Origin of the sequence: Streptomyces sp. NPDC007929 (assembly GCF_042959065.1) — a bacterium.
Taxonomy (GTDB): domain Bacteria; phylum Actinomycetota; class Actinomycetes; order Streptomycetales; family Streptomycetaceae; genus Streptomyces.
Genome location: NZ_JBIBKD010000004.1, coordinates 225,513 through 281,686, shown reverse-complemented (window position 1 = coordinate 281,686; position 56,174 = coordinate 225,513). Strand labels below are relative to the sequence as shown.

Below are 56,174 nucleotides of genomic sequence, written 5' to 3'. Positions count from 1 at the left end.
CGTCCGTCGAGGCGTTTACGGGCCTCCTTGCAGTCGACGTGGTAGATCCGGTCGCGGAAGTCCCAGAGGAACCCGACCGGGTCGAGGTCCTGCCACACGAAGTGCGAGGGATCGAAGTTGAGGCCGAAGGCGGGACGCCTGCCGACCGCTTCCAGCGCGCGGGCCGTCGTCCAGTAGTCGTAGGCGATCTCGCTGGGGTGGACCTCGTGGGCGAACCGCACGCCCTCGGCGTCGAAGACGTCCAGGATCGGGTTCCAGCGGTCGGCGAAGTCCTGGTAGCCCCGCTCGATCATCGCCTCGGGGGCGGGCGGGAACATGGCGACCAGGTGCCAGATCGCGGAGCCGGTGAACCCGATGACGGTGTTCACACCGAAGGCGGCAGCGGCCCGGGCGGTGTCCTTCATGCGTTCCGCGGCCCGCTGCCGGACCCCTTCCGGGTCACCGTCGCCCCAGATCGCGTCCGGGACGATCGCCTGGTGGCGTTCGTCGATGATGGCGTCACAGACGGCCTGCCCGACCAGGTGGTTGGAGATCGCCCAGCACTTGAGGCCGTACTTGTCGAGCAGGGCCCGGCGGCCGTCGAGATAGCCGGGGTCGGCCAGCGCCTTGTCGACTTCGAAGTGGTCGCCCCAGCAGGCGAGTTCGAGGCCGTCGTAGCCGAAGTCGCGGGCCAGGCGGCAGACCTCCTCCAGGGGCAGGTCCGCCCACTGGCCGGTGAAGAGCGTGAAAGTGCGCGGCATCGAAAGGGGCCTCCTCAGACCGCGATCGGTGTGTAGACGGAGTTCTTCTCGGCGCTCTCCTCGACCGCCGCGAGCACGCGCTGCACCTGCAGCCCGTCGGCGAAGGAGGGTTCGGGACGGCGGCCCTCGGCGATGGCGTGGACGAGGTCGCGGGCCTGGTGGACGAAGGTGTGCTCGTAGCCGAGGCCGTGCCCCGGTGGCCACCAGGCGTCCAGGTAGGGGTGGTCGGGTTCGGTGACGAGGATCCGCCGGAATCCGGCCTCCGCGCCGGGCTCGGTGCCGTCGTGGAAGGACAGTTCGTTGAGCCGCTCCAGATCGAAGGCGAGCGAGCCGCGCTCCCCGTTGAGTTCGATGCGCAGGGCGTTCTTGCGGCCGGTGGCGTAGCGGGTGGCCTCGAAGGACGCCAGCGCGCCGGAGGGGAAGCGGGCCGTGAACAACGCGGCGTCGTCGACGGTGACCTGCCCGGTGCCGGCGGATGTGACGGCGGACAGCCCGCTGGTGGCGCCGGTGGGCAGGGGCCGTTCCCGTACGAAGGTCTCCGTCAGCGCGGAGACCCCCGCCAGGGGCTCCCCCACCAGGTACTGCGCGAGGTCGACGATGTGCGCGCCGAGGTCGCCGAGCGAGCCCGAGCCGGCCTGCTCCCTGCGCAGCCGCCAGGTCAGCGGGAACTGTGGGTCGACCAGCCAGTCCTGGAGGTACGTCACCCGCACGTGCCGCAGCCTGCCCAGACGCCCTTCGGCGACCATGCGACGGGCCTGGGCGGTGGCGGGAACCCGGCGGTAGTTGAAGCCGACCATCGCCACCTGGCCGCGGGCGTGGGCCTCTTCGGCCGCCAGCGCCATCGAGGTGGCTTCCTCGACGGTGTTGGCGAGGGGCTTCTCGCACAGGACGTGCTTGCCCGCCGCCAGGGCTGCCAGGGCGATCTCGGCGTGGCTGTCGCCGGGGGTGCAGATGTCGACGAGGTCGACGTCGTCCCGTTCGACGAGCGCCCGCCAGTCGGTCTCGGTGGAGGCCCAGCCGTGCCGGCCGGCCGCCGCGCGCACGGCCGCCGCGTCCCGGCCGCAGAGCACGGCCTGCACGGGGTTCAGGGGCAGGTCGAAAACGCGGCCCGCGGTGCGCCAGCCCTGGGAGTGGGCGGCGCCCATGAAGGCGTAGCCCACCATCCCCACGCGCAGGGGTGGCTTGCCCGCCTCGGTCCCCTCTGGCTGCTCCTGCGGCTGTCCCATACGGGTGTCCTCCTCGTCCTGGTCGGGGTGGCGCACGTGGGGGGTGCGGGGTGGCTCACTTGAAGCCGGTGGGCATGTACTGGTCGACGTTGGTCTTGTCGACGACGGCCGAGTAGAGGGTGAGCGACGACGGGATCTCGAACTCGGCGAGACCCCCGATGCCCTTGCTCTGGCCGAGGGCGCGCGCGAGGTCGATGGCCGAGGCGGCCATGGTCGGCGGGTAGAGCACGGTCGCCTTGAGCACACCGTCGTCCTGCTTGATGGCCTGGAACGCGGAGAGCGCCCCCGCGCCGCCGACCATCAGGAAGTCGTCGCGCCCGGCCTGCTCGATGGCGCGCAGCGCGCCCACGCCCTGGTCGTCGTCGTGGTTCCACAGCGCGTCGAACGTCGACTGGGCCTGGAGCAGCTGGGCCATCTTGGCCTGTCCGGACTCGACGGTGAACTCGGCGGCCTGCCGGGCGACCTTCTTGATGTTGGGGTAGTTCTTCAGGGCGTCGTCGAAGCCCTGGGTGCGCTGCTTGGTCAGCTCCAGGTTGTCCAGGCCGGCCAGTTCGATGACGCGGGCGCCGGACTTGCCCTTGAGCTTCTCGCCGATGTAGTGCCCGGCGTTGAGGCCCATGCCGTAGTTGTCACCGCCGATCCAGCAGCGGTAGGCCTGCGGGGTGTTGAAGATGCGGTCGAGGTTGACGACCGGGATCCCGGCGCGCATCGCCTTGAGGCCGACCTGGGTGAGGGCCTTGCCGTCGGCGGGCAGCACGACCAGGACGTCGACCTTCTTGTTGATGAGGGTCTCGATCTGGCCGATCTGCTGGGCGGTGTCGTTGGAGCCCTCGGTGATCTCCAGGGTGACGTCGGAGTACTTCTCGGCGCGGCTCTTGGCGTTGTCGTTGATGGCGTTGAGCCAGCCGTGGTCGGCCTGCGGTCCGGCGAAGCCGATGGTGACCTGCTTGCCGGGCTTGTCGTCGGCGGCCGGCTGGTTGTTGCCGGCCGGTTCGTCCTTGGCGTCGGACGGCTCGTTGCTCGTGCATCCCGTGAGGACGGCACCCGCGGATACGGCGGCGGCCCCGAAGAGCAGTCCTCTGCGACTCGTCAGCTCGGTCATGGCGGTGAACCCTTTCCTCAGGTCGTGCTCGCGGTACGGCGCTGGACCAGCACGGCGGCGACGATGATCGCGCCCTTGGCGATCTGCTGGACGTCGCTCTGCAGGTTGTTCAGGGCGAAGATGTTGGTGATCGTGGTGAAGATCAGGACGCCCAGCACGGAGCCGGTGATGGTGCCCCGGCCGCCGGTGAGGAGGGTGCCGCCGATGATCGCGGCGGCGATGGCGTCGAGTTCGTAGAGGTTGCCGTTGGTGTTCTGGCCGGAGCCGGCCAGGACGATCAGCAGGAAGGCGGCGATGCCGCAGCACAGCCCGGACAGCAGATAGAGGTAGAGCCGCTGGCGGCGGACGTCGATGCCGGCGAGCCGGGCGGCCTCCGGGTTGCCGCCGACGGCGACCGTACGGCGGCCGAACGTGGTGCGGTTGAGCACCAGCCAGCCGATGACCGTGACCACGGCGAACACCATGACCAGGGGCGGGATGCCGAGGACGTAGGCGTCGCGTTCGCCGAGGTCGAGGACGGACGGCACGGTGACGATCTGCGTCCTGCCGTCGGTGATCTGGAGGGAGAGGCCGCGGGCGGAGGCCAGCATGGCGAGGGTGGCGATGAACGGCACCATCGCGCCGTAGGCGATGAGCACGCCGTTGACCAGGCCGCAGCCGACTCCGACGATCACCGCCGTGAAGAGGATGCCGGCGAAGCCGTACTCCTGGGTGGCGACGGTGGTGGCCCACACGGAGGCGAGGGCGACGATCGCGCCGACCGACAGGTCGATGCCGCCGGAGACGATGACGAAGGTCATGCCGACGGTGACGACACCGATCACCGAGGCCTGGGTGAGGACGAGTTGCAGATTGCGCGTGTCGAGGAACTCGTCGGGCTTGGTGATGCCGCCGATGACGATCAGCACGGCGAGCACGCCGAGCAGGGACAGGGTGCGGACGTCGGCGCGGACCAGCAGGCCGCGCCAGGCGGGGGGCCGGGCCGGGGGCACCTTGCCGGTGCTGCTGTCCAGCGGCGGGGAGACGGGCTGCGTCATGACGCCGGGCTTCCTTCCATGACCAGGTCGAGTACGCGGTGTTCGTCGAGTTCGCGGGCGGGTGCCGTGTGGACGACACGGCCCTCGCGCAGCACCAGCACACGGTCGGCGAGGCCGAGCACCTCGGGCACCTCGCTGGAGACCAGCAGCACGGCGAGGCCCTCGTCGGCGAGCCGGCGGATGACCGCGTAGAGCTCGGCGCGGGCGCCCACGTCGACGCCGCGGGTGGGTTCGTCGAGCAGCAGCACCTTGCAGCCGCGCAACAGCCAGCGGGCCAGGACCGCCTTCTGCTGGTTGCCGCCGGACAGGGTGCGCACCGGTACGGACGGGTTGTCCGGCCGCAGCGACAGCTCGCGGGTCGCGGCCCGGGCGGCACCGAGTTCGGCGCCCCGGTCGATCCAGCCGGCGCGCGAGAAGCGGGACATGGAGGAGACCGACACATTGCGGGTGACGGACTCCAGCATCAGCAGGGCCTGCGCCTTGCGTTCCTCGGGGGCGAGCCCGAGTCCGGCCCGGACGGCGGCCCGTACGCTGCCCGGCTTCAGGGCCCTGCCGTCGACCAGCACCTGACCGGTCGTCGGTTTGCGGGCGCCGTAAACGGTCTCCAGGATCTCGGAGCGGCCCGAGCCGACGAGTCCGGCGAGGCCGACGATCTCGCCGGGCCGCACATCGAGGTCGAGCGTCTCGAACTCGCCCTGCCTCGACAGCCCTTGGACCTTCAGCACGGGTTCCGCACGCGGCGGGGAGGCGGGCCGGTCCGGGAAGACGTACTCGACGTTGCGGCCGGTCATCAGGGCGACGACCTCGCGGGTCGGGGTCGACTTGGCGGGGAGCCCGCCCGCCACGGCCCGGCCGTCCTTCAGCACCGTCACCCGGTCGCCGATCCGGCGGATCTCCTCCAAGCGGTGCGAGATGTAGACGACGGCGACCCCGGCGGCGGTGAGGTCGCCGACGATGCGGAAGAGGTTGTCGACCTCGTCCGGGTCGAGGGCGGCGGACGGCTCGTCCATCACGATGAGCCGCACGTCGTGGGAGAGCGCCCGCGCCATGGACACGATCTGCTGCTGCGCCGCGGACAGGTCGCCGACCAGCCGGGCCGGATCGATCTCCGCATGCCCAAGTCGCTTGAGCAGAGCGGCCGTTGACGCCTTGGCGGCCTTTCCTCGTACGACGAATCCGGCGGCGGTCGGCTCATGTCCCAGGTGCACGTTCTCGGCGACCGACAGATGCTCCACCAGGTCGAGTTCCTGGTAGATGGTGGCGATGCCGAGGCGCATGGCGGCGATCGGCGAACGGAGCGTCACCTCCTGGCCGCGCCAGCGGATGGTCCCCGTGCCGGGCTGGTGGGCACCGGCCAGCACCTTGATGAGGGTGGACTTGCCGGCCCCGTTCTGGCCGAGCAGGCAGTGCACCTCACCGGCCTGGACGTCGAGGTCGACGCCGTCGAGGGCCCGGACTCCGGGGAACGACTTGGTGATGCCGGACATGCTGAGCAGCGGTGGTTCTGGTGCCATGAGGTCCCCTTGGCGGGCGTGCGGGCCGGTTCAGGGCAGGGCAGAGCAGGGAGCTGTACTGGTGCGGCGGTACTGACTGCGTGCTTACGCGGGTGAGAACAGGTGGTCGCTGATGAGCCGGGCCGCGCCGATGACACCGGCGGTGGGGCCCAGCTCGCCCAGGACGATGGGCAGGTTGCCGGTCGCCAGGGGCAGCGACTGGCGGTAGACCTGGGTACGGATCGCGGCGAGCAGGGTGTGGCCGAGTCCGGTCACCCCACCGCCGATCACCACCAGGCCGGGGTTGAAGAAGCTGACCAGGCCGGCGATGACCTGGCCGGTGTGGTTGCCGCCCGCGCGGATCAGATCGAGGGCGGTGGCGTCGCCCGCGGCGGCCGCGGCGGAGACGTCCACGGCGCTGAGGCCGCCGTTCGCCTCCAGTCGTGCGGCCAGTTCGGGCGAAAGCCCCTGCTGGGCCGCCTCCGTGGCGTCACGGGCCAGCGCGGCCCCGCTGAAGTGTGCCTCCAGGCAACCCCGGTTGCCACAGGCACAGGGGCGGCCGTCGGGGACGGCCTGGATGTGCCCGATGTCGCCGGCGCTGCCCGTCGTACCGCGGTAGACCTCACCGCCGACGACGATGCCGCAGCCGATGCCGGTGCCGATCTTGACGCAGAGGAAGTCGGCGACGGTGCGGGCGACGCCCGCGTGCTGCTCCCCCATCGCCATGAGGTTCACGTCGTTGTCGACCATGACGGGGCAGCCGAGTTCCTGGCTGAGCGCCTCCCGTACGGGGAAGCCGTCCCAGCCCGGCATGATCGGCGGTGCCACCGGGATGCCCTCGGGGAAGCGGACGGGGCCCGGGACGCCGATGCCGGCGCCGTCGAATCCCTCCGCGAGCCCGGAGGCGCGCAGTTTCGCGGCCATGGCGAGTACCTGCTCGAAGACCGCGACGGGGCCCTCGCGCACGTCCATGGGCTGGTTGAGGTGCCCGAGGGTCTCCAGTTCGGCGTTGGTGACGGCGACGTCGACCGAGGTCGCGCCGATGTCGACGCCGAGGAAGCGCAGTTCGGGGTTGAGCCGGATGTTGTGGGAGCGGCGGCCACCGCGCGAGGCGGCGAGTCCGTCGGCCACGACCAGCCCCGTCTCCAGCAGCCGGTCCACCTCCACGGCCAGTTTGGACCGCGAGAGGTCCACCTGGTCACCCAGCTGGGCACGGGAGTTGGGCCCACCGTCGCGCAACAGCGTGAGCAGTCGGGCCTGGTGGGCGTTTCCGGGTCGTGCGGTCATACGTCTCACGAGCCCCTCCCCGCCTCGATCGGCCTGTGCGCGCCGGTTTCCCGCCACCGCGGTGGCTTGCTTTCGGAGGGAACGTAGCAGCGGCTGCCGGGACTGGGAAGAAGTCGCGCAGGAATTGCCCCCTACTTTTTCCACTCACAGGACAAAGAAGCGGTGACGGTTGTCCTGCCTCGCAGGTGGGCGTGGCGTTGCCCCGAGACCCGGAAAGTACGGGGCTACGAGCTGGAACGCGCGTGGTACGAGCGGCGCGTGTGCTCGGTGTGTTCGCGCATGAGCTGGGTGGCGCGCTGCTCGTCCCGGGCGGAGACGGCGGCGATCAGCTCGCGGTGCTCGATCCAGGACTGCCGGCCCCGCCTGCGCGCCACCGGCGTGTAGTACCAGCGCACCCGCCGGTCGACCTGGGCGGCGAGTTCGGCGAGGACCGCGTTGCCGGCAAGCTCCATGATCTTGGTGTGGAAACGGGCGTTCAGGGCGACGGCCCCGTCCACGTCGTCGGCCTCGACGGCCTTCTCGCCCTCGGCGCACAGCGCTTCCAGGGCGGCGATGCCCGCGCTCGTGGCGTTGGCCGCGGCGAGCCGGGCGGCCTCGGCCTCCAGGAGCGTACGGACCGTGAGGAGCTGGTCGGCCTCCTCCTCCGTCGGCTCGTGCACGAACGCGCCCTGGGCGGGCCGCAGATCGACCCACCCTTCCGTGTTGAGCCGCTGCAACGCCTCGCGCACCGGCTGCCGGGAGACCCCGAGATGCCCGGCGAGTTCGCTCTCGACGAGATGCTGGCCGGGCTGCAGCGCACGGGTGGTGATGAGTTCGAGCAGCGCCTCGTAGACACGGTCGCGCAGCGGACCCGGGCGTTCCAGCTTGGGTACCGCCCCTTGGGGCAGGCCTGTCGACAGCATCGCGGTCCCCCTCCTCGGCAGGGCCGTGCACAGCGCGGCGCGAGCCGGTATCGCCGCAGACTCAGTATTGATTGTCTTTCGTCTACAGTCTACGGCGCACAAGAACCAGGACTTCGGGGAGTTGACCGCGTCACACCGCGAGGGTCCGAGCCGGGCTCAGGGACAGCGCACGACCTGCCCCGCGTACGACAGGTTCCCGCCGAAGCCGAACAGCAGCACCGGATCCCCCGTGGTGAGCGCCCCCTGCTCGACCAGCTTCGAGAAGGCCAGCGGGATGCTCGCGGCCGAGGTGTTGCCGGACTCGATGACATCGCGCGCGACGACCGCGTTGACGGCGCCGATCTTCTCCGCGAGGGGTTCGATGATGCGCAGGTTCGCCTGGTGCAGCACCACTCCGGCGAGGTCGGCCGGCTCCAGCCCGGCCCGCTCGCAGGCCCGGCGCGCGATGGGCGGCAGCTGCGTGGTGGCCCAGCGGTAGACGCTCTGCCCCTCCTGGGCGAAGCGCGGCGGCGTGCCCTCGATGCGCACCGCGTTGCCCATCTCGGGAACCGAGCCCCACAGCACCGGCCCGATGGCCGGCTCGTGGGCGGCCTCGACCACCGCGGCCCCGGCGCCGTCCCCCACCAGCACGCAGGTGGTGCGGTCGCTCCAGTCGGTGACCTCGGACATCTTGTCGGCGCCGATGACCAGCACCCGGCTCGCGCCCCCCGCGCGGACGGCGTGGTCGGCGGTGGCCAGGGCGTGGGTGAAGCCGGCGCACACGACGTTGAGGTCCATGGTGGCGGCCTGCGGGATGCCCAGGCGGGCCGCGACCCGGGCGGCCATGTTGGGCGAGCGGTCGACGGCGGTGGAGGTGGCGACCAGCACCAGGTCGATGTCGGCGGGGGCCAGCCCCGCCGCGGCGAGGGCCTTGGCGGCGGCGTGCGCGGCCAGCTCGTCGACCGGCTCGTCGGGTCCCGCGATGTGACGCGTGCGGATGCCCACCCGGCTCCTGATCCACTCGTCATTGGTGTCCACCAGGCCCGCCAGGTCCTCGTTGGTGAGGATCTTGGCGGGCTGGTAGTGGCCGACGGCGGCGATGCGCGAGCCGTTCATTGGGTGGATCCCCCTCGGTGCCTCGGGTAGCGGATCCACCAGTCTGATCAGTGACTCACGGGTACGAGGGCAGCCAAGGCGACAGGAAACGTGAGCCGGGGTTGTCAGCTTCGGTCAGCACCTCGGACGCCCGGGCACCTGTCGAACGCCCACCCGGCGCCCCGGCCGCCACCATCGACCGGGCTGCCACCCCTACCCGGTGAACAGCTGCGTCTACCCGGTGAACAGCTGCGTCGCCTTGCGGACGAGCTCGTAGAGCCCGTACGCGAGCGGTAGGCCCACCCACACCCAGGCGAGGGCGATCAGCCACCGCCGGTCCGGGCTAGGCGGACTCTGACTGCTGTCGCTCGGCATGGGCGGCCTCCTTCGGGGCGGGGACGTGGTGACGGGGGGCGACGGGCCGCACCAGTTCGTTGGCGGCGAAGCCGACGACGAGCAGCCCGATCATGATGACGAACGACAGCCCGTACAGGGACGCGCCGTGCCGGCCCGCTTCCTCCTGCCGGTCGGCGATCCAGTTCACGATCAGCGGTCCGAGCACCCCGGCCGTGGACCAGGCGGTGAGCAGCCGCCCGTGGATGGCACCAACCTGGTACGTACCGAACAAGTCCTTCAGATAGGCCGGAACCGTGGCGAAACCACCGCCGTAGAAGGAGAGGATGACCAGCGCGCACAGGACGAACAGCGGTTTGGAGGAGTCGCCGAACAGGGCGATCAGGGCGTACATCAGGGCCCCGGCACCCAGGTAGACGCGGTAGATGTTCTTGCGGCCGATGAGGTCGGAGGTCGAGGACCAGCCGATGCGTCCGGCCATGTTCGCCGCGGACAGCAGCGCGACGAAACCGGCGGCGGCCGTGACCGACACCGGGGTGGAGGTGTCCGCGAAGAAGTCCGTGATCATCGGCGCGGCCTTCTCCAGGATGCCGATGCCGGCGGTGACGTTCATGCAGAGCACGATCCACAGCAGCCAGAACTGCGGGGTGCGCAGCGCCTGGTTCGCGGAGACCTGTGGGCCGGTGGTGGCTTGTCGCACGGTTCCCGGCGTCCCTGGGGCATGACGCGGAACCCTGACCAGGAGCACACCCAGCAGCATGAACACCGCGTACGACAGCCCGTGCACCAGGAAGGCCAGCGCGATGCCGGTGCTGTCCCCGCCGAACGACTCCAGCATCTGGGCCGACCACGGCGAGGCGATGAGCGCGCCGCCGCCGAAGCCCATGATGGCGATGCCGGTGGCCATGCCGGGCCGGTCCGGGAACCACTTGATCAGGGTGGAGACGGGCGAGATGTAGCCGATGCCGAGACCGATGCCGCCGACGAAGCCGTAGCCGAGGACGATCAGCCAGTACTGCTCCAGGAACGCGCCCAGCGCGGAGAGCAGGAAGCCGGAGGAGAAGCAGAGCAGCGCGACGGTCATGGCCCAGCGCGGGCCGTTGCGCTCCACGAGGGTGCCGCCGAACGCGGCGGACAGGCCCAGCATGACGATGCCCAGCTGGAAGGGCAGCGCGCTCTGGGTGCCGCTGAGGCCGAGCGCGGACTCCAGGGGCGGTTTGAACACGCTCCAGGCGTAGGCCTGGCCGATGGAGAGATGTACGGAGAGAGCGGCGGGCGGAACGAGCCAGCGGCTCCAGCCCGGGGGCGCGACTGGGGGACTCATGAACCCCGGACGGTAGGGATCCGCATGCGGGTTGAGAAGACGCGGGGTCGACCGTATGCGGTGAACGGTATGCGGGATGCGCCGAACGGTCGGCGCGCGGACCCTTGCCGCCCCAACTTCCATACTGTAGACAATATTTCGTCGACACGTTCCGGTCAGAGCTTGTCCCGCTCTCCCCCCACCTCCGCGGTATCCCTCAAACCGAACGGAGTGTTCCCGTGAAAGTCGCAGTTCTCGGCGCCGGTGCCATCGGCGCCTACGTCGGCGCCGCGCTCCACCGCGCGGGCGCCGAGGTGCATCTCATCGCCCGTGGACCGCATCTGGCGGCCATGAGGCAGCACGGCGTGCGGGTGCGCAGCCCACGCGGCGACTTCACCGCGCGCCCCCACGCCACCGACGACCCGGCCGAAGTCGGTCCGGTCGACCATGTCTTCCTGGGCCTGAAGGCCAACGCGTACGCGGCGTGCGGGCCGCTGATCGCGCCCTTGCTGCACCGGACGACGTCGGTCGTCGCGGCCCAGAACGGCATCCCCTGGTGGTACTTCCACCGGCACGGCGGCCCGTACGACGGCCGGCGCGTCGAGAGTGTCGACCCGGACGGCGCGGTCAGTGCGGTGCTCGCGCCCGAACGGGCCATCGGCTGTGTCGTCTACGCGGCGACCGAACTCGAAGGGCCGGGCGTCGTAGGCCACTTGGAGGGCACGCGGTTCTCCATCGGCGAGCCGGACCGCAGCCGTTCCGCACGCTGTCTCGCGTTCAGCGAGGCCATGCAGGCCGGCGGGCTGAAGTGCCCGGTCGAACCGGACCTGCGCGGCGACATCTGGGTCAAGCTGCTCGGCAACATCTCCTTCAACCCGATCAGCGCGCTGGCCCGGGCGACCATGCGGCAGATGTGCCTGCACGGCGGCACCCGCAAGGTCATCGAGATCATGATGACCGAGACGCTGTCGGTCGCCGAGGCCCTCGGCTGCGAGGTCGGCGTCTCCGTCGAACGCCGGCTCGCCGGTGCCGAGCGGGTCGGCGACCACCGCACCTCCACGCTCCAGGACCTGGAGCGCGGCAAGCCGCTCGAACTCGACGTGCTGCTCGCGGCGGTCGTCGAACTGGCGGAGATCACCGGCGTGGACGTGCCCACCCTGCGCACCGTGCACGCCATCTCGGACCTGCTCGCGCTGAGGAGCGCCGCATGAGGAAACGCGACCGGACCCCCAAGACCTACACCCGGCTCACTCATCCGCTCGTCCGGGACTCCCGGGACGAGCCCTTCCGGCAGGCGACCTGGGAGGAGGCCCTGGACCGGGCCGCCACCGGCCTCGGGCGCAACCGCGGCGCCTTCGGCATGTTCAGCTGCGCCCGCGCCACCAACGAGATGAACTACGTGGCGCAGAAGTTCGCCCGGGTCGTCATGGGCACCAACAACGTCGACTCCTGCAACCGCACCTGTCACGCCCCGAGCGTCGCGGGCCTGTCGGCGGCGTTCGGCTCGGGCGGCGGGACGTCGTCGTACGAGGAGATCGAGCACACCGACGTCATCGTGATGTGGGGCTCCAACGCCCGCTTCGCGCACCCGATCTTCTTCCAGCACGTGCTGAAGGGGATCAGGAACGGCGCCCGGATGTACGCGGTCGATCCGCGCCGGACGTCGACCGCCGAGTGGGCGGAGAGCTGGCTGGGGCTCAACGTCGGCACGGACATCCCGATGGCGCACGCGATCGGCCGCGAGATCATCCACGCGGGCCTCGCGAACGAGGCGTTCATCCAGCGGGCCACCACCGGCTTCGAGGAGTACAGGGCCCTGGTCGAGCCGTGGACGCTGTCGCTCGCCGAGAAGGTGACGGGCGTACCGGCGGCGGCGATCCGGGAGCTGGCGCACGCCTACGCCCGGGCCGAGCGGGCCCAGTTGTGCTGGACCCTCGGCATCACCGAGCACCACAACGGCACCGACAACGTCCGCGCCCTGATCAACCTGTCGCTGCTCACCGGGCACGTCGGCCGCTACGGCTCGGGGCTGCAACCGCTGCGCGGGCAGAACAACGTGCAGGGCGGCGGCGACATGGGCGCGATCCCCAACCGGCTGCCCGGCTTCCAGGACATCCTCGACCCGGACACCCGGCTGAAGTTCGAGTCGGCCTGGGACACCGTCATCCAGCCGCACTACGGCCTGAACCTCACGGAGATGTTCGAGGCGATGGAGGACGGCTCGCTGCGGGCCGTGTACTGCATCGGCGAGAACCCGGCCCAGTCCGAGGCGGACAGCGAGCAGGCCGTACGGCGGATGGGGGCCCTGGACTTCCTGGTCGTGCAGGACATCTTCCTGACGAAGACGGCCGGACTCGCGGACGTCGTGCTGCCGGCCACCGCGGGCTGGGCGGAGACCGACGGCACGACCACCAACAGCGAGCGGCGGGTCCAGCGCGTCCGCAGGGCCGTCACCCCGCCCGGCGAGGCCCGTGAGGACATCGACATCATCTGCGACCTCGCGGCCCGGCTCGGCCACGACTGGAAGTACGCCGACGCCGAGACGGTGTGGAACGAGCTGCGGTCCGTCTCGCCCGACCACCACGGCATGACGTACGAGCGCCTGGAGGAGCACCAGGGCATCCAGTGGCCCTGCCCCCGCACGGACGCCCTCGAACCCACCTATCTGCACGGCCGGTTGTGGGAAGCCGATCCTGAACGCCGTGGCCCGCTCGCGCCGTTCGGGATCGTGCGGCACGACCCGCCCGTGGACCTCACCGACGAGCGGTACCCGATCCGGCTCACCACCGGACGGCGGCTCGACTCGTACAACACCGGGGTGCAGAGCGGCGGTTACGCCTCGCCGCTGCGGCGGGGCGAGTTCATCGAGCTGAGCCCCGAGGACGCCGAGCGCTACGGGGTCGTGGTCGGCGAGCACGTCCAGGTGACCTCGCGGCGCGGGTCGGTGACCGCGCCGGTGTGGGTGGACACCGCGCTGCGGCCCGGGCTCGCCTTCATGACCATGCACTTCCCGGACGAGGTGGACACCAACGCGCTGACGATCGAGGCGAACTGCCCGATCGCGGGGACGGCGGAGTTCAAGGCGTCGGCGATCCGGATCGAGAAGCTGCCCGTCGCGACGATCGTGGGGTGAACGTACGTGGATCTGCACTTCGGTGACAGCAAGCCGACGGACGAGGAACGGGCGGCCGTCGACGCCCTGCTCGGGCCTCCCGAGTCCTCCTGGGAGGGCGCCGCCCGCGACGAGATGCGCGCGGCCGATCTGAGGTGGGCGCGTGGCGGACGCGCGGCCCGGGACCGCCGTGACCTGCTGCTGCCGGGGCTGCACGCGATCAACGACCGGATCGGCTGGATCAGCGAGGGCGCCCTCGGCTACCTGTGCCGGCGGCTGACGGTGCCACCGGCGGAGGCCTACGGGGTGGCCACCTTCTACGCCATGTTCTCGCTCAAGCCGCGTCCGGCGACCGTGCTCCACGTGTGCACGGACCTGGCGTGCGCGGCGGCCGGGGCGCCGGAGCTGTGCGCCGGGATCGAGGCGCGGCTGGGCCCCGGCAGCGGGGTGAGCGTCGAGCGCGCTCCGTGCCTGGGCCTGTGCGAACGGGCCCCGGCGGCGCTCGCCACCAAGGCCGGGGATCCCGTGCGTACGGCCGTCTCGGCTCCGGCGAGCGTCGAGGAGGCCGTGCTCGCCGCGTCCTCGCCGGGCTCCGCGCCCGAGGAGCCGCCGGCCGCGCTCGCGGTGCCCCAGGCCGGGCAGGACGGGCTGATGCTGCTGCACCGCGTCGGTGTGGCCGACCCGGCGTCGCTCGACGACTACCGCGCCCACGGCGGCTACACCGCCCTGCGCCGGGCCTTCGCGCTGGGTCCCGCCGGGGTCATCCGCGAGGTCACCGACTCGGGCCTGGTCGGGCGCGGCGGCGCCGCCTTCCCCACCGGCCGCAAGTGGCAGGCCACGGCGTCCCAGCCCGACCGTCCGCACTATCTCGTGTGCAACGCCGACGAATCGGAGCCGGGCACCTTCAAGGACCGGGTGCTCATGGAGGGCGACCCGTACGCGCTCGTCGAGGCGATGACGATCGCCGGCTTTGCCACCGGCGCCCACCGGGGCTACCTCTACCTGCGGGGCGAGTACCCGCGCGCCCTGCGTCTGCTGGAGCACGCCCTCGCGCAGGCCCGGGCGCGCGGGCTGCTCGGTGACGACGTCCTCGGGCAGGGCTACGCCTTCGACATCGAGATCCGACGCGGCGCGGGCGCCTACATCTGCGGTGAGGAGACGGCCCTGTTCAACTCCATCGAGGGCTACCGGGGCGAGCCCCGCTCCAAGCCGCCGTTCCCGGTGGAGAAGGGCCTGTTCGGCAAGCCGACGGTGGAGAACAACGTCGAGACCCTGGTCAACGTCCTGCCGATCCTCACCATGGGCGCCCCGGCCTATGCCGCGATCGGTACGCGGGGTTCCACCGGGCCCAAGCTGTTCTGTGTGTCCGGGAGCGTGGCGCGGCCGGGTGTCTACGAGGTGCCGTTCGGCGCGACGCTGGGCGAGGTGCTCGGCCTGGCCGGGGTGCGCGAGGGCCTGCGGGCGGTGCTGCTCGGTGGCGCGGCGGGCGGGTTCGTACGGGCCGACGAGCTGGACATCCAGCTCACCTTCGAGGGGACGCGCGAGGCCGGTACGACCCTGGGCTCCGGGGTCGTCATGGCCTTCGACGGCAGCGTGCCGTTGCCCCGGCTGCTGCTGCGCATCGCGGAGTTCTTCCGCGACGAGTCGTGCGGGCAGTGCGTGCCCTGCCGGGTCGGGACGGTCCGGCAGGAGGAGGCACTGCACCGGATCGTGGAGCGCACGGGCGCCGACGCCGCCGGGGACATCGCCCTGCTGCGGGAGGTCGGCCGCGCGATGCGGGACGCCTCGATCTGCGGTCTGGGGCAGACCGCGTGGAACGCCGTGGAATCCGCCATCGACCGTCTGGGGGCGTACGAATGACCGTCACACCGCTGGGGATCCCGCGCCGCATGCTGGAGTTCACCCTCGACGGCGAACAGGCCCGGGTCCCCGAGGGCTCGACGATCCTGGACGCCTGCCGGGCGGCCGGGAAGGACATCCCGACGCTGTGCGAGGGTGACACGCTGCGTCCGAAGAACGCCTGCCGGGTCTGCGTGGTCGAGGTCGAGGGGGCCAGGACGCTGGTCCCGGCCTGCTCCCGCAGGGCCGAGCCGGGCATGGAGGTCCGCACGGACACCGAGCGCGCCCGGCACAGCCGCAAGGTCGTCCTGGAGCTGCTCGCCTCCTCGGTCGACCTGTCGACGACCCCGAAGGTCGCCGGGTGGCTCAAGGAGTACGAGGCGAAGCCGGACCGCTTCGGCCCGGACGCGGCGCGGCTGAACGAGGAACCGAGGGTCGACAACGACCTGTACGTGCGCGACTACGACAAGTGCATCCTCTGCTACAAGTGCGTAGACGCCTGTGGCGAGCAGTGGCAGAACTCCTTCGCGATCTCGGTCGCCGGGCGCGGTTTCGGCGCCCGGATCGCCGTGGAGCACGACGCCCCGCTGACCGACTCGGCGTGCGTGTACTGCGGGAACTGCGTCGAGGTGTGCCCCACGGGCGCGCTGTCCTTCAAGTCCGAGTTCGACATGCGTGCGGCGGGTACCTGGGACGAGTCGCGGCAGACGGAGACGACCACGGTATGCGCGTACTGCGGAGTGGGCTGCAACCTGACGCTGCACGTACAGGACAATGAGATCGTCAAGGTCACCTCGCCGCACGAAAACCCGGTGACCCACGGCAACCTCTGCATCAAGGGCCGCTTCGGCTACCAGCACGTACAGAACCGGGACTGATCAGGACATGGGACGAGTCACGGAACGACGCAAGGTGATCCGCATCCGGGACGGGGTGGTCTCCAGCCGCCCGGACACGCTCGTCGCCGAGGAGCCGATGGAGATCCGGCTCAACGGCAAGCCCCTGGCGATCACCATGCGCACCCCGGGCGACGATTTCGCGCTGGCGGCGGGCTTCCTGGTGAGCGAGGGGGTGCTGGGCGGGCGGCAGGACGTGCAGAACATCGTCTACTGCGCCGGGGCCACCGCCGACGGGGCGAACACGTACAACGTGGTCGATGTGAAGACGGCCCCCGGCGTGGTGATCCCCGACATCACGCTGGAGCGCAACGTCTACACCACGTCGTCCTGCGGGCTGTGCGGCAAGGCGTCGCTGGACGCGGTGCGCACCACGGCCCGGTGGCCCGTCGCCGACACTCCCCCGGTCCGCATCTCGCCCGAGCTGCTCGCGAGCCTTCCCGACCGGTTGCGCGCGGCCCAGCGGGTCTTCGACCGGACCGGGGGCCTGCACGCGGCGGCGCTGTTCTCGGAAGGCGGCGAGCTGCTGGACGTCCGGGAGGACGTGGGGCGGCACAACGCGGTCGACAAGCTGGTCGGCCGCGCCCTGCAGAACGGGGAGCTGCCGCTGTCGCGGGCGCTGCTGCTCGTCTCGGGCCGGGCCTCCTTCGAGCTGGCGCAGAAGGCCGTGATGGCGGGCATTCCGGTGCTGGCGGCCGTGTCGGCCCCGTCCTCGCTGGCGGTGGACCTGGCCGCCGAGGCGGGCCTGACGCTGGTGGGCTTCCTGCGGGGCAGTTCCATGAACGTGTACGCGGGTGAGGACCGGATCGCTGTGCGGGCCGCGGCCGCCCAGGGCTGAGCAGGCCCTTCCCGCGTCACGGCGGCGGGGCCCCGACCGGCGGGGAGCGCCCCCTGCGCCGCAGGGGCCCCGTCTCGGCCTGCCCGGGGGCGTCGCGCGACGCCGGCCTGAGGGGGCGGCAGGCTCTACTCCGCCGTACCGGATATCCGCAGCAGCATCGCGGTGAACTGCTCCCGCTCGGCCGCCGACAGCGGTGCGAGCAGTTCGTCGTTGGCGGCGCGGGCCGCCTTCTCGCAGCGCTTGAGCAGCCGTGCTCCCCGCTCCGTGAGGGACACCGCGTTCTTGCGGCGGTCCCTCGGGTCGGGCTCGCGGACCACCAGGCCGGCCGACTGGAGGTCGTTGAGCACGCCGACCAGGTCCTTGGGGTCCAGGCCGACCGCGCGGCCGAGGTCGGCCTGGGCGACGGGCGCGAGGTCGCGGACGGCGGAGAGCACCACGTGGTGCCACATCCGCATGTCCTCCCCGGCCAGCGCCTCGGCCACCAGGGCCCGGCCGCGGGCGGCGGCGCGGCCGAGCAGCCAGCTGGGCAGGGAACGGATCGCGGGCAGGGGGGCTTCCGACATGGGCGCAGCCTAACCAGAAATCGTTGGTTCTCCCTATGATCCTCCTATACCGTTGGGCTTCCCAATGAAATCGTGGGGAAGACCGACGACCCCGGAGGTGCGATGCGCCGCGTCCGCTACGAATCCCGAGGCGGCCCCCTCTTCCTGGAGGAGGCCCCGCTCCCCGAGCCCGGCCCCGGAGAGCTGCTGGTGCGCGCGGAGGCGATCGGCGTGACGCTCCCGGTCGTCCGCAAGGTCACCGAGGCGGACGAGCCCGTCCCGCTCGGCGGCGAGATCGCCGGTGAGGTCATGGCCGTCGGGGAGGGCGTCTCGGACTTCGGCACCGGCGACCGGGTGACCGGACTCTGCCTGGGCCACGGGTACGCCGACTACGCCCTGCTGCACGAGGCCATGACCTCCCCGGTTCCCGCGGACGCGAGCGCCGTCGACGCGGTCGCCCTGGTCCGCAGCGGCCTGGTCGCCCTCGGCGCCCTGGAGGCGGCCCGCCCCGAGCCGGGCGAGGCGGCCCTGGTCACCGCGGCCGCGAGCGGCGTCGGCCACCTGGCGCTGCAACTGGCCAGGACGCGCGGCGCCGGGCGGGTCGTGGGAGCCGTCTCCGACCCCGCCAAGGCCGGTTTCGTCCGGGGCCTGGGCGCCGACCACGTCATCATGTACGGCGACACCGGCTGGGGCACCCCGGTCGACTACGTGCTGGACGCGGTCGGCGGTGAGCTGCTCACCCCGGCCCTGCACGCGCTCGTCCCCGAGGGGCGGCTGGTGGCGTACAGCTCGGGCGGCGGCACCATCCAGGCGTACGACCTGCTCGTGGGCGCCAAGTCGGTGATCGGGTTCCAGATGGCCCGGGTGGCCCGCGGGAAGCCGGAGGTGTACGAGCGGTGGCGCGAGGAACTGTGGCGGTTGTTCGCGGCGGGAGAGCTCAGACCGGTCGTGCACGGGCAGTTCGCCCTGGAGGACGCGGCGAAGGCGCACGGGGAGATCGAGGGCCGCTCCAACCTGGGCAAGGTCGTCCTGATCCCCGGATGAGAAGGGCGAGGCCGCGACTCCCCATGGACCGGGTGAGCGGCAGCAACTAACGTCACACGGCGTGCCCGACGACTCAGGAGCCTTACGAGCACGACAGCGCACCGCGACCGGGATCGGCCTGCTGCTGGCCCTGGTCCTCGGCGCCGCACTGCTCATCGCCCTGCCCGGCGACCACGGTGCGGACGACGACGCCTGCCGGCCGCTCACCGTCGGCTCCTGGGAACCGGACGACGGCCTCACCGCCGAGTTCGCCCGCTACGGCGACGACGCGGGCCGCACGGACGACTGGACCGGCGGCGACGGCACCCACTCGGTGCGGCTGCCGGACGGCCGGGTGCTGTGGCTCTTCTCGGACACCTATCTGGGCCGGGTGTACGGCCCGCCCAACCTCCACGGCGAAGCCCACGCCTGGCGGGACGCCGGCACACCGCTGGTGCGCAACTCGGCGGTGCTGATGCGTGACGGCCGGCTCGACTCCACCCTGCCCGCCCCGCTGTTCGCCGACCCGGCACCGAACCAGTGGCGCTGGCCGGTCGCCGCCCGCGTCGAGCCCCGCTCCCCCGGCTCCCCGGAACAGGTCGTGCGGGTGCTGCTGTGGGTGCGCGCGGCGGGGCAGGCGCCCTGGATCTACGGCGTGCCCGCCGCCACCGAGGTCGCCACGCTGTCGCTGCCCGAGCTGCGCCTGGAGTCCGTCGTCGAGGTACTCGGCCAGCAGCTGGTCCCCGACCCGTCCCGGCGTGTGCTGTTCGGCACCACGCTGGTCGAGGAGGACGGCTGGACGTATGTGTTCGGCGGCGACGACGGCCGGCCCGCCTCCCGGCCCACCTCGCACGCGTACGCGGCCCGCGTGCCGGAGGGCGCGCTCGGCGATCCGTCGGCCTGGCAGTACTGGAGCGGCTCGGCGTGGGTACCCGGCGCCCGCCCCCGGGCGGTGCTCGGGGACGGGCGGCGCAAGGGCGTGGGCAGCGCGTTCTCGGTGGTCCGGCGGGACGGCACGTACGTGCTGTTCACGATGGCCGCCGGAACGAAGGGGCTGACCACCATCGCCTCCTACTGGGCCTGTTCGCCCGCCGGGCCGTGGCACGGCCCGGCGAAGGAGTTCAGCCCGCCGCTGCCCCAGGGACAGGTCGCCGCCTACAACCCGCAGACGCATCCGGTGCTGAGCGGCGACGGAAGGCTCGTGCTGAGCTACGACGTCAACTGGCTGGAGACGACGGGCGCCGCCGAGCGGCTCAGCCGGAACGTGTCCCTGTACCGACCACGGTTCGTGTCGTTGCGGCTGGCCGCGGCGCGCTGACCTCCGCGGCCTCCCGGGCGCGTCGCTTGGCGATCACCGCGCACACGATCAGCTGCATCTGGTGGAAGAGCATCAGCGGCAGCACGGCGAGCGCCGCCTGCGCGCCGAACAGGACGCTCGCCATGGGCAGCCCGGCGGCCAGGGACTTCTTCGACCCGGCGAACTGGATCGCGATCCGGTCCGCCCGGCCGAAGCGCAGTGCCTTGCCGCCGTACCAGGTCAGCAGCAGCATCACGGCGAGGATCACGGCCTCGACGGCGACCAGGCCGCCGAGCCGGGCGGGGCTGACCTGGTGCCAGATGCCCTGGACCACGCCCGCGCTGAACGCGGTGTAGACGACGAGCAGGATCGAGCCGCGGTCCACCAGGCCGAGGACCTTCTTGTGCCGGCTGACGAAGCCGCCGATCCATCGGCGCAGCAGCTGCCCGGCGAGGAACGGCACCAGCAGTTGCAGCACGATCTTCAGCAGCGAGCCTGCGGAGAACCCGCCCCCGTTGCCGCCGAGCAGTGAGGCGGCGAGCAGCGGGGTGGCGACGATGCCGACGAGGGAGGAGAAGGAGCCCGCGCAGATCGCGGCGGGCACGTTGCCGCGGGCCATCGAGGTGAAGGCGATCGACGACTGCACGGTCGACGGAACGAGCGTGAGGAAGAGCAGGCCCTGGTAGAGCGGGTGCGTGAGGATCACCGGCACCAGCCCGCGGGCCGCCAGCCCGAGCAGCGGGAAGACGAGGAAGGTGCAGGCCAGGACGGTGACGTGGAGCCGCCAGTGGCGCAGCCCGTCGAGCGCCTCACGGGTGGACAGCCGGGCCCCGTAGAGGAAGAACAGCAGGGCGACCGCGGCCGTGGAGGCACCGGAGGCGACGTCGGCGGCAGATCCGCGGGCCGGGAACAGCGCCGCGACGCCCACGGTCCCGAGGAGCAGCAGGATGTAGGGGTCGATCGGCATCCAGCTCGGCCGGCGCAGGCGTGTCACGGTGCTCCACTTGCTCGGTGCTTCGGGTCGGTCCGGGGCCGCAGCGGCCCCGTTCCATCCTGCTCCCCGTTCCGGCGATCGGGAATCCCGTATACGGCTCTCACTGTCATCACGTATCGCGATAGCCTGAGCGGCATGTACGACCCGTCCCAGTTGCGCACGTTCCTGTCGGTCGCGCAGACGCTGAGTTTCACGCAGGCCGCGCGGCGGCTCGGGCTGCGGCAGTCGACGGTCAGCCAGCACGTGCGGCGGCTGGAGGACGCCGCCGGGCGCACGCTGTTCACCCGGGACACCCACTCGGTGGAGCTGACGGAGGACGGCGAGGCCATGCTCGGCTTCGCGCGCCGGATCCTGGAGGTGCACGAGCAGGCGGCGGCGTTCTTCGCGGGAACCCGGCTGCGCGGGCGGCTGCGCTTCGGCGCCTCGGAGGACTTCGTGCTGACCCGGCTGCCCGAGATCCTGGAGGGCTTCCGGCACGAGCACCCGGAGGTCGACCTGGAGCTGACGGTCGAGCTGTCGGGCACGCTGCACGAGCAGCTGGCCGCCGGGAAGCTCGATCTCGTTCTGGCCAAGCGGCGCCCCCAGGACCCGCGGGGCGAGCTGGTCCGGCACGACCGGCTGGTGTGGATCGGGGCGGAGCGCCTGCGGCTCGACCCGGACCGTCCGGTGCCGCTCATCGTGTACCCGCCGCCGGGCATCACCCGCGCGCTCGCCCTGGAGGCCCTGGAGCGGCAGGGCCGGGGCTGGCGGGTGGTGTGCACCAGCGGCAGCCTCAACGGTCTGGTGGCGGCGGCCCGGGCCGGTCTCGGGGTGATGGCCCACTCCCGGGGTCTCATCCCGCCGGGACTGGTCCGGGTCCCGGACCGGGCGGGGCTGCCGGAGCTGGGGCAGGTCGACTTCGTCCTGGTCCACGGCCGCCGGCGACCCTCCGCCCAGGGCGCCGCCGACGCCCTGGCGGCGGCGATCCTGGCAGGTGGGGACCGTCTGCACCGCAGCGAACGCAAGGGACTGTGAGTGAAGCGGAGTGACAGAATCCGCCACTGTTCCGCTGTCAGAAGAGACCCCGCTCGACGGCGTCCCGCACCACTCCTGGACTCGTACAGATTCGGTGGAGATTACGGCACCGAAACTTACTCAACCGTCAGGATTGTGTCCGACCCTTCCCCATGTGCACGCTTTTCTCCCTGGCTGACCAGCGCATACGAGAGGGCCGCTCGTCTTCGTACCCCCTCCCGCCCCCTGGCCGGTTGGGGTAGCTTTCACGGCGCTGAGCGGGGCGTCACTCGACAGGAGCGCTGAGGAACGGGGAGCGGGGTTTGCGCGAGTTCACCAACCCTCCGTTGGCGTTGGCACCTCCGGTGGGCGGTCTGGCCGACGTGGTCTTCGAGCATGCCCAGGAGGACCCGCTGCACATCGCGCTGGGCCGCAAGGACGACGCGGGCCAGTGGCGGGACGTCACCGCCGCGGAGTTCCGCGACGAGGTGCTCGCCCTGGCCAAGGGCCTGCTGGCGAGCGGCATCCGGTTCGGCGACCGGGTCGCGATCATGTCCCGCACCCGCTACGAGTGGACCCTCTTCGACTACGCGCTGTGGACGATCGGCGCGCAGGTCGTGCCGGTCTACCCGACGTCGTCGGCCGAGCAGTGCTTCTGGATGCTGTACGACGCCGAGGTGACGGCCGCGGTCGTGGAGCACGAGGACCACGCCATGACGATCGCCACCGTCATCGACCGGCTGCCCCAGCTGCGCCGCCTGTGGCAGCTCGACTCCGGGGCCGTGCACGAGCTGTACGACGCGGGCGCGCACCTCGACGACGAGGTGGTGCACCGCCACCGGCAGGCCGTCACCCCCGATTCGGTCGCCACGATCATCTACACCTCGGGCACCACCGGCCGTCCCAAGGGCTGTGTCATCACGCACGGCAACTTCATGTACGAGGCGGACACCGTCATCGAGCGCTGGGAGCCGGTGTTCCACTCCAAGCGCGGCGACGAGACGGCGACCCTGCTGTTCCTGCCGCTCGCGCACGTCTTCGGGCGCATGGTCCAGGTCGCCGGCATTCGCGGCAAGGTGAAGTTCGGCCATCAGCCGCAGCTGAACGCGGCGGCCCTGCTGCCGGACCTGGCCGCGTTCCGGCCGACGTTCTTCCTGGCCGTGCCGTACATCTTCGAGAAGGTGTTCAACGCGGCCCGCCGCAAGGCCGAGAAGGAGGGCCGCTCCGGGCCCTTCGAGAAGGCCGTCGACATCGCCATCAAATACGCGGACGCGATGGAGGCCAAGGCCTGGGGCATCGGCCCCGGCCCGTCGGCGGGTCTGCGCATGCAGCACCAGCTGTTCGACAAGCTCGTCTACGCCAAGATCCGCGCCGCGATGGGCGGCCGCATCAAGCACGCCATGTCGGGCGGCTCCGCGATGGACCGGCGGCTCGGGCTGTTCTTCGCCGGAGCGGGCGTGCACATCTACGAGGGCTACGGCCTGACCGAGTCCACGGCCGCCGCCACCGCCAACCCGCCCGGGCGCACCCGCTTCGGCACGGTCGGGCAGCCCATCCCCGGCATGACCGTGCACATCGCGGACGACGGCGAGATCTGGCTGCACGGCGAGAACGTCTTCCAGGGCTACCTCAACAACCAGAAGGCCACCGACGCGACCCTGCACGACGGCTGGCTCGCCACCGGTGATCTCGGCACGCTGGACGAGGACGGCTTCCTCACCATCACCGGCCGCAAGAAGGAGATCCTGGTCACATCGGGCGGCAAGAGTGTTTCGCCCGGGGTGCTGGAGGAACGGGTCCGGGACCATCCGCTGGTCAACCAGTGCATCGTCGTGGGCAACGACCGCCCGTACATCGCCGCCCTGGTCACCCTCGACCAGGAGGCCGTGGAGCACTGGCTGGCCATGCGGGGCAAGCAGCAGATGTCCCCCGCGGAGCTGGTGCGGGACGCGGATCTGGAGACGGAGGTGCGCCGTGCGGTGGTCGCCGCCAACACCCTCGTCTCACAGGCCGAGTCGATCCGCACCTTCCGCATCCTCGCCCAGCCGTTCACCGAGGAGCACGGGCTGCTGACTCCGTCCCTGAAGCTGAAGCGGAAGGCGATCGAGAAGGCGTACGAGAACGAGGTCGAAGCGCTCTACCGGGCGTGACGATCGCCCCTTGGGGCAGGTGTGGCTTCGAAATCTCCCGTCAGGAATGCATCACCACCCGTGATCGTTGACGATGGGTAGGACATCTGACCACTTACCGAAGGATCGAGAGCTCGTGAGCAAGGTCCCCCCGATCATCCTGAACAACGGCGTCGAGATGCCCCAGCTGGGCTTCGGCGTCTGGCAGGTGCCGGACGACGAGGCCGAGACGGCCGTCGCGACGGCGCTGGAGGCCGGGTACCGCAGCATCGACACCGCGGCGATCTACGGCAACGAGGAGGGCACCGGCAAGGCCATCACCGGCTCCGGCGTCCCCCGCGAGGAGCTCTTCGTCACCACCAAGCTCTGGAACGCCGACCAGGGGTACGACGCCACACTGGCCGCCTTCGACACCTCGCTGGGCAAACTCGGCCTGGACTACGTCGACCTGTACCTGATCCACTGGCCGACGCCGGAGCGCGGTCTGTACGTCGACACCTACAAGGCGTTCGAGAAGCTGCACGCCGACGGCCGGATCCGGGCCATCGGCGTCTCCAACTTCCTTCCCGAGCACCTGGAGAAGCTGATCGGCGAGACGTCGGTCGTCCCGGCGGTGAACCAGATCGAGCTGCACCCGCACCTGCAGCAGGGCGCCTCCCGCGCGTTCCACGCGGAGCGGGGCATCGCCACGGAGGCCTGGTCGCCGCTGGGCCAGGGCAAGGGCCTGCTGGAGGTCCCGGCGATCGTCGCCATCGCCCGCAAGCACGAGCGCACCCCGGCCCAGGTCGTGCTGCGCTGGCACATCCAGCTGGGCAACGTGGTGATCCCGAAGTCCGTGACGCCGTCGCGGATCAAGGAGAACATCGAGGTCTTCGACTTCAGCCTCGACGACGAGGACCTGGCGGCGATCAGCGCCCTCAACGAGGACCGCCGCATCGGCCCGAACCCGGCGGAGTTCAACGGCGCCTGAGCCCTGCGACAGCGCCCGGGTCCGCTGCCCTCACAGGGCCGGACCATCGACAGCGCCCCGGTCCGGAGCCCCCTTGTGGAGCCCTGCCCGGGGCGCTGCCGTGCCGGCCGTCTCAGACCGGCTGGCCCACCGGCCGTACGACGACGGTGTTGACATCGACACCGGCCGGCTGCCGGATCGCCCAGACCACCGAGTCGGCGATCTGCCCGGCCGTGAGCAGATGCCCGGGCGGGAGGCTGCCGTAGGAGTCCCAGAAGGGGGTTTCCGTGCGGCCCGGCGCGATCAGGGTGACGCCCACGCCCCAGTCGGTCACCTGCCGCCGGGTGTTCTCCGCGAGCCCGGTCACGGCCCACTTCGTCGCCCCGTAGAGGTTGCCCGGTCCGTGCACGAAGCCGGCGACGCTGCCGACCAGCACGATGCGCCCCCGGGTCTCCTTCAGCGCGTCGATGGACGCCCGGATCAGCAGGGCGGGCCCGAGGACGTTGGTCAGCACCATGTCCCGCCAGCCGTCCGGGTCACCCTCGGCGACCGTGTCGTGGGTGGCGGAACCGGCGTTGGCGACGACGGTGTCGAGCCGGCCGAACGCCTTGAGGGTGCTGTCCACCGCCGAGCGGACGTCCTCGTACACGGCGGTGTCCCCGGCGAGGGTCAGCAGTTCCTCGGGACGTCCCAGTTCCTCGGCGAAGTCACGCAGCCGCTCCTCCCCTCGGCCGGTGACCGCCACCCGGTGCCCGGCGTCCAGCAACCGCCGTGCGACGGCGGCACCGATACCGCTGCCGCCGCCGGTGATGAGCGCGACCTGAGACATGGACATCCCCCTGTGTTGTCGGCCTGAATGCGATGCCGGGGAGTCCATCAGTTGAAGCGCTCTCGAAGTCAAGGGGCCTCTCGGGGGCAGGCCTCAGGCGGGCCGGACCGCTGTGTGCACGGTGTGGGCCGCCAGTACGAACACGTCCTCGCGGCGGTGCAGGCTCGCCTCGTCGCCCGGGTCGAGGAGCCGGTCGAGGGTGGCGCGGTCGTCGTCGTCGAGGCGCTCCGCGAGGCTGTCGCGGAAGCGGGTCAGGCGGTCGACGACATGGGCACGGGCACGGTCCGGGGCCGGGGCGGGAAGGTCCAGGAGGAAACTGTGCGTCCGGGTGTGCTTCAAACCCGCCGCGGACAGCAGGGCGGACCAGTTCTCCGGCTCGGCGACATGGCCCTGGAGGTCCTGCCGCATCCTGGTGAACCACTCCTCCTCCAGCGCGTCCATGCGCGCCTGGAGCCCGGGGCGGCCGATGCCGATGTCGCGGGGCAGGAAGCGTGCGGGCAGCCCGCCCTCCATGAGGGCCAGGGTGCCGCCGGGCGCGAGCCGCGCGGCGAACGCGGCGAGCGCGGCCCGCTGGTCGCCGAGGTGGTGCAGGGTGCGGCTGGCCCACAGCAGATCGGCCGGGTAGTCCAACTCGTCGAGGACATCCGGGAGTTCACCGGCGACCGTGCCGAAGCGGTCGGCCACCCCCTGGCGCTCCGCCCGGGCCCGGGCCCGCTCCAGGAGCGGCTCCGAGCCGTCCACGGCCACGATCCGGGCGCCCGGGAAGGTCTCGGCGAACAGGCACGACACCACGCCGGGCCCACTGCCCGCGTCGACGATGAGACCTGGTTCGGTCACCTCCTTCGCCAGCCAGGCCAGGGCCCGCTCGTACATCGACGTGAAGAGCTCCGCCTCGGACTCCAGCATCGGGGCCATCCGCGCCCAGTCGATGTCGGTGTGGTCGTGGTGGTGGCCGTGGCCCTGCCGCTGAACCTGGTGGTGATCGTGGTCGTGGTCGTGGTCGTGCGCCATGGTGGTCAGCCTCTCGCTCGGATGCCGTCAGCGTGCGCCGACGCACCGATCGGAGGCCAATGCTGTTGCCGGTCCCGCAAATCCGCCGGGGCAGGCAGGCGGGCCCCGGCGGATCAGCGGATCAGTACCGGCCGGTCAGGACAGCGGCGGGTACGCGTTCTGCATCAGCTGCCGGAACTGGGCGGAGAACCAGTGCCCGGACACCGGCGCGTCCGGCAGGGCACCGGACATGTGGTTGTTGTTGCGCGGGTTGCCCTCGTAGGTGGGGTCGCACATGCGGTCGAAGCCCTTGCCCTCGTCGTTCGGGATGGCCTTGCTCGACCCGTCGGACTCACCCGGCGGCTTCATCCACACATAGGCGTCGATCCCGGCTGCCGGGGCGGCCTTCGGGCGCTCGCCGAGGCCGGCTCCGGACTGGTTGCACCAGTTGCCGGGGTGGATGCGGCGGTCGTAGCGGCCGCCGTCGACATAGGTGTCGACGGAGGTCTGCGCACCCGGGCCGGTGGGCCGGGCGCTGCCGCCCCAGCCGTTGCGGGAGGTGTCGATCAGCATGCCGATCCCGGAGGGGAAGCCGATCGAGACGAGCTGGTTGCGGAAGGCCTGGGCGAAGGACAGCTCGTCGGTGTAACGGTTCCAGTCGACCCACTTCGACTCGCGGACGGACTTGCCGGCCACGGTGTCGCCGATGGAGAAGTGGTCCTCCTTCAGGGCGCTGTAGTTGGCCGTGTTGGTGATGAAGCCGTGGACGTCGTTCACGGTCGCGCCCTCGGCGGACGCCGCCTCCTTCATGATGGCGGCGGAGGCGCCGAAGTTGTCGTCCCAGCCGATCCAGCCGTGGTGCCCGGCGTCGATGTAGTTGTAGACGTTCGGCACGTCACCGAGCTTGTTCAGCGCGTAGCCGACGCCCTTGACGTAGTTGCCGTTGGCCTTCATCACGTCGCACTGCGGGACGGCCGTCGGGCGGCTGCCGGTGTTGGTGACGAGGTTCGGCAGCGAGTCGATCTCGACCGTGGTGACGATCCGCAGCGAGGAGTACTTCGAGTCGGCGAGGATCGCCTTGATCGGGTCGATGTACTCCGTCTTGTAGCGGTCGATCTCGTCGGCCTTCAGCTCGCCGTTGGAGGCGAGGGCGGAGCAGTCACGGCCGGGCAGGTTGTAGATGACGAGCTGGACGACCAGTTCGCCGGAGCCCTTCTGGCGCAGCGCCTCGTCGAGGTGGGCGCGCAGGCCCATCTTGCCGCTCGCGCCGTTGATGGCGGCCGTGCGGTCCAGCCAGACGCCGGTGGGCTGGTTGGAGACGCGGCTGCCTCCCGGCTCGGCGGCGGCGTTCGCGGACCACTCCGGGTTCACGTACACCTTGGCGCCCTCATAGGGGTTGTTCACCCGGTTGGACGGGCCGCCCGGGTCCGGCGGGTCGGTGGGGCCGCCGGGGCCACCGTCGTCGACGTTGCAGGTCACGCCGTCGAGGGTGAAGGTGGCGGGGATCGCGTTGCTGCCGCTGTAGCTGCCCTGGAAGCCGAAGCTCACCGAACCGCCGGTCGCCAGCCGGGCGTTGTAGGTCTCGTTGCCGACGGTGACGGCGGCACCGCTCTGGCTGAACTTGGCGTTCCAGCCGCTGGTGACCTTCTGATCGCCGGCGTACGACCACTTCAGCGACCACGAGGACTTGGCGGCGCTGTTGTTGGTGACGGTCACGGCGGCGGTGAAGCCGGTGCTCCACTGGTTCTGGATCGTGTAGTCGACGGTGCAGGGCACGGCGGCGACCGAGGCGTTGCCCGGGTCGACGGCGAACGCGGTGCCGGTCGCGCCCGCGACCAGGGCCATGGAGGCCAGTAACGCGGTTCTGGTACGGCTCATGAGTGGGGGTCCCTCTTTCCGTTGGGTTCCTTGCGATGCGCGCGGTTCCGTGGGGGGTTGAGAGGTGCGATGGGTGCGGTTCGGCTTCGCGCGGGCAGGGCGGAGCCGATGCGGCGCCGTGCACGGCCGGCGCGGGATGGCACTGGTCCGCCGCACGCGGGCGTCTCGCGCCGGCGGCGGCTCAAAGTACTGAACGCGGGGGGTGTCGCATGAGCGACTCCTTGCAGCTCGGGCGCGCCGTGACGGACGCGTCGACTGGTGGAACCGCTCCCACTGGTGTCAAGGAAGGTAGCGCCAAGTGACAGCAAAGAACAGGGGAGTTGCTGACTTTTGCTCAACGCGGGGCGTCGAATGTTTTCGACTCTTCGAGAACCTTGACCGGTACCTGACGTGTCCGCACTATGGGAGCGCTCCCACTGGTTCAAGCCTTGACTTCTCCGAGCCGCAAGGAGGAACCAGCACCATGCATCCCCCACCCCGGAGACGCGGAGCGGTACGGCGGTTGTGGACCGCCGCCCTCGCAGCTCTCGCGCTTCCGTTGACGATGCTCTCCTCGGGGTCGACTCCCGCGCAGGCAGCGGCACTTCAGTGCAGTGTCGACTACAAGACGAACGACTGGGGCTCCGGTTTCACGGTGGACCTGACCCTCACCAACCGCGGCACGGACGTCATCGACGGCTGGACGCTGACCTACTCCTACGCCGGCAACCAGAAGCTGGGCAACGGCTGGAACGGCACCTGGTCGCAGTCCGGCAAGGACATCACCGTGCGCAACGCCTCCCACAACGCGCGGGTCGCCGCGGGCGCCGCCGTCACCGCCGGCGCCCAGTTCTCCTACAGCGGCGGCAACACCGCGCCGACCTCCTTCTCGGTCAACGGCACGCCCTGCACCGGCGCGCACCAGCCGCCGATCGCCGTACTGACCAGCCCGAGCGCGGGCGCCGTCTACACCCAGGGCCAGGCCGTGCCCCTGGCCGCCACCGCGGCCGCCGCGGACAGCGCCACGATCAGCAAGGTGGAGTTCTACGACGACACCAAGCTGCTGGGCACGGACACGAACGCGCCGTACGCCCTCTCCGTCTCCGACCTGGCCGTGGGCAGCCACTCCCTGGTGGCGAAGGCCTACGACAGCATGGGCGCTTCCGCCGACTCCACCCCGGTCGGCATCACCGTCGCCGCCGGACCGACCGTCGTCGCCTCGCCGCTCCAACTGGGCGTCCAATCGGGGAAGTCGGGCACATACGAGGTGAAGCTGTCCAAGCAGCCGAGCGCGAACGTGACGGTGACCTCGGCCCGGGCGAGCGGCAATGCGGGGCTCTCGGTCTCCACTGGCGCCTCACTGACCTTCACCCCGCAGAACTGGAACACCGCGCAGAAGGTGACCGTCACCGCCGGGAACTCGGGCACCGGATCGGCCGTGTTCGAGTCGACGGCGGCGGGCCACGCCAAGGCCTCGGTCACCGTGACCCAGCTGGCGGCGACGAAGGCCTACGACGCCCGCTTCCTGGAGCTCTACGGGAAGATCACCAACCCGGCGAACGGCTACTTCTCCCCCGAGGGCATCCCCTACCACTCGGTGGAGACGCTGATCGTCGAGGCGCCGGACCACGGCCACGAGACCACCTCGGAGGCGTACAGCTACCTCCTGTGGCTCCAGGCCATGTACGGCAAGGTCACGGGTGACTGGTCGAAGTTCAACGGCGCGTGGGAGCTCATGGAGAAGTACATGATCCCCACCCACGCCGACCAGCCGACCAACTCCTTCTACAACGCCTCCAAGCCGGCCACCTACGCGCCCGAGCTGGACACGCCGAACGAGTACCCGGCCAAGCTCGACACCGGTGTCTCGGTCGGCTCCGACCCGATCGCGGGCGAGCTGAAGAGCGCGTACGGCACGGACGACGTCTACGGCATGCACTGGCTGCAGGACGTCGACAACGTCTACGGCTACGGCAACTCCCCCGGCAAGTGCGAGGCAGGCCCCTCGGACACCGGTCCGTCCTACATCAACACCTTCCAGCGCGGCTCGCAGGAGTCGGTGTGGGAGACGGTGCCGCAGCCGACCTGCGACGCCTTCAAGTACGGCGGCAAGAACGGCTATCTGGACCTGTTCACCGGTGACGCCTCCTACGCCAAGCAGTGGAAGTTCACCAACGCCCCGGACGCCGACGCGCGGGCCGTGCAGGCCGCCTACTGGGCGGACCTGTGGGCGAAGGAGCAGGGCAAGGGCTCGGCCGTCTCCGCGACGGTGGGCAAGGCCGCCAAGATGGGCGACTACCTGCGCTACTCCATGTTCGACAAGTACTTCAAGAAGGTCGGCAACTGCGTCGGTCCCTCCACCTGCCCGGCGGGCACCGGCAAGGACGCCTCCTTCTACCTGATGTCCTGGTACTACGCCTGGGGCGGTGCCACCGACACCAACGCCGGCTGGGCCTGGCGCATCGGCTCCAGCCACGCCCACGGCGGCTACCAGAACCCGCTGGCCGCGTACGCGCTCGGCAACTACGCGCCGCTGAAGCCGAAGTCGGCTACGGGCGCGGCGGACTGGGCCAAGTCCATGGACCGGCAGCTGGAGTTCTACCGCTGGCTCCAGTCGAGCGAGGGCGCCATCGCGGGCGGCGCGACCAACAGCTGGGCGGGCCGGTACGCGACCCCGCCCGCGGGCAAGTCGACGTTCTACGGCATGTACTACGACGAGAAGCCCGTGTACCACGACCCGCCGTCCAACCAGTGGTTCGGCTTCCAGGCGTGGTCCATGGAACGCGTCGCCGAGCTGTACCAGCAGACGGGCAACGCGAAGGCCAAGACGGTCCTCGACAAGTGGGTCGACTGGGCGCTGTCGAAGACCACGTTCAACCCGGACGGCACGTTCCGCATCCCGTCGACGCTCCAGTGGTCGGGCCAGCCCGACACCTGGAACGCCTCCAGCCCCGGCGCCAACAGCGGGCTGCGGGTCACCGTCGCCGACTACACCAACGACGTCGGTGTGGCGGCCGCGTTCGCCAAGACCCTGACGTACTACGCGGACCGCTCCGGTGACACCGAGGCCGCGGCGGCGGCGAAGAAGCTGCTGGACGGCATGTGGGACAACCACCAGGACCCGCTCGGGATCGCGGTCCCGGAGAACCGGGCCGACTACAACCGGTTCGACGACCCGGTGTACATCCCGAACGGCTGGACGGGCACGATGCCGAACGGTGACGCGATCGACTCGTCGTCGACGTTCGACTCGATCCGGTCCTTCTACGAGGACGACCCTGCCTGGTCGAAGATCGAGAGCTATCTCGCGGGCGGGGCCGTGCCGTCGTTCACGTATCACCGGTTCTGGGCTCAGGCGGACATCGCGCTGGCCATGGGCTCGTACGCGGAGCTGCTCGAGTAGCGGCGCGGAGCGTTCAGGGGGCGCGGGTGGGTTGTCCGGCGACCGCGAGCCGTTCGTGGCTGGTCGCGCAGCTCCCCGCGCCCCTCGGGCATTGCACGTTCCCCCCTCACGGAAGGAACCCCCACCGTGCGAAGAACCCGTGTTCTCACCGCCGTGCTGGCGCTGGCGGCCGGTCTGCTGTCGGGCGCACCGACCGCCCTGGCCGCCGATCCGCCCTCGCCGAAGATCAGCGCCGACACCTACACCTGGAAGAACGCCCGGATCGACGGGGGCGGGTTCGTCCCCGGGATCGTCTTCAACCGCAGCGAGAAGAACCTGGCCTACGCCCGCACCGACATCGGCGGCGCCTACCGCTGGCAGGAGTCCTCCAGGACCTGGACACCGCTGCTGGACTCGGTCGGGTGGGACGACTGGGGGCACACGGGCGTCGTCAGCATCGCGTCCGACTCCGTCGACCCCGACCGGGTGTACGCGGCGGTGGGGACGTACACCAACAGCTGGGATCCGAAGAACGGCGCGGTCATGCGCTCCGCCGACCGGGGCGCCAGCTGGCAGAAGGCGAACCTGCCGTTCAAGCTCGGCGGCAACATGCCGGGGCGGGGCATGGGCGAACGGCTGGCCGTCGACCCGAACCGCAACAGCGTGCTGTATCTCGGGGCGCCCAGCGGCAAGGGGCTGTGGCGGTCGACGGACTCGGGGGTCAGCTGGTCGCAGGTGGCGAACTTCCCCAACGTCGGCAACTACGCCCAGGACCCGAGCGACACGAGCGGCTACGCGTCGGACAACCAGGGCATCGTCTGGGTGACCTTCGACGAGTCCACGGGTACGGCCGGGAGCGCCACGAAGACGATCTACGTCGGGGTCGCCGACAAGGACAACGCGGTGTACCGCTCGACGGACGCGGGCGCGACCTGGCAGCGGCTGGCCGGCCAGCCCACGGGCTACCTCGCCCACAAGGGCGTGCTGGACTCGAAGAACGGCTACCTCTACCTCCCGTACAGCGACAAGGGCGGCCCGTACGACGGCGGCAAGGGCCAGTTGTGGCGGTACGCGACCGGGACCGGTGCGTGGACGAACATCAGCCCGGTGGCGGAGGCGGACACCTTCTACGGCTTCAGCGGGCTGACGGTGGACCGGCAGAAGCCGGGCACGGTCATGGCGACCGCGTACAGCGCCTGGTGGCCGGACACCCAGCTCTTCCGCTCCACGGACAGCGGCGCGACCTGGAGCAAGGCGTGGGACTACACGTCGTACCCGAACCGCGAGAACCGCTACACGATGGACGTCTCGTCCTCACCCTGGCTGACCTGGGGCGCGAACCCGCAACCGCCCGAGCAGACACCGAAGCTGGGCTGGATGACCGAGGCGCTGGAGATCGACCCGTTCGACTCCGACCGCATGATGTACGGCACGGGAGCGACGATCTACGGCACCGAGAACCTCACCCACTGGGACAGCGGTGGCAGGTTCGCCGTCAAGCCGATGGTGCGGGGCCTGGAGGAGACCGCGGTCAACGACCTCGCCTCTCCCCCGTCGGGCGCGCCGCTGCTGAGCGCGCTCGGTGACATCGGCGGGTTCCGGCACACGGACCTGACGAAGGTGCCGTCGATGATGTTCACCCAGCCGAACTTCACGACGACCACGAGTCTGGACTTCGCCGAGTCGAACCCGGACACGGTGGTGCGCACGGGCAACCTGGACTCCGGACCGCACATCGCGTTCTCGACGGACAACGGCGCCAACTGGTTCGCCGGGACCGACCCTTCGGGGGTGAGCGGCGGTGGCACCGTCGCGTCGGCGGCCGACGGCACCCGGTTCGTGTGGAGTCCCGAGGGGGCCGGTGTCCATCACGCGACGGGCTTCGGCACGTCGTGGCAGGCCTCGACCGGGATCCCCGCCGGTGCGATCGTCGAGTCGGACCGGGTCGACGCCAAGACCTTCTACGGCTTCAAGTCCGGGAAGTTCTACGTCAGTACGGACGGCGGGGCGACGTTCAAGGCGTCCTCCGCCGGTGGCCTGCCCGCCGGTGACAGCGTCCGCTTCAAGGCGCTGCCCGGCCAGAAGGGCGACGTGTGGCTGGCGGGCGGCGCGGCGGACGGCGCGTACGGGCTGTGGCACTCCACGGACGGCGGGGCGAGCTTCACCAAGCTCTCCGGCGTCGAGCAGGCCGACACCATCGGCTTCGGCAAGGCCGCCCCCGGCGCCTCCTACCAGACCCTGTACACCAGCGCGAAGATCGGCGGCGTACGCGGCGTCTTCCGCTCCACGGACAAGGGCGCGAGCTGGACCCGCATCAACGACGACGCCCACCAGTGGGGCTGGACGGGCGCCGCGATCACCGGCGACCCGCGGGTGTACGGCCGTGTCTACGTCTCGACCAACGGCCGCGGCGTCCTCTACGGCGACAGCTCCGGTGGCGGCACGGACCCGGGGCCGGGCCCCGGCCCCTCCCCGACCGGCGCCTGCGAGGTCACCTACAAGATCACCAGCCAGTGGTCGGGCGGCTTCCAGGCGGACGTCCGGCTCACCAACACCGGCGCCGGTCCCTGGACCGGCTGGTCACTGACCTGGGCCTTCGCCGACGGCCAGAGGCTGACGCAGTCCTGGAACGCCGAGGCGGCCCAGTCGGGTGCGACGGTGACGGCGAGGAACGTCGACTGGAACGCGAACGTGGCGGCGGGCTCGTCGGTGAGCTTCGGGTTCACCGCGAGCCGCTCGGACACGAACGCGAGACCGGCCGCGTTCAGACTGGGTGAGCAGACCTGCGCGGTGACCTGAGTTCAGCCCGTCTTCCGGAACGCCCGCAGGCTGAACACCGGGTCCGGGCGCGGGCGTTCCTGGTCGGGGAGGCCGGCGAGGCGGGTGGCGAAGCCGTCGGCGAGCGGGTCGCCGGGCGGCAGGGTGACGAACCAGCCCCGGCGCAGGTCGGCGATGGTGCGGCGGGGGCTGCGGCCCTGGCCGTGACCGGTGAAGCGGGCCTGCCCGGCCGGCCGCAGGCCGTGGGCGGCGGCCGCGGCCTCGACGTCCGCCGCCGCGTCCCGGACCGGGCTGGGCGGCCGGGAGGACAGGACGACATCGATGTCACTGCCCACGTTGTGGGAGGCGGCCTTGTCGACCGTCGTGATGTAGAACCCGCCGGGCCGCAGCACCCGGGCGCATTCGCCGACGATGTCGCGCACCTCGGCGGGCCCGGCCGCCAGGTGCAGCAGCCACACGCTGCACACGGCGTCGAACCGCCCGTCCCGGAAGGGCAGCCGGCGGCTGTCGGCGCGTACGACCGCGCCGGGGAGCCGGGTGGATGCCTGCCGGGCCATCGCCGCCGCGAGGTCGACGCCGGTCACCCGCATGTCATGGCGGGCGGCGGCGAGCCGGCGGGTCACGATGCCGGTGCCGCAGGCGACGTCCAGCAGCCGGTCCGTGCCGGGCGGTACGAGGCGCAGCACGGCTTCCGCGGCGGCGGCCGCCCGGGGCTCGCCGCCGCGCGAGGCGTCGTACCGCTCCGCTTCCTTGTCGTAGTCGAGCACCCGGTCAGTGTGCCCCGTGCCCGGGGGCCAGGTCCTCCACCCTGCGGGCGAGCTCGAAGTCCTTCTCGGTGACGGCGCCGCCCGCGCTGTGCGTGTGCACGGCCAGGGAGAGGGTGTTGTAGCCGAGCGTGAGGTCGGAGTGGTGGTTCAGTTCCTCCTGGACCTGGGCGATGTGCACGACCATCGCCGTCGCCGCGAAGTGCGAGCCGAGCCGGTAGGAGCGGATGAGGTGGTCCTTGTCGAGCGACCAGCCCGGCAGCTCGGCCAGCCGGTCCTCGACCTCCTTCTGCGACAGCGGTTCGACGGGCATGGGCTGCGCTCCTTTCCGTGGCCGCGGAGTCCTCGTGTTCTCTCAGCCTGCCACAGGGGAGCCGCCGAAGCCCTGGTCAGAAGGGTGCGTCTGTCCCGGACGACCGGTTCTCGACTACGGTCCCGGCATGACCACTCACCCGTCCACCGCCGAGCGGGGCGTGGGCCCGCTGCTGCGGGCCTGGCGGGAGCAGCGGCGGGTCAGTCAGCTGAAGCTGGCCCTGCGCGCGGACTCCTCGGCCCGCCACATCAGCTTCGTCGAGACCGGCCGCTCCCGGCCCAGCGAGGAGATGGTGCTGCGGCTGGCCGAGCATCTGGACGTCCCCGTGCGGGAGCGCAACGCGCTGCTGCTGGCGGCCGGTTACGCCCCCCGCTATCCGGAGACCCCGCTGGACGACCCGGCGCTGGGCGCGCTGCGCGAGGGCATCGAGCGGCTGATCGGCGGCTACGAGCCTTATCCGGCGCTGGTGGTGGACGCGCTGTACAACGTGGTGGCCGCCAACCGGGGGATCATGACGCTGGTCGACGGGGTCGCCGCGTCGCTGCTGGAGCCGCCGCTGAACGCGATGCGGCTGGCCCTGCACCCGCGGGGGCTCGCGCCGCGCATCCGTAATCTGCGCGCCTGGCGGGGGCATCTGCTGGAGCAGATGGAGCGGCAGATCGCGCTGCACCGCTCGGAGCCGCTGCGGGCGCTGTACGAGGAGGTGGCGGCGTATCCGGTGCCCGACGCGGATCCGGCGGACGAGCCCGCCGAGCCGGTGCCGTACTTCGCGTTGCCGCTGCGGATCGAGCACGAGGGACGCACGCTGTCGTTCATCTCCTCGATCTCCACGTTCAACACGCCGATGGACGTGACGGTCGCCGAGCTGGCCATCGAGACGCTGCTCCCGGCCGACCCGGCGACGGTCAAGCACCTTCAGGAGCTGATGTCCTGACGTGCCTTCAGGGACAGGTGCTGGAGGACGGCGAATCCGGCGACGACCAGGGCCTGGAGCACCGTCCACACGGCGCCGGGCGTGCTCGGAGTGAGCCACAGAGCCAGGGCCGCGAGGCTCACGGCGGCCCAGGCGAGATTGGCCTCGACGACGGTCCGCACACCGAGCGCCGGGGGCCGCCTGCGGGCTGCCAGCAGGCCCACGCCCGCCGCGTAGAGGGCGAGGAACGCGCCCAGGGCCAGCAGCAGTGTGGCGCCGACTCCGAGGAACCGCCCCAGCGGGTGGGAGAACGCCAGGTAGGCGAGCGCGTTGCCGCCGGTCACGACGGCGTCCAGGGCGAGGAAGCGGCGCAGCATGGACTGCGGCTCACCGGTCCGGGCGAGTGCGGCGAGCTGGATCGCGGACATGGGGAATCACCCTCCGTCGGGTCGTAATGCGGCCGGGGCCGGGTCCCGGGACGGAGTGCGCCGCCCCGGGAGCCGGTGGGTTCACCCTCCCGTTCCGGCGGCGTCCGGTCGATTACCCGCGGGGTCATGCCCGGCCCGTTCCTCCGTTTCCGGGGATCTTCTCGGGCCGAGCCCTGTGTCGCCGCCGGCCGGACGTGCCAGACTGATCACAGGCGTGGGCGCGTTGGGGAGGCGTGGCGTGAGTGAACGGCGGGCCGCACCCACCGTGGGCCAGGTGGTGCTGGGCAAGCGGTTGCAGGAGTTGCGCGAGGCCGCGGGCCTGAGCCGGGACGAGGCCGCCAAGGTGCTGCGGGTCGCTCCCGCGACGGTGCGGCGGATGGAGACGGCCGACGTCGCGCTGAAGATTCCGTACGTACAGATCCTGCTGACGGCGTACGGGGTGGCCGAGGACGAGGTGAACGCGTTCGTCGACCTCGCCGAGGAGGCGAACCGGCCGGGCTGGTGGCAGCGGTTCCACGACGTGCTGCCCGAGTGGTTCAGCCTGTACGTGAGCCTGGAGGGCGCCGCCCGGATCATCCGGTCCTACGAGCCGCACTTCGTGCCGGGGCTGCTGCAGACCGAGGGGTACGCGCGGGCCGTGATGCGCTCCGGCACCATCGCGAACGCCGGGCCGGAGGCCGTTGACCGGCATGTGTCGCTGCGCATGGAGCGGCAGCGGCTCCTGGACCGCCGGGACCCGCCGCACCTGTGGGTCATCATGGACGAGACGGTGCTGCTGCGCCCGGTGAGCGTGGACGGCCGGGTGATGCGCGACCAGCTGGACAAGCTGCTGGAGTACGCCGAGCGCGACCGGGTCACCCTCCAGATCGCCGAGTTCGCCGACGGCCCGCATCCGGGGACGTACGCCCCCTTCTCGCTCTTCCGCTTCGCCGAGCCGGAACTGCCCGACATGGTCTTCACCGAGTATCTGACCGGCGCGCTGTACCTGGACTCCCGCAAGGAGGTCTCGGCGCATCTGGAGGTGCTGGACCACATGACGGCGGGGGCGGGCTCCGCGCAGCGCACCAAGGAGCTGCTGCGGGAGTACCGCGAGCGCTACTGAGCCGCCGCGCCGCGCCCGGACGTCGTGGCGCGGGTTCTGACCCGTACGGGCGCCGTCGGCAGGTGTGCTCCCCGGCCCGCCCCTAGCGTCGGGAGGACGGGGCGGGCAAGGGAGCGCACGCGAAGGAGGTCCGATGCCCGGATTCGAGGTGCTGTACCAGGCGGCGGCGCTGTGCCTGATGTACCCCGACGACGACTTCCGCGCCCGGCTGCCGCTGCTGCGCGAAGCGGCGCCGCAGCTGAGGGAGTTCGCCGACCACGCGGCCGTCACCCCGCCCATGGAACTGGCCGCGCACTACGTCGAGGTGTTCGAGGCCGGGCACGATCACAGCCTGTATCTGAGCGTCTGGCGCGAGGCCACCCCGGCGCCCTCCGAGGAGCTGTACCGCGCGCACGGTCTGGAGACCACCGGCGAGGAGCCGCCGGACTTCCTGCCGGCGGTCCTGGAGTTCGCCTCCCGGACCGGCAGTGACGAGTTGCTGACGGAGCACCGGGACGGCCTGGACCGGCTCCGGTCGAAGCTCACCGACTTCGGCACGCCGTACGCGAGCGTCCTGGACGCGGTCTGCGCGACGCTGCCGCCGGTCGCCACGGGCCGCTAGCTCCCGTCGTCAGCTCTCGCTGTCGTAGGCCTGGCGGGCCTGCTCGACCTCGTCGAGGTGGGCGGCCGACCAGTCGGCGAGGTGGGCGAAGAGCGGGGCGAGGCTGCGGCCGAGTTCGCTGATCTCGTACTCGACCCGGGGCGGGACCTCCGGGTGGTAGGTGCGCACGACCAGGCCGTCGCGCTCCAGTTGCCGCAGGCGCTGGGTCAGCACCTTCGGCGTGATGGTGCCGATGCGTCGTTCCAGCTCGACGAAGCGCTGCCGGCCGTGGGTGTGGAGCGTCCACAGGACCGGGGTGGTCCACCGGCTGAACACGATGTCCACGACCGAGCTGATCGGGCAGGCGAGTTCCGGAACGGTGGCCGCCGACGCCGCAGGGGTCGTCTCCACGCTCATGCACACCCCTTTCAGATAGTCACTTTCCTCTAGGTACCTACTATACCGACGGTGTTAGCGTCCACGACATCGGCAACAAGGCCGTGGAACAAGGGAGTTGTTCATGATCGTGGTGACCGGTGCGACCGGGAACGTGGGCCGGGCGCTGGTACAGGTCCTCGCCGGGGCCGGGGAGAAAGTGACGGCGACCTCGCGGAGGGTCCTGGACGCGGACCTGCCGGACGGGGTCCAGGCCCACCCGGCGGATCTGACCGACGCCGACGGCCTGCGGCCCGTGCTGGAGGGCGCCGAGGCGCTGTTCCTGCAGAACGGAGGGGCCGACGCCCATCTGCTGGACGCCGGGCGGATCCTCGACGCGGCCCGGGACGGCGGGGTCCGGCGGGTCGTGCTGCTCTCCTCGCAGGGCGTCGCGACCCGGCCGGAGTCGGCCTCCCACGGGGGTGTGGGACGGGCCATCGAGGACGCCGTGCGGGGGTCGGGGCTGGACTGGGTGATCCTGCGGCCCGGCGGTTTCGACTCCAACGCCTACGCCTGGGCCGAGTCCGTCCGCGCCCTGCGGACCGTCGCCGCGCCGTTCGGTGACGTCGGGCTGCCCACCGTCGACCCGGACGACATCGCCGAGGTCGCGGCGGCGACGCTGCGGGAGAACGGGCACACCGGACAGGTCTACGAGCTGACCGGACCCGCCCTGACCACGCCCCGGGAGCGCGCCGCGGCCCTGGCGCTGGCGCTCGGCGAACCGGTCCGCTTCGTCGAGCAGACCCGCGAGGAGGCCCTGGCGCAGCTGCTGCGGTTCATGCCCGAGCCCGTGGCGGAGACGACCCTGGCCATCCTGGGTGCGCCGACCCCCGCCGAACTGCTGGTCAGCCCGGACATCGAGCGGGTCCTCGGCCGCGCGCCCCGCACCTTCGCCGACTGGGCCCACCGCCACGTGGCCGCGTTCCGTTAGGACGTGTCGCTTCGCGACGCCGAGCCCTGGTCCTTGTCGTCGTCGACGATCTCGGCGTCGACCACTCCCTCCTCGTCCTGGGAGGTGCCGGAAGGGCCCTCGGTGGGGGTCTGCTGGGCTGCCTGGGCGTACATCGCCTGCCCCATCTTCTGGCTGACGGAGGCGAGTTTCTCGACGGCGGCCCGCAGGGCGGCGGTGTCCGCCTGCTGTTCCAGCTTCTCCTTCACCTCGGTGACGGCCGACTCGACCTCGCTCTTGGTGTCGGCGGGGATCCTGTCGCCGTTCTCGCGGAGGAAGTTCTCGGTCTGGTAGACGAGTTGCTCGGCCTGGTTGCGGGTCTCGGCGGCCTCGCGGCGCCCCCGATCCTCCTCGGCGTACTGCTCGGCCTCGCGCATCATGCGGTCGATGTCGTCCTTGGGCAGGGCCGAGCCGCCGGTGACGGTCATCTTCTGCTCCCGGCCGGTCGCCAGGTCCTTGGCGGAGACGTGCATGATCCCGTTGGCGTCGATGTCGAACGCCACCTCGATCTGCGGCACACCGCGCGGGGCCGGCGGCAGCCCGGTCAGGTCGAAGACGCCGAGCTTCTTGTTGTACGCGGCGATCTCCCGTTCGCCCTGGTAGACCTGGATGCCGACCGAGGGCTGGTTGTCGGCCGCCGTCGTGAAGATCTCCGAACGCCGGGTCGGAATGGTGGTGTTGCGCTCGATGAGCTTGGTCATGATGCCGCCCTTGGTCTCGATGCCCAGGGACAGCGGGGTGACGTCGAGCAGCAGCACGTCCTTGACGTCGCCGCGGATGACGCCCGCCTGGAGCGCCGCGCCCACGGCCACGACCTCGTCGGGGTTGACGCCCTTGTGCGGCTCCTTGCCGGTCAGTTCCTTCACCAGGTCCGTCACCGCGGGCATCCGCGTGGAACCGCCGACGAGGATGACGTGGTCGATCGCCGAGAGCTTCACGCCCGCGTCCTCGACCGCCTGGTGGAAGGGCCCCTTGCAGCGGTCCAGCAGGTCGGCGGTGAGCTCCTGGAACTGGGCCCGGGTCAGCTTCTCGTCCAGATGCAGGGGCCCCTCGGCGGAGGCCGTGACGTAGGGCAGGTTGATCGTCGTCTCGGTCGAGCTGGACAGTTCGATCTTGGCCCGCTCGGCGCCCTCCCGCAGCCGCTGCACCGCCATCTTGTCGGCCGCGAGATCGACGCCGTTCTGGCCTTTGAACCGCTTCACCAGGTAGTCGACGATCCGCTGGTCCCAGTCGTCGCCGCCGAGATGGGTGTCGCCGTTGGTGGCCTTCACCTCGATGACGCCCTCCCCCATCTCCAGCAGGGACACGTCGAAGGTGCCGCCGCCGAGGTCGAAGACGAGGACCGTCTGGTCGTTCTCCTTGTCCAGGCCGTAGGCGAGGGCCGCGGCCGTCGGCTCGTTGATGATCCGCAGGACCTTCAGGCCCGCGACCTCCCCGGCCTCCTTGGTCGCCTGGCGCTGGGCGTCGTCGAAGTAGGCGGGCACGGTGATCACCGCGTCGGTGACGTCCTCGCCGAGGTAGGACTCCGCGTCCCGCTTCAGCTTCTGCAGCACCCGCGCGGACAGCTCCTGCGCCCGGTACCGGGTGCCGTCCACGTCACCCTCGTCGGGGAAGCGCCAGTGCGCGTCGCCCATGTACCGCTTGACCGAGCGGGCGGTGCGCTCCACGTTGGTCACCGCCTGCCGCTTGGCCACCTCCCCGACCAGCACTTCGCCGTTCTTGGCGAACGCCACGACCGAGGGTGTGGTTCTGGCCCCCTCCGCGTTGGCGATGACGGTGGGCTCGCCGCCCTCCAGCACGGCGACCACCGAGTTCGTGGTTCCGAGGTCGATCCCGACCGCTCGTCCCATCGCTGTCCCCTTCCGCCAGGGCGACGACTCGTCCCACACTCCAGCACAAAACTTGAGTGCGCTCTTGTCAATGCCGCGATGGGGTGATCGCCCCGCGCAGCGCCACCGCGCGCCGGGGCCGGTCGGTGACGAGCACGTCGACGCGCGGATGGGCGAGGAAGGCCCGCATGAGGGTGTCGTCGTTGACGGTCCAGACCATGGTGAACAGGCCGTGCCGGGTCGCCTCGCGCAGCACGTTCGTCCTGGCCAGCCGCTGGTGCACGGCGACGCCGTGCGCCCCGCAGGCCCGGATGCGGCGGGTCGGGAACAGCTCGCTCAGCCGGGTCCCGGGCAGCCGGGCGAGGGCCAGCTCACGGCGGTCGCGCCCGAGCGACAGGGCGGTGCACACCCCGGGGAAGCCCCGGGTGACGGCGGCGACGGAACGGTCCTCCAGCGTGGTCACGACCAGCCCGTCCGCGCCGAGCAGGGCGACCGCCCGGTCGAGGACCGCCCGCTCGTAGCCGGTCTCCTTGAGGTCCAGGTGGGCCACGAGTCTCCCGGCGATCAGCGCCATGACCTCTTCCACCACGGGCACGGCGTACCCCGCCCGGTCGCACAGCTCGGCATGGGTGAGCGCGGACAGCGGTGGCCCGGCGGGGCCGACCCGGGGGTCGTGGTAGACGACGAGGACCCCGTCCCCGGTACGGCGGATGTCGAACTCGGCGTACTCGGCGCCGGACTCGATCGCGTCCTCGTACGCCTCCCAGGTGGCGGCGCCGGCGCGCTCGGAACCGCCCCGGTGGGCGGAGACGGCGGGGTGTGGCGTCATGGTCGTGGGTTCCCGGAGGGCGAGCGGGGCGGCGGGACGGGGGCGAAGCTGTCGTCGGGCGCGGGCAGCAGCGAGCCGGAGCGGGTGCGGACCCGCCTGAGGAGGACCCAGCCGATCAGCACCAGGACGACGAAGGGCAGCCAGGCCAGCGCGTAGGCCGGGCCGTAGGCGCTCAGGTCGAGGATGGAGCGGTGGTCGTCGACGTTCGTGCCGTTCACACCGAAGAAGGCCAGCAGCAGCGTCGGCGGCAGGGCGATCAGTGTGGCCGCCGCGACCAGACCGGAGACGGTGCGGTCACGGCGGTCGTCACGCTCGGCGAGCTCGGCGGCCAGGGCGGCGGAGCGGGCGCTGATCACCGAGGTCAGCCGCTCGACCATGCGGGCCGAGTTCTCCAGGCTGTCGCGGATGCCCAGGGCGCCGCCCAGGGAGGACTGGAAGGCCTCGGTGACCATCTCGGGGATCAGCAGGCTGTCGACGTAGGCCTCCACGCCGAAGGCCAGGTCCAGCTGGAGTTCGTTGACACCGGCGGACAGGCGGGAGATCAGGGAGCGGATCTCGGTGGGCGAGTCGGTGAGGGCCTGCTCGTTGGCCTTCATCATGGCGAAGGCCGCCAGACGGGTGCGCTGGAGCACGGACAGGGCGGAGATCATGCCGACGGCGACGAGGACCAGGCCGTTCTCCACGTGCGGTGCCCAGCCGGTCTGGACGGAGACGCCCCGGCCGAGGGCGGACAGTGTGAGGCCGTGGTTCCTGAGGTGGGGCGCGAGGCTCGCGTCGTAGGGGGTGGCGGGGTTCCAGGGCATGCGGCCGCGGTAGACGATCTCGTTGAGCAGGATCGCCTTGCGGGCCTCGTCGGCACCGAGCAGCTCCCGCTGTAACCGGCCGCCGGGGAAGACGAGTTGATGCACGTTCTGGCCGAGCGCGAGTGGCCTGCCGCCGAGCTGCGCGGACACGGTCTGCGTCAGCGGACGGTCGTCGAGCTCGATCCGCTCCCGGTCGAAGCAGGTGGTGGCCAGCCAGACGGCGAGGTCGCCAGCGGTGGTCTCGCCCGCGAAGGCGCAGTCCATGACGAGGGTGGCGTCGCCGCGCGGCGTGGCGACGACGAGGATCCGCAGCGACGCGAGGCCGAGGCCGTGATCGCCGTGCGGCAGCCGCAGCCGGCGGGGCGCGACCTGCTCGTCGAGGACCGGGACGGGCAGCACGTCCTGGCTGGTCGTCAGGTGGGAGGCGAAGCGGCCGTAGTCGTAGCGGTCGACCAGGGCGCCGAGGGCGGTGTCGCGGGGGCGCAGCCGTCCGGAGAGGCTGAACAGCAGCAGGACGCGGGTGCGGTCACGGGTGGCGGAGTCGAGCACCGTCGCGTTCGGGGACGTTCCCGGCAGCATCGCGTTCCTTCCGGCCCGGCGGTTCGAGGCGTCTGGTTCATACCCCGGCCGCAGGGGGTGAACCGACGACGACGCGCGGGCCGCCCCTCGTGGGCGGGCCCGCGCGACGGGCGTACGGCAGGTCAGGCCAGCTTGGCGGTCAGCGTGATGGGCGTGGCCTTGAGGGCCTGGCTGACCGGGCAGCCGGTCTTGGCCTCGTCGGCGGCGGCCTGGAAGGCGGCCTCGTCGATGCCGGGGACGGTGCCCTCGACGGTGAGGTGGATGCCGGTGATGCCCTCACCGGGCTGGAAGGAGACGTCGGCCGAGGTGATGAGCTTGGTGGGCGGCGTCCCGGCCTTGTTGAGGATGTTGGAGAAAGCCATGGAGAAGCAGCTGGAGTGGGCGGCCGCGATCAGCTCCTCGGGGCTGGTCTTGCCGTTCGCCTCCTCGGCGCGCGAGGCCCACGTGACGGGCTGCTCGCCGATGGCGCCGGAGGAGTCGAAGGTGACGACACCGTTGCCCTCGAGCAGGTTGCCTTCCCAGACCGTGTGTGCGGAGCGCGTGGTAGCCACGAGTTCTTCCTTTCGCCTGCGGACTCGCGTGCGGGCCCGTCGCCGGGCCCCGTGTCCCCCATCCGATCACACTACGGCCCAACTCACACGACTGACCTGCCCTCTGGCGGTGTGCGGCCGGGCGGGCGCGGCCGGAGGTCAGGCGGCGTGCTCCTCCTCGGTGCTCTCCAGCGGCACCTGCGGTCCGTTCGACTCGCGCAGCCAGCGCCGCAGGACCCGGTGCACCTGCTCGGCGCCGACGAGTTCCGCACCGTCGGCGACCGGGGGGGAGACGCCGAGCGGCGACAGCAGGAAGGGTCTGCCCTGGGCGCCGCCGAGGCCGCCGTGCGAACCGATCTGCTCCTCGAAGGCGAGGACTTCGCCGTCGGCCGGGTCGTGGATGGAGTTGACCATGATGTCGGCGGTGTGCGGGAACGTGTGCGTGCGGCGTATCGCGTCGGCGGCGCCCGGGCCGAACGGCGCGAGCGGGCCCGGGTCGTCGTCGAGGTCGGCCAGCGGGATCTCGGCACCGTACGCGCCGAGGACGACACCGCCGTGCCGCTCGCTGCGGACCAGCAGGAAGCCGATGCCGGGGTGGTTGGCGAGGGTCGGCAGCAGCGCCGGGTGGCGGGCGTCGATCTCCTCCTTGCTCATCCGGTGCGTGACGTCCGGGAAGGAGATCAGGCCGAGGTTGCCGGAGGCCAGCACGATCGGCTCCGAACCGGGCTCCAGAGGGTGCTGGTCGCCCTCCGCGACCGGGAAGGGCAGCGCGGCGCGGACAGCCGCGCGGGCCTCCGCACCGCTGCGGGTGCGTTCCGCCCGGCGCGACACGGGCATGCCGCAGCCGGCCCGCACCAGGTCGCCGAGGGTGAGGCCGTAACGGGAGCGGAACGTCTCGCCGGGGCTCTGGCCGTGGTCGGACAGCACGACGATCCGGTAGGGGCGGGGGGCGTGCTCGGCGACGTTCTCGATCAGGGCGAGCGAGCGGTCGAGGCGTTCGAGGACCTTCTGCGCGTCGCGGCTGGCCGGGCCGGAGTGGTGGGCGACCTCGTCGTAGGCCACCAGGTCGGCGAAGACGGCCGTGCGGCCGACCAGCATGTCGCCTGTCACCGCGGCGACGACGACGTCCCGTTCGACGACCGTCGCGAAGGCCCGGACGAGGGGGTACAGGCCGCCGCGGGAGACGCGCGGGCGCTGCTTGCGCAGGCGCGCCCGCGTCGACTGGCCGATCTCGCGGCCCACTTCTGCGGAGAAGGACAGTGCGGTGCGCACCGCGTTGGCCGGGTCGGAGAAGTAGGCGAAGTAGCCCGCGCGGGAGCGGTTCTCGCGGCTGCGGCGGCGGGCCGCTATGGACAGGACGAGGGCCTGCTGTTCGGCGCCGCCGCTGAAGAGGTTGCCCCGGCTGGCGCCGTCGACGGTGAGCAGCCCGCCGTGGCCCGCGTGCTCGACGGCGCGGCGCTGGAGCTCGGCCGCGCTGGTCGGGCGGTTGCAGACGACCAGCTCGCGGGTGTCCTTCTCGTACCAGCGGAAGGCCGGGACGTCGTGGTTGCTGCCGTGCAGGATGCCGAGCTGGCTGGCGCCGGTCTGGCTGGACCAGTCGGTGCGCCAGGGGGTGAGCCGGTGGGTGGGGCGGCTGCCGTCGCCCACGTCGAGCCAGCGCGCGACGGTGGGCATCAGGCCCTTGCCGACCGCGTCGAGCAGGGTGTCGTGGCCGACGCCGTCGAGCTGTACGAAGACCGTGCCGGGACTGGCCGGGGACGGGGGCCCGGAGCGGCGGCGGCGGTCGGAGAGGCGGTACAGCCTGCGGCGGTAGGCGTCGTCGTCGCGCACGGCCAGGGCGGCGCCGGTGGCGGAGGCCACGGCGGACATCACGGCGGCCACCACGACGGCGGTCTCCGGCGCGGCGGCGCCGCGCTCGGCCGGGTTGAGGTTCAGGGCGAGCAGCAGCAGGGCGCCGTTGAGGAAGAACACCAGCAGCCCCAGCACGAGCGCCGGTACGAGCAGCAGCAGCCGGACCAGCAGCGGCCACACCACGGCCGACAGCACACCGAAGGCGCCGGCGCCGAAGGCGGCCGTGACGGCGATGTCCGTGGCGCTGTCGCCGTTCTCCGAGCGGAGCCGGAAGTCCGGGAGGATCCCGGCGAGCACGAGCATGGTGACGGTGGAGACCGCCCACACGGCGACGCTCCGCCCCACCTGACTCGCGACCCGCCGCCACCGCACGCCCCGCACGCCCAGCCACCTCACGTCCCTGGCCCGCAGCCGTCGCGGGTCCTCCCCCACAGTGTCTCAACGCCCGGCCGGGCGGATTCGTCCCCGGGCCGCACCCCGGTGAAGGGGGGCGTCAGCGGCCGTCGTAGCCGGCCGTCGGCATCGACAGCCGCCGGTGCACACAGGCCTTCATCGCCGCGTCGTACGCGGGTTCCGCATGCCCCACTGTCTCGACGCGTACACCACGCCGGGCGCACTCGGCGGTGAACTCCTCGACGGAGGCGAGCGCGCTCTCCAGCACCCGACGGCTGGGCGCGACGAACAGGTCGAGGCCGGGCCGGACGCCGTCCCACAGGGCGCCGTGGTCGGGCCGCAGACCCCGCACGAGTAACTCCCGGCTGACCACGTAGCCCCGCTCGGCGGCCCAGCGGGCGCACATCGCGTGCTGGCTGCGGGAGTCGACCAGGAACGGATCGTCGTCCAGCTCCTCGAGCGGCGTCAGACTCGCGATCGCCGTGACCCGCACCGGCACCATGGCGTCCCCCTCACCTCCGGTTTCGCCGCCGACCCTACTCCTGCACGTAGGCTTCGGGGGAGTCGCGCGAAGGAGGCAAAGAAGTGCCGGTGGAGATCACCTGGTGGGGTCACGCCACTTGCACCGTCGAGGACTCGAACGTGCGCGTGCTCACGGATCCCCTGTTCGCACGCCGGCTCGCGCATCTGCGGCGCCGGCGCGGAGCGCTGCCGCCCCCGGGCGCCCCGCGCGCGGACGTGGCGCTGGTGTCCCATCTGCACGCCGACCACCTGCACCTGCCGTCGCTGATGCGGCTCGCCGAGGGCACGCGCCTGCTCGTGCCCCGGGGCGCGCGCCGGGCGGTGCCGGGTCTGCGCCGGCTCTCGCACCTGCGGGTGAGCGAGGTGGCCCCCGGGGACGAGACCCCGGTCGGCGACATCGTCGTACGGGCGGTGCCCGCGCGGCACGACGGGCGGCGGCTGCCGTTCGGGCCGCACCGCTCCCCCGCCCTCGGCTATGTCATAGCCGGCGAGGCCCGGACGTACTTCGCCGGGGACACCGGGCTGTTCGACGACATGGCCAAGGAGGTCGGGCCCGTCGAGGTGGCGCTGCTGCCGGTGGGCGGCTGGGGGCCCTACCTGGGCGAGGGACACCTGGACGCGGGCCGGGCGGCGCAGGCGCTGGCACGGCTGGCGCCGCACAGCGCGGTGCCGGTGCACTACGGCACGTACTGGCCGATCGGCATGGACGCCGTGCGCCCCCACGAGTTCCACGCGCCGGGTGAGGAGTTCGTCCGGCTGGCCGCCCGCGAGGCACCCGACGTGGCGGTGCACCGGCTCGGGCACGGGGAGAGCGTGCGCGTGAAGGCCGCGCGGTGAGCTGGTCCGCGCCCCTGGCTCCGGCGCTCCTGCTCGCGGCGTCGGCCGTCACCCCGGCCTCGGTGGTTCCGGAGTCCACGCAGCAGGCGATCGGTTATCCGACGCTCTTCGTGCTGGTGCTGGCCGGGGCGCTGGTGCCGGTGATCCCGACGGGGGCGCTGGTGAGTTCGGCGGCTGTGGTCGCCGTGCACCGGACGGCGCCGTTCTCTTTGCTGCTGGTGTTCGTGACGGCGTCGCTGGCGGCGTTCCTGGGCGATGCGGCGCTGTACTGGCTGGGGCGGCGCGGGCTGCGGTCGAGGAACGGCTCGCGGTGGCTGGAGGCGATCCGGTCGCGGGCGCCGGAGGACCGGCTGGAGCAGGCGCAGCGGAAGCTCTCCGACCACGGGGTGGCGGTGCTGGTGCTGTCCCGGCTGGTGCCGGCGGGGCGCATCCCGGTGATGCTGGCCTGTCTGCTGGCCGAGTGGCCGCTGCGGAGGTTCTCCCGGGGGAATCTGCCGGCCTGTCTGGCCTGGGCCGCCACGTACCAGTTGATCGGGATCCTCGGGGGGTCGCTGTTCGCCGAGCCGTGGCAGGGTGTGGTGGCGGCGATCGCGCTGACCGTGCTGGTCAGCGCGGTGCCGGCGGTGTGGCGGCGGGTGCGGTAGCTGTTTTTCGGGGGCGGTGGCGCCGTGGTGGGTGCGGTTGTTTTCGGGGTGCGGGCTGTCGGGGGCTGGTCGCGCAGTTCCCCGCGCCCCTGAGGGGGTGTCCTCACAGCATCTTTGACGCGCCGATCGGCATGTCCCAGAGGTTTTCCCGGGGGAGGCCCGTCTTCTCCCAGGCCGCGCGTACGCGTGTGAGGGGCTCCAGGACCGGTTCCGCGGAGAGGACGAACGTGCCCCAGTGCATGGGGGCCATCCTGGTCGCGCCGAGGTCCTGCACCGCTTGGACCGCCTCCTCCGGGTCGCAGTGCACGTCGCGCAGCCACCAGCGCGGGTCGTAGGCGCCGATGGGCATCAGGGCCAGGTCGATGCCGGGGTAGCGGCGGCCGATGCGGGAGAACCAGTGGCCGTAGCCGGTGTCGCCGGCGAAGTACACGCGCCGGCCGTCCCGGTCGGTGAGGATCCAGCCGCCCCACAGGCTGTGGCAGGTGTCGGTGAGGCTGCGCTTGGACCAGTGGTGGGAGGGGACGAAGTCGAAGCGGACGCCGTCCAGTTCGGCCGCCTCCCACCAGTCGAGCTCCGTCACGCGCGTGAAGCGGCGGCGGTGGAACCAGCGGGCGAGCCCGGCCGGGACGAACACCGGGGTGTCGCGCGGGAGGCGGCGCAGTGTGGGGGCGTCCAGATGGTCGTAGTGGTTGTGGCTGATGACGACGGCGTCGACGCGCGGCAGGTCCTCCCAGGGCACGCCCACGGGTGTGATCCGGGCCGGGGTGCCGAGGATGCGGCGGGACCACACCGGGTCGGTGAGGACGGTCAGTCCGCCGATCCGCAGCACCCAACTGGCGTGCCCCACCCAGGTGACGGCGACGGTGCGGGCGTCCACGCGGGGCAGCGGGGCCGGGCCGTAGGGCAGCCGGGGGATGTCGGCGAGGCCTTCCGGGCCCGGTCTCACCGCGCCCTCCCGGGCGAAGCGGGCCATGGCCTTCCAGCCGGGGAGCGGCGCGGTCAGCCGGTCGTGGAAGGTGCGCGGCCACACCCGTCGCTCGGCCGGCGGCCGGGGTTCGGCCAGGGGCGGGTACGGGGGTGCGAGAGGGGACGGGAGCCCGGGCCCGTCGGCTTCCCGGGTCGTCGTGCTGGTGGTCGACTCGGACTGCTGCGTCATCGAGGAGGCTCCCATCGCTGAGCTTCGTCGCGGAGGTCGTCGAAGACCGACTTCAGCCGGTCCAACGCGCGGTGCGCCTGCGGCAGTTCCAACGGCGTGGGTGAGGTGAGGCATTCCGTGCGTTCCGGGTCGTTGCCGGCCATCAGTGCGCCGGTGGAGAGCCGCACGCGCGGGGCTTCGAGTTCGTCGCCGAAGCGGTGCCCGCCCGGGGCGGGCATGCCGAGGCGGGCGCCGAGGAAGTCCTCCAGTTCCTGGGCGTCGCCGACACCGTGCGCGGTCAGCGCCGGGCGCAGCGGGGTCAGGTCCACGTACAGGTGGCGGCCGCAGCGCGGGGGCCGGGCGACGGCTCCCGCGGCGACGACGGCGGCGTGCGCCTCGGCGGCCAGGAGCGCGTGCAGGCGCACGGTGGCCGCCACGCGCGCGGTGACTGCTTCGGGCTCCCCCAGGGCGTATCCGGCCGCCGCGGCGATGGGCGCGGCGACGCGGGCGTCGAGGGCGGTGAGGATGTCGAGCACGCGCGCGTGGAGGTCCTCGCCTTCGTCACCGGCCGGGAAGCGGGCCACGGCGGCCGGCCAGCCGGGCGGGAGCAGGGCACCGGCCAGGTCGGTGACGACGGTGACCCGGTCGGGCACCATCTCGGCGGGGCTGAGCAGCACGGTGTCGTGGGGGTCGTGCAGGGTGTCGCGCCAGGTCTCGTCGCTGACCAGGTGCAGGCCCTCCCCCTGGGCGGCCTCGACTGTCTCGTGGAGCAGTTCGGGAGGGGCGACGGTGGCGGTGGGGTCGTCGGCGACGGACAGCACGAGCAGGCGTGGGTCACCGCCCTCGGCGCGGACCCGGCACACGGTCTCCAGCAGGGCGTACGGGTCCGGGACGCCGCCGCTCTCCGGCGGGGTCGGCACATGGAAGACGGGGCGGCCGAGCAGGCGTGCGTACGGCGCCCACCAGGCGGCGCAGGGTCTCGGTACGAGGACGTCGCCGCCCAGGGCGGCGGTCAGGGCGAGCAGCAGGGCGGGCGAGCCGGGTGCGGCGGCCACCCGGTCGGGGTCGCAGTGCAGTCCGCGCCGGTGCCAGTGGCCGCAGGCGGCCTCGCGCAGGGCCCCGCTGCCGCCGACGGGCTCGTGGCCGCCCCGGGACGCGGCCGCGGCGAGCACGGCGGACAGCTCCGGCAGGACGGGCAGCCCGTCCTCGGGGAACGGCGGCCCGAATCGGACGGGGCCGTGACCTTCCGGGGCCGTGCGCCGCATCCGTACCTCCGCAGTGCCAGTGCCTGGTGCCGCCGTGCGATGTGCCTCTCGGCGCGTGCGCCGTACGGTGCGGCTCGTGCCCTCGGGCACTGAGTACCCAGGGTGGTGCCGCCCCATGGGCGCCCGGCCGGGTTGTGACGGTCACAGCATGAGCGGGCCGGGCGGGGGAAGCCGGGCCCTTTCCGGGCGGTGGAGCGGGCCCGGCGGGTCAGCGGTGGGGGTCGCCCTCCCGGTGGCGCAGCCGGTGCGCGGCGGCACCGAACGCGCCCGCGATCAGCACGCCGCCCGCCACCAGGGCGGGCACGGAGTCGGTGAAGGCACCGCCGTCACCGGCCCGCACCCCGCGGTGGGCCGGCGGGCCGCCGCACTCGGTGCGGTGCTGTTCGCCGTGGTGGGAGGGCTCGGGGCAGGGCTTGTGGGTGGGTGGGCGTACGGGGGCGTACGGGGGCTCGTGGGTGGGCTGGTGCGACGGCTTGTGGGGCGCGGAGCCGTGGCCCACGGTGAACGTCGCGCTCCAGATCGCGCCCTCGCCGCCGGGTGGGGCCGGGCAGGTGCCCTCGACGCTCCATGCCGAGTCCTCGCCCGGGGCGTCCGGGTCGTCCTCGAAGTTCTCGGCGGAGGCGATGCGGGCCGTGCCGCGGTAGGTGGGCCCGGACTCCTCGTCGTCGGTGCCGGTGACCTTCTGGAGCGGCACCGTCCCCTCGTCGAAGGCCTCCGAGGTGGCGTCGATGGTGCCGGGCGGTGGCCCCCCGGTCGGATCGCAGCTGACCGTGACGGTGAGTGTGCCGCCGGGCCGGACGGTGGCGGGACTGACCTCGACGGCCGGTTCGGCGGCGGGTTCGGCGGACACGGCCGTCGTGAAGCCCACCAGGGCTGAGCCGGCCAGGACGGCGACGGACAGGGTGTGCAGGCTGCGGCGCATCGAGGGGACTCCTTCGGTGGTGATACCCCTCTGCCATGACATCCCGCCCCCGACGGCCCCGCCCGGGCCCGGACCCCATTAGCGGGACGACACCGGCCAACCGGGTGAACACACCGGGCACCCACGCCGAGCCGCATGCCGGACGGCACGGGGCGTGCGCCGAGCCGCGTGCCGGACGGACCCGGGCGTGCGCCGAGCCGCATGCCGGACGGACCCGGGCGTGCGCCGGGCCGCATGCCGGACCGGATGGGCCCGGGCGGGCGTCAGCGGCTTCCGCCGGACCCGGGCCTGGGCCGGGCAGAATGCGGCGGGCGTCGCACGGGCCCGGGTGCCGCCGGCCGGGGCCGCGGACCTCAGGCCACATCCCCGTATGACGCCACCGCATACCGAGCCCTGCGCCGTGCCGGACAGCTCCCGGCACGGCAACCCCGGCCCCGCAGAACACCCCGGCCCGGCCCCCGCGCCGGACCCCGTGAGCCCGCGCCGGGACCCCGCGAGCCCGGGCCTCGTTCGTCAGGCCGCGTCGCGCATGACCTGTTCTCGTACCCGGCCGCAGCAGCGGCTGATCAGTCGGGACACGTGCATCTGTGAGATGCCCAGTTCCTCGGCGATGCGGCTCTGGGTCATGTCGCCGAAGAACCGCATGTACAGGATCGCCCGCTCCCGCTCGGGCAGGGCCGCCAGCCGGGCCTTGACGGCCTCGCGGTCGACGACGGTGTCCAGCGCCGGGTCGTGGGACCCCAGCGCGTCGCTCAGGGAGTAGCCGTCCTCGCTGCCGGGCAGTTCCGCGTCCAGGGACAGTGCCGTGAAGCTCTCCAGTGCCTCCTGGCCGGCCCGGACGTCCTCCTCGCTCAGGTTCGCGTGCTCGGCGATCTCGGCCACGGTGGGCCGGCGGCCGGAGATGGTCTGGGACAGGTCCTGGCCGGCGACGCGCACGCGGTTGCGCAGGTCCTGGACGCGGCGGGGCACGTGCAGCGTCCACATGTGGTCGCGGAAGTGCCGCTTGATCTCGCCGGTGATGGTCGGGACGGCGTAGCTCTCGAAGGCGTTGCCACGCTCGGGGTCGTACCGGTCGACGGCCTTGACCAGGCCGAGGGCCGCGACCTGGCGCAGGTCCTCGAAGTTCTCGCCGCGGCTGCGGAAGCGTCCGGCGAGGCGGTCGGCCATGGGCAGCCAGGCCTCGACGATCCCGTCGCGCAGGGCGTCGCGCTCCGGCCCGTCAGGCAGGGAGGCGATCCTGCGGAAGGCCTCGGCGGTGTCCGGGGCGTCGTCGTGGGGGTGCTTCTTCGTGCTGGATCGAGTCGGCATGATACGTCGCAATTCCCTTGGCGGTGCTCTGGGTTGGACGGTCACCGTGGGAGCGCGATCACTGTGGACAGGGGCGCCGGTGCGGCCGCTCGCCGCTCCCACGGACGTGCCTCCTGTCCGAAGCACTCCTCGGCGCCTGCCCCCGGCCCTCACCGGCAAACCCGGAGAGGTTTTCCGCCGTCGCCGAGGGTGACTCGTACGGTCGGCTCCGTCCCCACGCGTCCGGGAGGTCGTTCATGAGCACCAAGGTCGCCGACCACGTCCTGCACAGGCTGCGTGAATGGGGAGTGGAGCACGTCTTCGGCTATCCCGGCGACGGCATCAACGGCCTGCTCGCCGCGTGGGGCCGGGCGGAGAACGAGCCGCGTTTCGTGCAGTCGCGGCACGAGGAGATGTCCGCGTTCCAGGCGGTCGGCTACGCCAAGTTCAGCGGCCGGCTCGGGGTGTGCGCGGCGACGTCGGGACCGGGCGCGATCCATCTGCTGAACGGCCTGTACGACGCGAAACTGGACCATGTTCCGGTGCTGGCGATCGTCGGCCAGACGCACCGCACCGCGATGGGCGGCTCCTACCAGCAGGAAGTCGATCTGCACACGCTGTACAAGGACGTCGCCTCCGAGTTCGTGGAGACGGTGACGGTTCCGGAGCAACTGCCGAACGTGCTGGACCGGGCGATCCGCACGGCGTACGCGCGCCGCTGCCCGACCGCGGTCATCATCCCCGGCGACGTCCAGGAGCTCGACTACACGCCACCGACGCACGAGTTCAAGATGGTGCCGTCCAGCCTGGACCGCAGCGCGTGGACGGCGGTGCCGTCGGACGACTCGGTGCGGCGGGCCGCCGAGGTCCTCAACTCCGGTGACAAGGTGGCGATCCTGGTCGGTCAGGGCGCGGCCGGGGCGCGGGCCGAGGTGGAGCGGATCGCCGGGCTGCTCGGCGCGGGCGTCGCCAAGGCGCTGCTCGGCAAGGACGTCCTCAGTGACGAACTGCCGTACGTCACCGGCTCGATCGGCCTGCTGGGCACCCGCCCGTCGTACGAGCTGATGCGGGACTGCGACACGCTGCTGACCATCGGGTCGTCGTTCCCGTACAGCCAGTTCCTGCCGGAGTTCGGCGCGGCGCGGGGCGTGCAGATCGACATCGATCCGCACATGGTCGGGATGCGCTACCCGTACGAGGTGAACCTGGTCGGTGACGCGAAGGCCACGCTGGAGCGGCTGATCCCGCTGATCGAGGCGGGGCGCGGGCGGGAGTGGTACGACACCGTGTGCGACAACGTGACGCGCTGGCGTGACGTCATGGAGCGCCGGGCCGGGCTCGACGCCGACCCGATCAACCCGGAGTACGTGGCCCGCGCGCTGGACCCGCTGCTGCCGGACGACGCGATCGTCACGTCCGACTCGGGCTCCACGGCCAACTGGTACGCCCGGCACCTGACCATGCGGCCGGGCATGCGCGGCTCGCTCTCGGGCACGCTGGCGACGATGGGCTGCGGGGTGCCGTATGTGATCGGGGCGAAGTTCGCGCACCCGGACCGGCCGGCGATCGCGCTGGTCGGGGACGGCGCGATGCAGATGAACGGGATGGCGGAGCTGATCACGGCGGCCAAGTACCGGCACCTGTGGGAGGATCCGCGGCTGGTGGTCGCGGTGTTCAACAACCACGATCTGAATCAGGTCACCTGGGAGATGCGGGCGATGGGAGGCGCGCCGTCGTTCCTGCCCTCGCAGGAGCTGCCGGACGTGCGGTACGCCGCGTTCGCCCGTTCGCTGGGGCTGACCGGCATCCGGGTGGAGAAGCCGCAGGACGTGGAGGCGGCCTGGCGGGCCGCGCTGGAGGCGGACGGGCCCGCGGTGCTGGAGTTCCTGACCGATCCGGCCGTCCCGCCGATCCCGCCGCACGCCACCTGGGACCAGCTGGAGGCGACCGCCGCCTCGATCCTGAAGGGCGACGCGGACCGGGCGGCGATGGTCAAGCGGGGCCTCAGGGCGAAGGTGCAGGAGTTCCTGCCGGGGCGGGAGAAGAAGTAGCCGCCGCGACCGCGGGCGGTACGCCGGCCGGTTCGCGCCGGTCGGCGTTCTCCTGCGGCAGCAGCAACTCCTCGTACCGGCCCAGCACCAGCACCACTCCGAGCATGAGCAGCGGGATGAGCACAGCGAGCATCGCCATGACGTGTCCTTCCCCAGGGAGGTGTGGGGGGGGGTGGTCCGGGTCTCCCGCAGGGCATGGCGCAAACCAGTACGGACGGCGGCGATCGGGACGGCGGAACCCGTGTCG

Annotated in this window: 49 protein-coding genes (1 of these 49 only partly in view); 19 read left to right on the top strand and 30 right to left on the bottom strand. The window is 71.9% G+C overall.

The genetic code is table 11. The features are described 5' to 3' along the window. From ACFZDE_RS14895 to ACFZDE_RS14850, 10 genes are all read right to left on the bottom strand, one after another. Positions 1–740 carry the 5' portion of a TIM barrel protein gene (locus ACFZDE_RS14895; protein WP_390995518.1) on the bottom strand. 259 nt of this gene lie to the left of the window's left edge, so the window shows 740 of its 999 coding nt (coding positions 1–740); its start codon is at positions 738–740; its stop codon lies beyond the left edge, outside the window. Between the two features lie 14 nt (positions 741–754). Next, the gene (locus tag ACFZDE_RS14890) at positions 755–1,966 is read right to left on the bottom strand and encodes a Gfo/Idh/MocA family oxidoreductase (RefSeq protein ID WP_390995515.1); all 1,212 of its coding nucleotides are present in this window, start codon (positions 1,964–1,966) and stop codon (positions 755–757) included. A 55-nt stretch (positions 1,967–2,021) separates the two neighbouring features. Continuing rightward, positions 2,022–3,068: a substrate-binding domain-containing protein gene (locus ACFZDE_RS14885; protein ID WP_390995512.1), complete on the bottom strand. Its 1,047-nt coding sequence runs from the start codon at positions 3,066–3,068 to the stop codon at positions 2,022–2,024. A 17-nt stretch (positions 3,069–3,085) separates the two neighbouring features. After that, positions 3,086–4,105, bottom strand: a complete 1,020-nt coding sequence (locus ACFZDE_RS14880) for an ABC transporter permease (RefSeq protein WP_390995509.1) — start codon at positions 4,103–4,105, stop codon at positions 3,086–3,088. Next, positions 4,102–5,619: an ATP-binding cassette domain-containing protein gene (locus ACFZDE_RS14875; RefSeq protein ID WP_391200120.1), complete on the bottom strand. Its 1,518-nt coding sequence runs from the start codon at positions 5,617–5,619 to the stop codon at positions 4,102–4,104. The genes ACFZDE_RS14880 and ACFZDE_RS14875 overlap by 4 nt, the downstream gene beginning before the upstream one ends. Before the next feature lie 84 nt (positions 5,620–5,703). Next, the gene (locus tag ACFZDE_RS14870; protein ID WP_390995504.1) at positions 5,704–6,885 is read right to left on the bottom strand and encodes an ROK family protein; all 1,182 of its coding nucleotides are present in this window, start codon (positions 6,883–6,885) and stop codon (positions 5,704–5,706) included. A gap of 224 nt (positions 6,886–7,109) precedes the next feature. Next, the gene (locus tag ACFZDE_RS14865; RefSeq protein ID WP_390995501.1) at positions 7,110–7,787 is read right to left on the bottom strand and encodes an FCD domain-containing protein; all 678 of its coding nucleotides are present in this window, start codon (positions 7,785–7,787) and stop codon (positions 7,110–7,112) included. A gap of 156 nt (positions 7,788–7,943) precedes the next feature. Next, entirely contained in the window at positions 7,944–8,882 is a 939-nt protein-coding gene (locus ACFZDE_RS14860) for a beta-ketoacyl-ACP synthase 3 (RefSeq protein ID WP_390995498.1), read from the bottom strand. Between the two features lie 213 nt (positions 8,883–9,095). Beyond that, entirely contained in the window at positions 9,096–9,236 is a 141-nt protein-coding gene (locus ACFZDE_RS14855) for a hypothetical protein (protein ID WP_390995495.1), read from the bottom strand. Further along, positions 9,205–10,539, bottom strand: a complete 1,335-nt coding sequence (locus ACFZDE_RS14850; RefSeq protein WP_391200119.1) for an MFS transporter — start codon at positions 10,537–10,539, stop codon at positions 9,205–9,207. Before ACFZDE_RS14850 ends, ACFZDE_RS14855 begins: the two co-directional genes overlap by 32 nt. 218 nt (positions 10,540–10,757) lie before the next feature. Here ACFZDE_RS14850 and ACFZDE_RS14845 point away from each other — a divergent pair, with 218 nt between their 5' ends. Genes ACFZDE_RS14845 through fdhD form a run of 5 tightly spaced genes read left to right on the top strand, consistent with a single transcriptional unit; the run spans position 10,758 to position 17,203 of the window. Then, complete coding sequence (locus ACFZDE_RS14845) at positions 10,758–11,729, top strand: 2-dehydropantoate 2-reductase (RefSeq protein ID WP_391200118.1); 972 nt, start codon at positions 10,758–10,760, stop codon at positions 11,727–11,729. Next, complete coding sequence (locus tag ACFZDE_RS14840; RefSeq protein ID WP_391200117.1) at positions 11,726–13,651, top strand: molybdopterin-dependent oxidoreductase; 1,926 nt, start codon at positions 11,726–11,728, stop codon at positions 13,649–13,651. Before ACFZDE_RS14845 ends, ACFZDE_RS14840 begins: the two co-directional genes overlap by 4 nt. A 6-nt stretch (positions 13,652–13,657) precedes the next feature. Then, positions 13,658–15,490 carry an NAD(P)H-dependent oxidoreductase subunit E gene (locus ACFZDE_RS14835; protein ID WP_391200116.1) on the top strand — a complete coding sequence of 611 codons (1,833 nt, stop codon included), beginning with the start codon at positions 13,658–13,660 and terminating at the stop codon, positions 15,488–15,490. Beyond that, the gene (locus ACFZDE_RS14830) at positions 15,487–16,347 is read left to right on the top strand and encodes a 2Fe-2S iron-sulfur cluster-binding protein (protein ID WP_391200115.1); all 861 of its coding nucleotides are present in this window, start codon (positions 15,487–15,489) and stop codon (positions 16,345–16,347) included. The genes ACFZDE_RS14835 and ACFZDE_RS14830 overlap by 4 nt, the downstream gene beginning before the upstream one ends. A gap of 7 nt (positions 16,348–16,354) precedes the next feature. After that, the gene (gene fdhD, locus ACFZDE_RS14825) at positions 16,355–17,203 is read left to right on the top strand and encodes a formate dehydrogenase accessory sulfurtransferase FdhD (RefSeq protein WP_391200114.1); all 849 of its coding nucleotides are present in this window, start codon (positions 16,355–16,357) and stop codon (positions 17,201–17,203) included. 125 nt (positions 17,204–17,328) lie between these two features. Here the strand turns inward: fdhD and ACFZDE_RS14820 are convergent, their stop codons facing one another. Next, positions 17,329–17,766 (bottom strand): MarR family transcriptional regulator, encoded by a 438-nt coding sequence (locus ACFZDE_RS14820; RefSeq protein WP_391200113.1) that lies wholly within the window; start codon positions 17,764–17,766, stop codon positions 17,329–17,331. A 102-nt stretch (positions 17,767–17,868) separates the two neighbouring features. On the opposite strand from ACFZDE_RS14820, the gene ACFZDE_RS14815 reads away from it, so the two are divergent. Then, on the top strand, positions 17,869–18,789 hold the full coding sequence (locus tag ACFZDE_RS14815; RefSeq protein WP_391200499.1) for a zinc-binding dehydrogenase: 921 nt from the start codon (positions 17,869–17,871) through the stop codon (positions 18,787–18,789). A 61-nt stretch (positions 18,790–18,850) separates the two neighbouring features. Then, positions 18,851–20,086, top strand: coding sequence for a DUF4185 domain-containing protein (locus tag ACFZDE_RS14810; protein WP_391200112.1), 1,236 nt, complete (start codon positions 18,851–18,853; stop codon positions 20,084–20,086). On the opposite strand, the gene ACFZDE_RS14805 is transcribed toward ACFZDE_RS14810, so the two are convergent. Further along, the gene (locus ACFZDE_RS14805; RefSeq protein ID WP_390996628.1) at positions 20,022–21,032 is read right to left on the bottom strand and encodes a bile acid:sodium symporter; all 1,011 of its coding nucleotides are present in this window, start codon (positions 21,030–21,032) and stop codon (positions 20,022–20,024) included. The two genes, ACFZDE_RS14810 and ACFZDE_RS14805, sit on opposite strands and share 65 nt — an antisense overlap. Before the next feature lie 162 nt (positions 21,033–21,194). Between ACFZDE_RS14805 and ACFZDE_RS14800 the strand changes: the two genes are divergently transcribed. The 3 genes from ACFZDE_RS14800 (at position 21,195) to ACFZDE_RS14790 (ending at position 25,151) form a co-directional block, all read left to right on the top strand. Then, positions 21,195–22,073 (top strand): LysR substrate-binding domain-containing protein, encoded by an 879-nt coding sequence (locus ACFZDE_RS14800; RefSeq protein WP_390995472.1) that lies wholly within the window; start codon positions 21,195–21,197, stop codon positions 22,071–22,073. 302 nt (positions 22,074–22,375) lie between these two features. Continuing rightward, positions 22,376–24,202, top strand: coding sequence for an AMP-binding protein (locus ACFZDE_RS14795; protein WP_391200111.1), 1,827 nt, complete (start codon positions 22,376–22,378; stop codon positions 24,200–24,202). Positions 24,203–24,359: 157 nt separating this feature from the next. After that, on the top strand, positions 24,360–25,151 hold the full coding sequence (locus ACFZDE_RS14790) for an aldo/keto reductase (protein ID WP_390996626.1): 792 nt from the start codon (positions 24,360–24,362) through the stop codon (positions 25,149–25,151). Positions 25,152–25,263: 112 nt separating this feature from the next. Here the strand turns inward: ACFZDE_RS14790 and ACFZDE_RS14785 are convergent, their stop codons facing one another. The 3 genes from ACFZDE_RS14785 to ACFZDE_RS14775 all read right to left on the bottom strand — a co-directional run bounded on the left by ACFZDE_RS14785 (position 25,264) and on the right by ACFZDE_RS14775 (position 28,827). Continuing rightward, on the bottom strand, positions 25,264–25,965 hold the full coding sequence (locus ACFZDE_RS14785) for an SDR family NAD(P)-dependent oxidoreductase (RefSeq protein WP_390995467.1): 702 nt from the start codon (positions 25,963–25,965) through the stop codon (positions 25,264–25,266). A gap of 87 nt (positions 25,966–26,052) precedes the next feature. Then, on the bottom strand, positions 26,053–26,970 hold the full coding sequence (locus ACFZDE_RS14780) for a methyltransferase (RefSeq protein ID WP_391200110.1): 918 nt from the start codon (positions 26,968–26,970) through the stop codon (positions 26,053–26,055). 135 nt (positions 26,971–27,105) lie between these two features. Beyond that, positions 27,106–28,827, bottom strand: a complete 1,722-nt coding sequence (locus tag ACFZDE_RS14775; RefSeq protein WP_390995462.1) for a glycoside hydrolase family 6 protein — start codon at positions 28,825–28,827, stop codon at positions 27,106–27,108. A gap of 463 nt (positions 28,828–29,290) precedes the next feature. Between ACFZDE_RS14775 and ACFZDE_RS14770 the strand changes: the two genes are divergently transcribed. Then, positions 29,291–32,209 carry a glycoside hydrolase family 48 protein gene (locus ACFZDE_RS14770; RefSeq protein WP_391200109.1) on the top strand — a complete coding sequence of 973 codons (2,919 nt, stop codon included), beginning with the start codon at positions 29,291–29,293 and terminating at the stop codon, positions 32,207–32,209. Between the two features lie 126 nt (positions 32,210–32,335). Next, entirely contained in the window at positions 32,336–34,987 is a 2,652-nt protein-coding gene (locus tag ACFZDE_RS14765) for a cellulose binding domain-containing protein (RefSeq protein ID WP_391200108.1), read from the top strand. 2 nt (positions 34,988–34,989) lie between these two features. Here the strand turns inward: ACFZDE_RS14765 and ACFZDE_RS14760 are convergent, their stop codons facing one another. Continuing rightward, positions 34,990–35,733: a methyltransferase domain-containing protein gene (locus ACFZDE_RS14760; RefSeq protein WP_391200107.1), complete on the bottom strand. Its 744-nt coding sequence runs from the start codon at positions 35,731–35,733 to the stop codon at positions 34,990–34,992. 4 nt (positions 35,734–35,737) lie between these two features. Then, complete coding sequence (locus ACFZDE_RS14755) at positions 35,738–36,043, bottom strand: 4a-hydroxytetrahydrobiopterin dehydratase (RefSeq protein ID WP_391200106.1); 306 nt, start codon at positions 36,041–36,043, stop codon at positions 35,738–35,740. A 127-nt stretch (positions 36,044–36,170) separates the two neighbouring features. Here ACFZDE_RS14755 and ACFZDE_RS14750 point away from each other — a divergent pair, with 127 nt between their 5' ends. Beyond that, a complete protein-coding gene (locus ACFZDE_RS14750; protein ID WP_391200105.1) occupies positions 36,171–36,977 on the top strand; it encodes a helix-turn-helix domain-containing protein in 807 nt (268 codons plus the stop codon). Here ACFZDE_RS14750 and ACFZDE_RS14745 read toward each other — a convergent pair. After that, a complete protein-coding gene (locus tag ACFZDE_RS14745) occupies positions 36,959–37,384 on the bottom strand; it encodes a hypothetical protein (RefSeq protein WP_391200104.1) in 426 nt (141 codons plus the stop codon). The two genes, ACFZDE_RS14750 and ACFZDE_RS14745, sit on opposite strands and share 19 nt — an antisense overlap. Positions 37,385–37,622: 238 nt before the next feature. Here ACFZDE_RS14745 and ACFZDE_RS14740 point away from each other — a divergent pair, with 238 nt between their 5' ends. Together ACFZDE_RS14740 and ACFZDE_RS14735 are read left to right on the top strand one after the other, a co-directional pair. Beyond that, on the top strand, positions 37,623–38,486 hold the full coding sequence (locus ACFZDE_RS14740) for a Scr1 family TA system antitoxin-like transcriptional regulator (RefSeq protein WP_391200103.1): 864 nt from the start codon (positions 37,623–37,625) through the stop codon (positions 38,484–38,486). Between the two features lie 133 nt (positions 38,487–38,619). Beyond that, entirely contained in the window at positions 38,620–39,087 is a 468-nt protein-coding gene (locus ACFZDE_RS14735) for a molecular chaperone TorD family protein (protein ID WP_390995442.1), read from the top strand. 9 nt (positions 39,088–39,096) lie between these two features. Here ACFZDE_RS14735 and ACFZDE_RS14730 read toward each other — a convergent pair whose 3' ends face one another. Continuing rightward, positions 39,097–39,483 (bottom strand): winged helix-turn-helix transcriptional regulator, encoded by a 387-nt coding sequence (locus ACFZDE_RS14730; protein WP_390995440.1) that lies wholly within the window; start codon positions 39,481–39,483, stop codon positions 39,097–39,099. Positions 39,484–39,586: 103 nt separating this feature from the next. Between ACFZDE_RS14730 and ACFZDE_RS14725 the strand changes: the two genes are divergently transcribed. After that, entirely contained in the window at positions 39,587–40,432 is an 846-nt protein-coding gene (locus ACFZDE_RS14725; RefSeq protein WP_391200102.1) for an NAD(P)H-binding protein, read from the top strand. Here the strand turns inward: ACFZDE_RS14725 and dnaK are convergent. The 6 genes from dnaK to ACFZDE_RS14695 form a co-directional block, all read right to left on the bottom strand. Further along, a complete protein-coding gene (gene dnaK, locus ACFZDE_RS14720) occupies positions 40,429–42,300 on the bottom strand; it encodes a molecular chaperone DnaK (protein ID WP_391200101.1) in 1,872 nt (623 codons plus the stop codon). The genes ACFZDE_RS14725 and dnaK overlap by 4 nt on opposite strands. Before the next feature lie 67 nt (positions 42,301–42,367). After that, complete coding sequence (locus ACFZDE_RS14715) at positions 42,368–43,108, bottom strand: glycerophosphodiester phosphodiesterase family protein (RefSeq protein ID WP_391200100.1); 741 nt, start codon at positions 43,106–43,108, stop codon at positions 42,368–42,370. After that, the gene (locus ACFZDE_RS14710) at positions 43,105–44,490 is read right to left on the bottom strand and encodes a hypothetical protein (protein ID WP_391200099.1); all 1,386 of its coding nucleotides are present in this window, start codon (positions 44,488–44,490) and stop codon (positions 43,105–43,107) included. Before ACFZDE_RS14710 ends, ACFZDE_RS14715 begins: the two co-directional genes overlap by 4 nt. 122 nt (positions 44,491–44,612) lie before the next feature. Then, on the bottom strand, positions 44,613–45,041 hold the full coding sequence (locus ACFZDE_RS14705; RefSeq protein WP_390995427.1) for an OsmC family peroxiredoxin: 429 nt from the start codon (positions 45,039–45,041) through the stop codon (positions 44,613–44,615). A gap of 138 nt (positions 45,042–45,179) precedes the next feature. Next, on the bottom strand, positions 45,180–47,252 hold the full coding sequence (locus ACFZDE_RS14700) for a phage holin family protein (RefSeq protein WP_391200098.1): 2,073 nt from the start codon (positions 47,250–47,252) through the stop codon (positions 45,180–45,182). Between the two features lie 112 nt (positions 47,253–47,364). Then, positions 47,365–47,766, bottom strand: coding sequence for a hypothetical protein (locus ACFZDE_RS14695; protein ID WP_030843767.1), 402 nt, complete (start codon positions 47,764–47,766; stop codon positions 47,365–47,367). Between the two features lie 83 nt (positions 47,767–47,849). Here ACFZDE_RS14695 and ACFZDE_RS14690 point away from each other — a divergent pair, with 83 nt between their 5' ends. Together ACFZDE_RS14690 and ACFZDE_RS14685 are read left to right on the top strand one after the other, a co-directional pair. Further along, positions 47,850–48,623, top strand: coding sequence for an MBL fold metallo-hydrolase (locus tag ACFZDE_RS14690; protein ID WP_390995422.1), 774 nt, complete (start codon positions 47,850–47,852; stop codon positions 48,621–48,623). Further along, the gene (locus tag ACFZDE_RS14685) at positions 48,620–49,267 is read left to right on the top strand and encodes a VTT domain-containing protein (RefSeq protein WP_390995420.1); all 648 of its coding nucleotides are present in this window, start codon (positions 48,620–48,622) and stop codon (positions 49,265–49,267) included. Before ACFZDE_RS14690 ends, ACFZDE_RS14685 begins: the two co-directional genes overlap by 4 nt. A gap of 103 nt (positions 49,268–49,370) precedes the next feature. Here ACFZDE_RS14685 and ACFZDE_RS14680 read toward each other — a convergent pair whose 3' ends face one another. The 4 genes from ACFZDE_RS14680 to ACFZDE_RS14665 all read right to left on the bottom strand — a co-directional run bounded on the left by ACFZDE_RS14680 (position 49,371) and on the right by ACFZDE_RS14665 (position 53,897). Next, positions 49,371–50,423: an MBL fold metallo-hydrolase gene (locus ACFZDE_RS14680; RefSeq protein ID WP_391200097.1), complete on the bottom strand. Its 1,053-nt coding sequence runs from the start codon at positions 50,421–50,423 to the stop codon at positions 49,371–49,373. After that, entirely contained in the window at positions 50,420–51,667 is a 1,248-nt protein-coding gene (locus tag ACFZDE_RS14675; RefSeq protein WP_391200096.1) for an aminotransferase class I/II-fold pyridoxal phosphate-dependent enzyme, read from the bottom strand. The genes ACFZDE_RS14680 and ACFZDE_RS14675 overlap by 4 nt, the downstream gene beginning before the upstream one ends. Positions 51,668–51,875: 208 nt before the next feature. Continuing rightward, positions 51,876–52,589: a hypothetical protein gene (locus ACFZDE_RS14670; RefSeq protein WP_391200095.1), complete on the bottom strand. Its 714-nt coding sequence runs from the start codon at positions 52,587–52,589 to the stop codon at positions 51,876–51,878. Positions 52,590–53,102: 513 nt separating this feature from the next. Continuing rightward, entirely contained in the window at positions 53,103–53,897 is a 795-nt protein-coding gene (locus ACFZDE_RS14665) for a SigB/SigF/SigG family RNA polymerase sigma factor (protein ID WP_391200094.1), read from the bottom strand. Positions 53,898–54,133: 236 nt separating this feature from the next. Here ACFZDE_RS14665 and ACFZDE_RS14660 point away from each other — a divergent pair, with 236 nt between their 5' ends. After that, entirely contained in the window at positions 54,134–55,927 is a 1,794-nt protein-coding gene (locus ACFZDE_RS14660) for a thiamine pyrophosphate-requiring protein (protein ID WP_391200093.1), read from the top strand. Here ACFZDE_RS14660 and ACFZDE_RS14655 read toward each other — a convergent pair. Continuing rightward, positions 55,881–56,066, bottom strand: coding sequence for a hypothetical protein (locus tag ACFZDE_RS14655; protein ID WP_390995402.1), 186 nt, complete (start codon positions 56,064–56,066; stop codon positions 55,881–55,883). The genes ACFZDE_RS14660 and ACFZDE_RS14655 overlap by 47 nt on opposite strands. Positions 56,067–56,174: the final 108 nt, after the last annotated feature.

Coding starts and splice junctions, on each gene's coding strand:
- ACFZDE_RS14890 (WP_390995515.1), bottom strand. CDS start 1,966: ATGGGACAGCCGCAGGAGCAGCCAGAGGGGACCGAGGCGGGCAAGCCA.
- ACFZDE_RS14885 (WP_390995512.1), bottom strand. CDS start 3,068: ATGACCGAGCTGACGAGTCGCAGAGGACTGCTCTTCGGGGCCGCCGCC.
- ACFZDE_RS14880 (WP_390995509.1), bottom strand. CDS start 4,105: ATGACGCAGCCCGTCTCCCCGCCGCTGGACAGCAGCACCGGCAAGGTG.
- ACFZDE_RS14875 (WP_391200120.1), bottom strand. CDS start 5,619: ATGGCACCAGAACCACCGCTGCTCAGCATGTCCGGCATCACCAAGTCG.
- ACFZDE_RS14870 (WP_390995504.1), bottom strand. CDS start 6,885: ATGACCGCACGACCCGGAAACGCCCACCAGGCCCGACTGCTCACGCTG.
- ACFZDE_RS14865 (WP_390995501.1), bottom strand. CDS start 7,787: ATGCTGTCGACAGGCCTGCCCCAAGGGGCGGTACCCAAGCTGGAACGC.
- ACFZDE_RS14860 (WP_390995498.1), bottom strand. CDS start 8,882: ATGAACGGCTCGCGCATCGCCGCCGTCGGCCACTACCAGCCCGCCAAG.
- ACFZDE_RS14855 (WP_390995495.1), bottom strand. CDS start 9,236: ATGCCGAGCGACAGCAGTCAGAGTCCGCCTAGCCCGGACCGGCGGTGG.
- ACFZDE_RS14850 (WP_391200119.1), bottom strand. CDS start 10,539: ATGAGTCCCCCAGTCGCGCCCCCGGGCTGGAGCCGCTGGCTCGTTCCG.
- ACFZDE_RS14840 (WP_391200117.1), top strand. CDS start 11,726: ATGAGGAAACGCGACCGGACCCCCAAGACCTACACCCGGCTCACTCAT.
- ACFZDE_RS14830 (WP_391200115.1), top strand. CDS start 15,487: ATGACCGTCACACCGCTGGGGATCCCGCGCCGCATGCTGGAGTTCACC.
- fdhD (WP_391200114.1), top strand. CDS start 16,355: ATGGGACGAGTCACGGAACGACGCAAGGTGATCCGCATCCGGGACGGG.
- ACFZDE_RS14820 (WP_391200113.1), bottom strand. CDS start 17,766: ATGTCGGAAGCCCCCCTGCCCGCGATCCGTTCCCTGCCCAGCTGGCTG.
- ACFZDE_RS14815 (WP_391200499.1), top strand. CDS start 17,869: ATGCGCCGCGTCCGCTACGAATCCCGAGGCGGCCCCCTCTTCCTGGAG.
- ACFZDE_RS14805 (WP_390996628.1), bottom strand. CDS start 21,032: ATGCCGATCGACCCCTACATCCTGCTGCTCCTCGGGACCGTGGGCGTC.
- ACFZDE_RS14800 (WP_390995472.1), top strand. CDS start 21,195: ATGTACGACCCGTCCCAGTTGCGCACGTTCCTGTCGGTCGCGCAGACG.
- ACFZDE_RS14790 (WP_390996626.1), top strand. CDS start 24,360: ATGCCCCAGCTGGGCTTCGGCGTCTGGCAGGTGCCGGACGACGAGGCC.
- ACFZDE_RS14785 (WP_390995467.1), bottom strand. CDS start 25,965: ATGTCCATGTCTCAGGTCGCGCTCATCACCGGCGGCGGCAGCGGTATC.
- ACFZDE_RS14780 (WP_391200110.1), bottom strand. CDS start 26,970: ATGGCGCACGACCACGACCACGACCACGATCACCACCAGGTTCAGCGG.
- ACFZDE_RS14775 (WP_390995462.1), bottom strand. CDS start 28,827: ATGAGCCGTACCAGAACCGCGTTACTGGCCTCCATGGCCCTGGTCGCG.
- ACFZDE_RS14770 (WP_391200109.1), top strand. CDS start 29,291: ATGCATCCCCCACCCCGGAGACGCGGAGCGGTACGGCGGTTGTGGACC.
- ACFZDE_RS14755 (WP_391200106.1), bottom strand. CDS start 36,043: ATGCCCGTCGAACCGCTGTCGCAGAAGGAGGTCGAGGACCGGCTGGCC.
- ACFZDE_RS14750 (WP_391200105.1), top strand. CDS start 36,171: ATGACCACTCACCCGTCCACCGCCGAGCGGGGCGTGGGCCCGCTGCTG.
- ACFZDE_RS14745 (WP_391200104.1), bottom strand. CDS start 37,384: ATGTCCGCGATCCAGCTCGCCGCACTCGCCCGGACCGGTGAGCCGCAG.
- ACFZDE_RS14735 (WP_390995442.1), top strand. CDS start 38,620: ATGCCCGGATTCGAGGTGCTGTACCAGGCGGCGGCGCTGTGCCTGATG.
- ACFZDE_RS14730 (WP_390995440.1), bottom strand. CDS start 39,483: ATGAGCGTGGAGACGACCCCTGCGGCGTCGGCGGCCACCGTTCCGGAA.
- ACFZDE_RS14725 (WP_391200102.1), top strand. CDS start 39,587: ATGATCGTGGTGACCGGTGCGACCGGGAACGTGGGCCGGGCGCTGGTA.
- dnaK (WP_391200101.1), bottom strand. CDS start 42,300: ATGGGACGAGCGGTCGGGATCGACCTCGGAACCACGAACTCGGTGGTC.
- ACFZDE_RS14715 (WP_391200100.1), bottom strand. CDS start 43,108: ATGACGCCACACCCCGCCGTCTCCGCCCACCGGGGCGGTTCCGAGCGC.
- ACFZDE_RS14710 (WP_391200099.1), bottom strand. CDS start 44,490: ATGCTGCCGGGAACGTCCCCGAACGCGACGGTGCTCGACTCCGCCACC.
- ACFZDE_RS14695 (WP_030843767.1), bottom strand. CDS start 47,766: ATGGTGCCGGTGCGGGTCACGGCGATCGCGAGTCTGACGCCGCTCGAG.
- ACFZDE_RS14680 (WP_391200097.1), bottom strand. CDS start 50,423: ATGACGCAGCAGTCCGAGTCGACCACCAGCACGACGACCCGGGAAGCC.
- ACFZDE_RS14675 (WP_391200096.1), bottom strand. CDS start 51,667: ATGCGGCGCACGGCCCCGGAAGGTCACGGCCCCGTCCGATTCGGGCCG.
- ACFZDE_RS14670 (WP_391200095.1), bottom strand. CDS start 52,589: ATGCGCCGCAGCCTGCACACCCTGTCCGTCGCCGTCCTGGCCGGCTCA.
- ACFZDE_RS14665 (WP_391200094.1), bottom strand. CDS start 53,897: ATGCCGACTCGATCCAGCACGAAGAAGCACCCCCACGACGACGCCCCG.
- ACFZDE_RS14660 (WP_391200093.1), top strand. CDS start 54,134: ATGAGCACCAAGGTCGCCGACCACGTCCTGCACAGGCTGCGTGAATGG.
- ACFZDE_RS14655 (WP_390995402.1), bottom strand. CDS start 56,066: ATGGCGATGCTCGCTGTGCTCATCCCGCTGCTCATGCTCGGAGTGGTG.